We start from the raw sequence: 57,671 nt of genomic DNA on the forward strand, positions 1-57,671 counted from the left end.
GTTGATAGGCCAGATGTGGAAGCCCGGTAACGGGTGGAGCTGACTGGTACTAATAGGCCGAGGGCTTGTCCTCAGTTGCTCGCGTCCACTGTGTTAGTTCTGAAATAACGAACGACCGTGTCAACACCGGTGTTGTTTATTTCATAGTGTTTCGGTGGTCATTGCGTTAGGGAAACGCCCGGTTACATTCCGAACCCGGAAGCTAAGCCTTTCAGCGCCGATGGTACTGCAGGGGGGACCCTGTGGGAGAGTAGGACGCCGCCGAACAATCTTTCAACGTCGGCCCCTGAACTTCGGTTCAGGGGCCGACGTTTTTTTATGCCCTGTCACTTGGTGTTCACGTGCGCCGAGCACCATGCAGCCATGAGTACCGCGAGGTTCCTGAAGTCCGCAGGCGTCGGAGTGGGCGATGAGGTCGTCGTGTCGGCCTACGGTGATGCCGAAGCGGCCGCTGCCGTGGTGATGGCCGGGGCCAGGCCGGTCTTCGCCGACATAGATTCCGGGAGTTACTGCCTCGACCCGGATGCGGTCGCCGCCGTTCTCACCCCCCGTACCACCGCCGTGGTGGCGCTCGCAGCCTTCGGGCACCCGCCGGACCTGGTGCGCATCGGTGAACTCGGGCGGGTGCACGGGCTCCTGGTCATCGGCCCCGGAGACACCGCCCCGGAGGTTGCCGCGGCGGACGAAGTCGAGCAGCGCCGTTCGCACGCTGCGTACCTGGGCGACCGGCTGACCGGTGTCCGGACACCGGTGCCGAACGCCGCCCACACGTACCGGAGTTACGTGGTCCGGGTGCCCGGCAACGGGCGTCCCGACCGTGATGCCTTCGCCCAGGCCCTGCGGCGCAGGGGAGTGGGGTGCGAAGTGCCCGTGGCGACACCCGTCCACCGGATGCCGGCCTTCCGGCGCGATGTCAGGCTGCCCGAGACCGAGCAGGCTGCCGACGAGACCCTCGCGCTTCCGGTGCACGGCGCGCTGCGCCGGCGTGAACTTCAGCGCATGGTCGCCTCGTGCAACGCGCTCGGAGGTCTGCTCCAGCCGGCTTTCTGAGCAACTCCTCTGCCAGGCAGGTGCGTTGGGCGCGGTGCGCGGCGATGTGCTCAGGCGGAGCCGTGAGGGTGTGGTGGCGGGAAGCACCTTCGACTTCGGGTATGATCTATCTCGTTGCTGCGCCCCAATAGCTCAGTCGGTAGAGCGTCTCCATGGTAAGGAGAAGGTCTACGGTTCGATTCCGTATTGGGGCTCTCACACCGAAAGGCCCCCGCCGGTTGGCGGGGGCCTTTCGCGTGCCGGTCGTACTGGCTACTGGTGCGGCTCGGGCACCCGCATGGCCAGGATCGCCATGTCGTCCGATGCCGGTTCGGCGGCGAACCGCTCCACCGCGCGCAGGATACGGCCGGCCACCGCGCCCGCCGTCAGACCGGTACAGGTGCTGAGCACGTCGGCCAGCCCGTCGTCGCCGAGCATCCGGGTGCCCTCGCGGCGTTCGGTGACCCCGTCCGTGACACAGAGCAGCACGTCGCCCGGTTCGAGGGTCACGGCCTGTTCGTACAGCTCCAGGTCCTCCATCACACCGAGGAGCGGCTGGGGCTCCGCCGCGGGCTCCACGGTGCCGTCCTGGCGGAGCCGCAGCGGGAGCGGGTGGCCGGCGCAGACGACCTTGAGGAGGGCGCTGCCGTCCTCCTGGGGCCACAGCTCCCCGTAGAGGAGCGTCAGGAAGCGGCTGCGGGCGCCCTCGTCGAGGATCGCCGCGTTGAGCCGCTCCAGGACGGCGGGACCCGAGAAGCCCTCACGGGCGAGCAGGCGCAGCGCGTGGCGGGCCAGGCCGGTGACGGCGGCCGCCTCGGGGCCCGTACCGCAGACGTCGCCGATGGCGAAGCCGTAGGCGCCGTCCCGGATGGGGAAGAGGTCGTAGAAGTCGCCGCCCACTTCGTTGCCCTCGCCTGCCGCGCGGTAGATGACCTCCACCTCGACATTGGGCACGTCCGGCAGGCCCGGCGGGAGCAGGCTGCGCTGCAGGGCCTGGCTGATGGCGGTGCGCTCCGAGTACAGGCGGGCGTTGTCGAGGGCGAGCGCCGCCCGGCGGGAGAGGTCTTCGGCCAGCTCCAGGATCTCCTGGCGGAAGTGGTCGTCGGACGGTTTGCCGAGCGTGAGCATGCCGATGACGCGGTTCCGGGCGACCAGGGGCAGTACGACGGTCTCGCCGCCGACCGCGGCCGCCGTGGCGAGCGTGGTGCCGATGCCCGAGCCGAGCGCCGGGCTCGATCCGAGACCGAGGCTGCGCATCGAGGAGGTCAGCGCCGCCTGGTGCGCGGCCTCACCGGGGGCGGCCCAGCTCCTGGCGCCCGGCGTCGGGACAGGCTCGGGCGGACTGATCCGGGAGAGCAGCGCCTTGAGGCCGTCGATGCGCTCCTCGTCCTCGTGCAGGACGTAGGAGAGGTACGGCTCCGACGACTGGTCGGCGATCGTGTAGACGGCGCACCAGGCGGCCAGGGTCGGCACGGTCATCTGTGCCATCAGGGCCAGGGTCTGATCGCGGTCGAGGGTCCCCGCCAGGAGGTCGGAGGCCTCGACGAGGAAGGAGAGCGAGCCGCGGCGCAGCTTCTCCAGCTCACCGAGGCGGGCCGACTCGACGGCGAGCGCGATGCGGTCGGCGGCGAACTGGAGGCGCAGCGCCTGCTCGTTGGAGTACCGGCCGGGGGCCTCGGTGGAAACGCCCAGAGAGCCGGTGAGGCGGCCCTCGACCTTGAGCGGGACGGTGACGACCGAGCGCATCCCCGTGCCGTTGAGCAGCGGCACGGCGCCGGGCACGGCGGCCAGGTCCTCGTGGACCGCGGGCATCCGCGCCGATCCGTACCGTCCGGTGCCGGCCTCGACGGGGACCCGGGCGAAGCGCTGCCGGGCGGAGGGCAGCCCGGTGGTGGCTCTCACCTCCAGCTCCGTCTCGTCGTCGGTCGCGAGGAGCAGGAAGGCAGCGTCGGCGTCGAGCATGTCGCGGGCGCGCTCGACGGTGCGCTGGAGCAGGCCGTCGAGGTCGTCGGGGGCGGGGGAGCCGATGAAGACTTCGAACGGGTCGGTGGTGCGGTGGTCGGAGAAGGAGTTCGAGTCGTTCTGCGGGGTGCGCGGCGGTGTCTGCAGCACCGCGCGTTCGTAGTCGTTCACCAGGAGGCAGACGGTGCTGGGCTCGCCCTGGGCGTCCCGTACGCGCAGATGTGACGCGTAGACGGGCACGACCCTGCCGTCGGCGGTCCGGATGCCGTAGCTGCCCTCCCAGCGGGAGAGCTGGAGGGCGTCGGCGATGCCGGTGCCGGTGCCGGGGGTGTGCGGCCAGGCGGCGAAGTCGGTGAGCTGCTTGCCGACGACCTGCTCGGCGGGGTGGCCGAAGAGCTCTGTCGCGTCCTCGTTCCAGGAGGAGACGGCGCCGTCCGCGTCGATCTGGACCACGGCCACGCGGACCCGCCCGTCGGCGACCGGGAGGAGCTCCGCCGGGAGCAGCGGGCCCGCCGAGCGGGCGCCCACCGGGCGCTGCGGAAGATCGAGTTGGAACCAGACCTGCTTCTGGGTGGGCGTGTAGTCGACGCCCCAGCGGGAGGCGAGCGCCGCGCAGAGCAGCAGTCCGCGGCCGCCCTCCCGGTCCGGGCTGCCGAAGGACTGGCCGCTGCCCTGGAGCGGGACCTCGCGCTCGGGGTAGTGGTCGGCGACCTCCACGCGGATGCCGTCGTCGGTCCGCAGGCACAGGACGTCGGCGTTGGTGCCCGCGTGGACCACCGCGTTGGTGACCAGCTCGCTGGTGAGGACGACGGCGTCGTCGACGACGTCGGAATATCCCCACCCCTGGAGGGTGTCACGTACAAAGGTACGGGCGGTCGCTACCGACCGTCCGACCGGTTCGAAACTGGCAGCCGCTCGCGCGGTGATCACAGAACTCCTCGTACGCGTCTCGACGCCCGGCTCTGCCATGTCGGCCCGCCCCTCGCTGCCCGGTGGTAGTACTGGTGCCTCCGCCCCCGCCGGGCGGACCGGGACGGTTGGACAGCCGGATGCCAGGTTACTTACCTTCGCTGTCCTTGCGGATGCCGGTTACAGGGTTTCCGCCCCGAGTGGGCGGGGACGGTATGCAAAGCTGCCGAACTGTTATGGCCTGGTCCTGCCATGGTGAAACACTGGGCACGCTTCTCGGTACAGCCCCGGGCAGTACGGCCAACCCCTGCGGGAGGGACACGGTGGAGTCTGGCACGGCGGCGCGTGACAAGAACACGCGCGCAAAAAGCGGACAGTCGCCCAAAAAGCGACACCACGGGACAACTGAAGTGGATACCGCTGCCCTGGGCAGACTGCTGACCGCTCTGGCCGCGATGCGCGACGGGAACTTCCGGCGGCGTCTGACGGTCTCGGGCGACGGCACGATGGCCGAGATCGCGGCCGTCTTCAACGAGGTCGCCGACCGCAATCTCCATCTGACGGGCGAGGTTGCCCGGGTGCGCAGGATGGTCGGCCGTGAGGGAAAACTCACGGAGAGGCTGGAGACGGGGGCCCTGGAGGGTTCCTGGGCGGTCGCGATCGACGCGGCGAACGAGCTGGTGGACGATCTGGCGCGGCCGGTCTCCGAGGTCGGCAGGGTGCTCTCGGCGGTGGCCGAGGGCGATCTGGAACAGCGGATGGATCTGCGCTCGCAGGCCATGGACGGTGTGGAACGGCCGCTGCGCGGTGAGTTCCTGAAGGTCGCGCGTACGGTCAACAACCTGGTCGACCAGTTGTCGGCGTTCACCGACGAGGTGACGCGGGTCGCGCTGGAGGTCGGCACCGAGGGCAAGCTCGGCGGTCAGGCCCAGGTGCGTGGTATGTCCGGTTCGTGGAAGGGCCTCACGGATTCGGTGAACACCATGGCGTACCGGCTGACCGCGCAGGTACGTGACATTGCTCTCGTGACGACCGCGGTCGCCCGGGGCGATCTGTCACGCAAGGTCACCGTCCATGTGGCCGGTGAGATGCTCCAGCTGAAGAACACCGTCAACACGATGGTCGACCAGCTGTCCTCGTTCTCCTCCGAGGTGACACGGGTCGCACGTGAGGTGGGGACCGAGGGGGAGCTGGGCGGTCAGGCGGCCGTGCCGGGTGTGGCCGGGGTGTGGAAGGACCTCACCGACTCGGTGAACACCATGGCCGGGAACCTGACGTCCCAGGTGCGCGGTATCGCGGAGGTCACCACGGCCGTCGCCAACGGTGATCTCTCGCAGAAGGTCACGGTGAGCGCACGCGGCGAGGTCGCCCAGCTCGCCGAGACCATCAACCAGATGACCGAGACGCTGCGTACCTTCGCGGACGAGGTGACCCGGGTGGCCAGCGAGGTCGGCGCCGAGGGGCTGCTGGGCGGCCAGGCGCAGGTGCCGGGCGCGGCGGGCACCTGGAAGGACCTCACCGACTCCGTCAACACCGTCTTCCGCAACCTCACGACACAGGTGCGGGACATCGCCCAGGTGACCACCGCGGTCGCCAACGGCGACATGTCGCAGAAGGTCACGGTGAACGTGGCCGGGGAGATGCTGGAGCTGAAGAACACCGTCAACACGATGGTGGACCAGCTGCAGTCGTTCGGTTCCGAAGTGACCCGGGTGGCACGGGAGGTCGGTGTCGAGGGCCGTCTCGGCGGGCAGGCCGAGGTGCCGGGCGCCGCGGGGACATGGAAGGACCTCACCGACTCGGTGAACACGGCCTTCCGTAACCTCACCGGCCAGGTACGGGACATCGCGCAGGTCACGACGGCGGTCGCCAACGGCGATCTGTCGCAGAAGGTCACCGTCGATGTGGCCGGCGAGATGCTGGAGCTGAAGAACACCGTCAACACCATGGTGGCGCAGCTCTCGTCCTTCGCCGACCAGGTGACGCGGATGGCGCGCGACGTGGGCACGGAGGGCCGCCTCGGAGGGCAGGCCCGGGTGGACGGTGTCAGCGGTACGTGGAAGGAGCTCACCGACTCCGTCAACTTCATGGCGGGCAACCTCACGTCGCAGGTGCGCCAGATCGCCCAGGTGACCACCGCGGTGGCGCGCGGTGACCTGTCGCAGAAGATCGACGTGGACGCGCGCGGCGAGATCCTGGAGCTCAAGAACACCATCAACACGATGGTCGATCAGCTGTCCGCCTTCGCGGAGCAGGTGACCAGGGTCGCCCGTGAAGTGGGTACGGACGGCAGGCTCGGCGGCCAGGCGCAGGTGCCGGGTGTGGCCGGGGTGTGGCGCGATCTGACCGACTCGGTGAACGGGATGGCGGGCAACCTCACCGCGCAGGTCCGCAACATCGCGCAGGTGGCGACGGCGGTGGCGCGTGGTGATCTGTCGCAGAAGATCGATGTGGACGCGCGTGGCGAGATCCTGGAGCTCAAGAACACCCTGAACACGATGGTCGATCAGCTGTCTTCGTTCGCGGAGCAGGTGACGCGGGTGGCCCGTGAGGTGGGCACCGAGGGGATCCTGGGCGGTCAGGCGGAGGTCCAGGGGGTCTCCGGCACCTGGAAGGACCTCACCCAGTCCGTCAACTTCATGGCGAACAACCTGACGTCGCAGGTGCGGAACATCGCCGAGGTGACCACCGCGGTCGCCAAGGGCGATCTCTCGAAGAAGATCACGGTCGACGCGAAGGGCGAGATCCTCGAACTGGTCACGACCGTCAACACGATGGTCGACCAGCTGTCGTCCTTCGCCGAGCAGGTGACACGGGTCGCGCGCGAGGTCGGCACCGAGGGAATCCTCGGCGGCCAGGCCCGGGTGCGCGGGGTCACCGGCATCTGGGAGGACCTCAGCGACAACGTGAACCTGATGGCCAACAACCTGACCATCCAGGTGCGGAACATCGCCCAGGTCGCCACGGCGGTCGCCAACGGCGACCTCACCAAGAAGGTGACGGTGGAGGCGCGCGGCGAGGTCGCGCAGCTCGCGGACACCGTCAACACGATGGTGACGACGCTCTCCTCGTTCGCCGACGAGGTGACGCGGGTGGCGCGTGAGGTGGGTACGGACGGCTCGCTCGGCGGTCAGGCACGGGTGCCGGGGGTCTCCGGTACGTGGAAGGACCTCACCGAGTCGGTGAACTCGATGGCCTCCAATCTGACCGGACAGGTGCGCCAGATCGCCACGGTCACCACCGCCATTGCCAAGGGCGACCTGACGAAGAAGATCGATATCGACGCCCAGGGCGAGATCCTGGAGCTGAAGACCACCATCAACACCATGGTCGACCAGTTGTCGAGCTTCGCCGAGCAGGTGACCAGGGTGGCCCGCGAGGTGGGCACCGAGGGTCAGCTGGGCGGTCAGGCGCGGGTGCGGGACGTGGACGGCACCTGGCGCGACCTGACCGAGTCGGTGAACGAGATGGCCGGGAACCTGACCCGTCAGGTGCGGGCCATCGCGGCCGTGGCCACGGCGGTGACCCGCGGCGATCTCAATCTCAAGATCGATGTGGACGCGGCCGGTGAGATCCAGGCGCTCCAGGACAACATCAACACGATGATCGCCAACCTGCGTGACACCACGGTCGCCAACAAGGAGCAGGACTGGCTGAAGGGCAACCTGGCCCGTATCTCCGGACTGATGCAGGGGCGCCGTGAACTGGTCGATGTGGCGTCGCTGATCATGAGCGAGCTCACGCCGGTCGTCTCGGCCCAGCACGGCGCGTTCTTCCTGGCCGTGCCGACCGGCTCGGCCGCGGAGAGCGGTGCGGACGCCGAGAACGCGTACGAGCTGCGGATGCACGGCAGTTACGGGTATTCGGCGGGCTCCATGCCGACGACGTTCCGGCCGGGTGAGACGCTCATCGGCACGGCGGCCGAGGAGAAGCGCACGATCCTGGTGGAGAACGTGCCGCCGGGGTACCTGAAGATCTCGTCCGGTCTCGGCGAGGCGCCGCCCGCCCATGTGATCGTGCTGCCGGTGCTCTTCGACGGGAAGGTACTCGGAGTCATCGAGCTGGCCTCCTTCCAGCCCTTCACACATATCCAGAAGGACTTCCTCAACCAGATCGCGGAAATGATCGCGACGAGCGTCAACACGATCAGCGTCAACTCGAAGACCGAGGTGCTGCTCAAGCAGTCGCAGGAGCTGACCGAGCAGCTGCGGGAGCGCTCCGCCGAACTGGAGAACCGGCAGAAGGCACTTCAGGCGTCCAATGCCGAACTGGAGGAGAAGGCCGAGCTGCTGGCCCGGCAGAACCGCGACATCGAGGTGAAGAACACCGAGATCGAGGAGGCCAGGCAGGTCCTCGAAGAGCGTGCCGAGCAGCTCGCGGTCTCGATGCGCTACAAGTCCGAATTCCTGGCGAACATGTCGCACGAGCTGCGTACGCCGCTCAATTCGCTGCTGATTCTCGCCAAGCTGCTCGCCGACAATGCCGAGGGGAATCTCTCCCCGAAGCAGGTGGAGTTCGCGGAGACGATTCACGGTGCGGGTTCGGATCTGCTCCAGCTGATCAACGACATCCTGGATCTGTCCAAGGTCGAGGCGGGCAAGATGGATGTCAGCCCGACCCGGATCGCGCTGGTCCAGCTCGTCGACTACGTCGAGGCGACCTTCCGGCCGCTCACGGCGGAGAAGGGCCTCGACTTCTCGGTACGGGTCTCGCCCGAACTGCCCGCCACGCTGCACACGGACGAGCAGCGGCTGCTGCAGGTGCTGCGCAACCTCCTCTCCAACGCGGTGAAGTTCACCGACTCCGGAGCGGTGGAACTGGTCATCAGGCCCGCCGGAGCCAATGTGCCGAACGCCATCCGTGAGCAGTTGCTCGAAGCCGGTTCGCTGCGCGACGCCGACGGGGATCTGATCGCGTTCTCGGTCACGGACACCGGGATCGGTATCGCGGCGAGCAAGATGCGGGTGATCTTCGAGGCCTTCAAGCAGGCGGACGGGACCACCAGCCGCAAGTACGGCGGCACCGGGCTCGGTCTGTCCATCAGCCGGGAGATCGCCCGGCTGCTCGGCGGTGAGATCCATGCGGCGAGTGAGCCGGGGCGCGGTTCGACGTTCACCCTGTATCTCCCGCTGCACGGCAGTGAGCTGCCTCCCCAGGGATATCCGCAGCTGGCTCCGGGTTCCGTGGAGCGGACGCCCGGCGGGTCCGACGACGGGACACGGACCGAGGCCGGCCAGACGCCCGGCATGACGCCCACGGACAGCCAGGGTGGTCCCGCGGAGCTGCTGCGCAGGCGCCGCAGGTCGCTGGGGCAGGCGAACGGACAGCCGGCGCTGCCCGCCAGTTCAGGGGTGCAGGCAGCTACGTCGGAACCAGGGACATGGGTGGAGGAGACCGAGGAGACGGCCGAGCCGCGCCGGGTCTTCCAGTTCGGCGGCGAGAAGGTGCTGATCGTCGACGACGACATCCGCAACGTCTTCGCGCTCACCAGCGTCCTGGAGCAGCACGGCCTCTCGGTGCTGTACGCGGAGAACGGCCGGGAGGGCATCGAAGTCCTCGAACAGCACGACGACGTGACGGTCGTTCTGATGGACATCATGATGCCGGAGATGGACGGTTACGCGACGACCACGGCCATCCGCAGGATGCCGCAGTTCGCCGGGCTGCCGATCATCGCGCTCACCGCGAAGGCGATGAAGGGCGACCGGGAGAAGGCCATCGAATCCGGTGCTTCCGACTATGTCACCAAGCCGGTGGATCCCGATCATTTGCTCACGGTAATGGAACAGTGGATGAGCGGTGAGTGATCGATTGAAGAGGAAATCTCCATGAGTTGCTGACTGGCCGTGGCCGGAGGCGTGTGAGGCGGGCGTATGCGGGGAACCTTCTGGGCTCCCGGCGCGTTTCTGCATACATGTGCCGTGACATGGCGGTGACATCGCGGTGACAGGGTGTGGCGACAGGCGGGGTGCGGTTACCATGACCGGCACAAGGACGGACGGCGTTACGGAGCTGTCCCCTGGGGCGGCGCCCGGTGCACTGCCGGGACGAGGAGGACGGGCCATGGTGCAGAAGGCCAAGATCCTCCTGGTCGATGACCGGCCGGAGAATCTGCTGGCGCTGGAGGCCATTCTCTCCGCGCTCGATCAGACACTGGTGCGGGCATCGTCCGGGGAGGAAGCGCTCAAGGCGCTGCTGACGGATGACTTCGCAGTGATTCTGCTGGACGTCCAGATGCCGGGCATGGACGGTTTCGAGACCGCCGCGCACATCAAGCGGCGGGAGCGGACCCGGGACATCCCGATCATCTTCCTCACCGCGATCAACCACGGGCCGCACCACACCTTCCGGGGCTATGCCGCGGGGGCCGTGGACTACATCTCCAAGCCTTTCGACCCGTGGGTGCTGCGCGCGAAGGTGTCGGTCTTCGTCGAGCTCTACATGAAGAACTGCCAGCTGCGGGAGCAGGCGGCGCTGCTCCGGCTCCAGCTCGACGGCAGCGCCCCCGCCGTCGGCGACGCCAAGGAGCCGGCCGGGCTGCTGGCCGAACTGTCCGCCCGTCTGGCGGCAGTTGAGGAGCAGGCGGAGGCGCTCTCCAAGCAGCTCGACGAGGAGTCGGCGGACGCGGCCGCGGTGGCCACCGCGGCCCATCTGGAGCGCAAACTCACCGGTCTCCGCAGGGCCCTGGACGCGCTGGAGCCGGGCACGGGCGGCCCGACCGCCGCGGTGCCGTCGCAGAATTGACGGCCCGTCCGGCCGCTGTTGCCGCTGAGGGGGCGTCATCACGCGTCACCGTGCGTCAAGAAGGCGTGCTCACCAGGGCGACACGAACGGGTGAAGCGGTAAGCACACGTGTCCGCCGCCGCGGACCCAGGTAACCTCGGCTCCATGGCCTCACGTACGTCCGGCAAGGGTTCCCCAGGTACGGCGGGCACCGCCAAGCCGCGTGCCGGCCGTACCGGCCCAGCCAAGAAGGCAGTTCCGGCGAAGAAGACGGCTGCGAAGAAGGCCGCCCCCGCGAGGCGGGCGCCCGCCAAGAAGGCGGCGGCGAAGCCCGCACCGAGACCGGCACCGTCCCCCACCGGGGGCGTCTACCGGCTCGTACGGGCCGTCTGGCTCGGCGCCGCGCACGGCGTCGGGGCGATGTTCCGCGGCATAGGACGCGGCGCGAAGGGGCTCGACCCGGCCCACCGCAAGGACGGGGTGGCCCTGCTGCTGCTCGGCCTGGCCCTCGTCACCGCGGCCGGCACCTGGTCGAATCTGCACGGGCCGGTCGGCGATCTCGTCGAGATGCTGATCACCGGCGCCTTCGGCCGGCTCGATCTGCTGGTCCCGATACTGCTGGGCGCCATCGCCGTACGGCTGATCCTCCACCCGGAGAAGCCGGAGGCGAACGGCCGGATCGTCATCGGACTCTCCGCGCTGGTGCTCGGGGTGCTCGGCCAGGTCCACATCGCCTGCGGAGCCCCCGGGCGCGGGGACGGCACATCGGCGCTGCAGGACGCCGGCGGCCTGATCGGCTGGGCCGCGTCCAAACCGCTGATCTTCCTGATGGGCGACGTCCTCGCCGTACCGCTGCTCCTGCTGCTGACCGTCTTCGGGCTGCTGGTCGTCACGGCCACCCCCGTCACCGCCATCCCGCACCGGCTCAGGGCGCTGGGGGCCCGTCTTGGCATCGTCGACCCGGAGCCCGCCGCCGAGCTGGACGAGGACGACGACGAGCGCTACGAGGACCAGTGGCGCGAGGCGCTGCCGGCCGGCCGGCGTACGAGCGGCGCGCGCGGGCGCACCCCCGAGCTCTACGACGCCGAGGCGGCCGAGGAGCAGGCCGTGGAGCAGGCCCTCACCAAGCGCCGCTCCAAGCCGCGCAGGCCCTCCGTGCAGCCCGCGCCGGGGCGGGGCATGGACCCCGTGGATGTCGCCGCCGCCGCTGCCGCAGCGCTGGACGGGGCCGTGCTGAACGGGCTGCCGCCCTCACCGCTCGTCGCCGATCTCACCCAGGGTGTCTCCGTGGAGCGCCCCGAGGCCACCCCGTCCGGTACGCCGGCCGCGGCGCCCGTGCCGTCCGCCCGTGAGTCGGCGGGGGCCGGGAAGTCGGGGGACGCGGACGCCGACGGGGCGAGCGGGGCCGTACCGGACCTGACGAAGAAGTCCCCGAAGCCGCCCGAGTCGCAGCCGCTGCCGTCCCGGGCCGAACAGCTCCAGCTCTCCGGCGACATCACCTACTCGCTGCCCTCACTGGACCTGCTGGTGCGCGGCGGCCCCGGCAAGACCCGCAGCGCCGCCAACGACGCGGTCGTCGCCTCGCTCTCGAACGTCTTCAGGGAGTTCAAGGTCGACGCGGCCGTCACCGGCTTCACCCGCGGCCCGACCGTCACCCGCTACGAGGTGGAGCTGGGCCCGGCCGTGAAGGTCGAGCGGATCACCGCGCTCACCAAGAACATCGCCTATGCGGTGGCCAGCCCGGACGTGCGGATCATCTCCCCGATCCCGGGGAAGTCCGCGGTCGGTATCGAAATCCCCAACACCGACCGGGAGATGGTCAACCTCGGCGATGTGCTGCGCCTCGCGGACGCGGCGGAGGACGACCACCCGATGCTGGTGGCGCTCGGCAAGGACGTCGAGGGCGGCTATGTGATGGCCAACCTGGCGAAGATGCCGCACGTCCTGGTCGCCGGTGCGACCGGTTCCGGAAAGTCCTCCTGCATCAACTGCCTGATCACCTCGATCATGGTGCGGGCGACCCCCGAGGACGTACGGATGGTGCTCGTCGACCCCAAGCGCGTCGAGCTGACCGCGTACGAGGGCATCCCGCATCTGATCACCCCGATCATCACCAACCCCAAACGCGCCGCCGAGGCGCTCCAGTGGGTCGTACGCGAGATGGACCTGCGGTACGACGACCTCGCCGCGTACGGCTACCGGCACATCGACGACTTCAACCAGGCGGTGCGCAGCGGCAAGGCCAAGGCGCCCGAGGGCAGCGAGCGCGAGCTCGCCCCGTACCCGTATCTGCTGGTCATCGTCGATGAGCTGGCCGACCTGATGATGGTCGCGCCGAGGGACGTCGAGGACTCCATCGTCCGGATCACCCAGCTGGCGCGCGCCGCCGGTATCCATCTGGTGCTGGCCACCCAGCGGCCATCGGTCGACGTGGTCACCGGTCTGATCAAGGCGAACGTGCCGTCACGGCTCGCCTTCGCCACCTCGTCGCTCGCCGACAGCCGGGTCATTCTCGACCAGCCGGGCGCCGAGAAGCTGATCGGCAAGGGCGACGGGCTCTTCCTTCCGATGGGGGCGAACAAACCGACCCGTATGCAGGGCGCCTTCGTCACCGAGGAGGAAGTCGGGGAGATCGTCCAGCACTGCAAGGACCAGATGGCGCCCGTCTTCCGCGACGACGTGGTGGTCGGCACGGCCAAGAAGAAGGAGATCGACGGCGATATCGGCGACGATCTCGATCTGCTGTGCCAGGCGGCCGAACTGGTCGTCTCCACGCAGTTCGGGTCGACATCGATGCTCCAGCGCAAGCTGCGGGTCGGCTTCGCCAAGGCCGGCCGGCTGATGGACCTCATGGAGTCGCGGAACATCGTCGGGCCCAGCGAGGGCTCGAAGGCCCGCGATGTGCTGGTGAAACCGGATGAACTGGACGGTGTGCTCGCGGTGATCCGCGGGGATACCGAGCCGTAGCCGGTCCGTGGCCCTCAGGGGCAACCCTTTCCCCCGGCCGTACGTCCAGTTGGGGAGAGACAGCAGAGAAATTGGGCCGGAGATGTACCGCAGTCGGGTTGTCATCCGGTCCTACCGGCGGGTCGCCCCGTGATCCGCCTATCTGATGGCGTACAAAGTGCGCGCTCAGGTTGCCCCACCCTTTCACCACCCCCCTAGACTGAACATCCAGCAGGTGGCTCACGCTCGAAAGGCGCCCCCGTGTCCATCGGCAACTCCCCCCAGGACGACCGGCCTTCGATCGGTCACACCCTCCAGCAGGCCCGGATCGCCGCGGGTCTCACGGTCGAGGAAGTCAGCTCCGCCACACGGGTGCGCATCCCCATCGTGCACGCGGTCGAGCAGGACGACTTCTCCCGGTGCGGCGGCGATGTGTACGCCCGCGGCCACATCCGTACGCTGGCGCGCGCCGTCTCGGTCGACCCGGCTCCGCTGGTCGACCGGTACGACGCGGACCACGGCGGCCGTCCCGAGCCGACCCCCGTCGCGCCGCTCTTCGAGGCGGAACGGATCAGGCCGGAGCGCCGCCGCCCGAACTGGACCGCGGCCATGGTCGCGGCGATCGTCGTCGTGGTCGGCTTCGTCGGGTTCACCATGTTCAGCGGCGGCGACAGCGGCAGCAAGGGCAACAAGCAGGTCGCCGAAGGCCCCACCACCGCCACCAAAGGGCCCGGCCCCAAGCCCAGAAAGCCGGCCGATCCCAAGCCCAGCACCCCCGCCGCGTCGGACAGCGCCATCGCGGCCGTGCCGAAGGACAAGGTGACGGTCAAGCTCTCCGCCGTCGACGACAAGAGCTGGATCTCCGCGAAGGCGCACAACGGAAAGCTGCTCTTCGACGGGGTGCTGGCCAAGGGCGAGTCCAAGACCTTCACCGACGCACAGCAGGTCGATCTGATCCTCGGGAACGCCGGCGCGATCCAGCTGTTCGTCAACGGCAAGGACGTCCACAACGACTTCCAGGCCGGTCAGGTCGAGCGCCTCTCGTACACCAAGGGCGACCCGGAGGCGGGCTGATCACCCTCGCGGGACGGGCGTGGGCCGGGACAAAGTAGTCTTGAGCCCATGCCCGAACGCCGTACCGTCGCCCTTGTCACTCTTGGCTGCGCCCGTAACGAGGTGGACTCGGAGGAGCTCGCAGGCCGCTTGGCAGCGGACGGCTGGGACCTCGTCGAGGACGCCGCCGCCGCGGATGTGGCCGTAGTCAACACCTGTGGATTCGTCGAAGCCGCCAAGAAGGACTCCGTCGACGCCCTGCTCGAAGCCAACGATCTCAAGGATCACGGCAAAACCCAGGCGGTCGTCGCCGTCGGCTGTATGGCCGAGCGGTACGGCAAGGATCTCGCGGAAGCGCTCCCCGAGGCCGACGGGATCCTCGGATTCGACGACTACGCCGACATCTCCGACCGCCTCCAGACCATTCTGAACGGCGGGATCCACGCCTCGCACACCCCGCGCGACCGCCGCAAGCTGCTGCCGATCAGCCCTGCCGAGCGCCAGGAGACGGCCGGGGTGGCACTTCCCGGCCACGCCCAGGACACCCCGCCCGACGATCTCCCGGACGGTGTCGCCCCGGCCTCCGGGCCACGGGCCCCGCTGCGCCGCAGACTCGGCAACAGCCCCGTGGCCTCCGTGAAGCTGGCATCCGGCTGTGACCGGCGGTGCTCCTTCTGCGCCATCCCGTCCTTCCGCGGCTCCTTCATCTCGCGGCGCCCCTCCGACGTGCTCGGTGAGACACGCTGGCTGGCCGGGCAGGGCGTCAAGGAGGTCATGCTGGTCTCCGAGAACAACACCTCGTACGGCAAGGACCTCGGCGACATCCGGCTCCTGGAGACACTGCTGCCCGAGCTCGCCGACGTCGAGGGCATCGAGCGGATCAGGGTCAGCTATCTGCAGCCCGCCGAGATGCGGCCCGGACTGATCGACGTGCTGACGTCGACACCGAAGGTCGCCCCGTACTTCGACCTCTCCTTCCAGCACTCGGCGCCCGGGGTGCTCCGCGCGATGCGCCGCTTCGGGGACACCGACCGGTTCCTGGAACTGCTCGCGACGATCCGTGGCAAGGCGCCGCAGGCCGGCGCGCGCTCCAACTTCATCGTCGGATTCCCGGGCGAGAGCGAGAGCGACCTGGCCGAGCTGGAACGCTTCCTGACCGGTGCGCGGCTCGACGCCATCGGCGTCTTCGGCTACTCCGACGAGGACGGCACCGAGGCGGTCGGCTACGAGAACAAGCTGGACGCCGAAGTCATCGCCGAACGGCTTGAGCACATCTCGCGGCTCGCCGACGAGCTGACCGCGCAGCGGGCCGAGGAGCGGCTGGGTGAGACGCTCTCGGTGCTCGTGGAGTCGGTGGACGACGAGGACGGCGCCGTGGGGCGGGCCGCCCACCAGGCGCCCGAGACGGACGGGCAGGTGGTGTTCACGACAAGCGAGGGCCTGGTCCCCGGCCGTATGGTCGTGGCGAAGGTGGTCGGCACCGAAGGTGTCGACCTGGTGGCCGAGTGTCTCGGTGAGGAGGCAGCCAGATGACCGGAGTCCCGGCATCCGCCACAGGCGGTACCGGTGCCAAGCCGGCGCCCGCCGGCAAGCTGGGTGCTGCGGCGGTCAATCAGGCGAGCCTGTGGAATGTCGCCAATCTGCTGACCATGGTGCGGCTGGTGCTCGTGCCCGGGTTCGTGCTGCTGCTGCTCCACGGCGGCGGCTACGACCCGGTCTGGCGTGCCTGGGCCTGGGCCGCCTTCGCCGTCGCGATGATCACGGATGTCTTCGACGGCCATCTGGCACGGACGTACAACCTGGTCACCGACTTCGGGAAGATCGCCGACCCCATCGCCGACAAGGCGATCATGGGGGCGGCCCTGGTCTGTCTCTCGTACCTCGGTGATCTGCCCTGGTGGGTCACGGGTGTGATTCTCTTCCGGGAGCTCGGGATCACCCTGATGCGGTTCTGGGTGATCAGGCACGCGGTCATTCCGGCCAGCCGCGGAGGCAAGATCAAGACGCTCGCCCAGGGCACGGCCGCCGGGATGTACGTCCTGGCTCTGACCGGTCCGCTGGCGACACTGCGCTTCTGGGTGATGGCGGTCGCCGTGGTGCTGACCGTGCTGACCGGGCTCGACTACGTACAGCAGGCCGTGACCGCGCGCCGCAGGGGACTCGCGGCCGAGCGGGCCGCCCGGTGAGTTCGGCGGCCGTGGTGCTGGAGCTGCTGGCTGACCGGGGGGAGACCCTCGCCGTGGCGGAATCGCTCACCGGCGGTCTGCTGGCCGCGGAGCTCACTTCCGTCCCAGGGGCCTCCCGGGTCTTCCGCGGCTCTCTCACGGCGTACGCGACGGCCGTCAAGCAGGAAGTCCTCGGCGTCGACGGGGGGCTGCTCGCGGAGCGCGGTGCGGTGGACCCCGGGGTTGCCCGGCAGATGGCGGCCGGCGTGCGGCGGCTGCTGGGCGCGGACTGGGGGATGGCGACCACCGGGGTGGCCGGCCCCGGCACGCAGGACGGGCAGGCGGTCGGCACGGTGTATGTGGCGGTTTCCGGACCGGGCGGGGCAGAGAATATGGCCTCACTGCGGTTGAACGGGGACCGGGCGGAAATCCGTAGGGAGAGCGTGCTGGGCGTTCTCGGACTGCTCTGCGATGAACTCCGCAGGAATGCGCGGACACAGGATACGGAAGAGAACGGGGGGAATTGATGTTTGCAGCCCTGAGTGAACACGACATCGCTCCCCGCACGGCCGCGGCGCAAGGCGGTACGGTGGGGCGTGAAGGATGCGGCTACGCGGTCCGAGGAGGGAGCCACCGATGATTCTGCTCCGTCGCCTGTTGGGTGACGTGCTGCGTCGGCAGCGCCAGCGCCAGGGCCGTACTCTGCGCGAAGTCTCCTCGTCCGCCCGAGTTTCTCTCGGTTATCTGTCCGAGGTGGAGCGGGGGCAGAAGGAGGCATCCTCCGAGCTGCTCTCCGCGATCTGCGACGCGCTTGACGTACGGATGTCCGAGCTCATGCGGGAGGTGAGCGACGAGCTGTCGCTCGCGGAGCTGGCCGAGTCGGCGGCGTCGACCGAGCCCGTACCCGTGCCGGTACGCTCGATGCTCAATTCCGTCTCCGTGACGTCGGTCACGGGCGTGCCCGAGCGCGTGACGATCAAGGCGCCTGCCGAAGCCGTGAATGTAGTAGCGGCGTAGTACGGCTTTCCGGCTCCGGCTGGTCCTCAGGGACCGGTCGGAGCCATTTTTTTGCCCTGAATGTCCGGTGTGAGGATATTTGTGCCATGGTGGTGGGAACGTACGAACATATGGGAGGCCCCGCATGTCTGGCGTGAAGAGCTCTCTGCCCGAAGCCGATCTGAAAGTGGTCGGAGAGGCACTTCAGGGTGCGCTCGCGGATCTGGTCGATCTCTCGCTGGTCGCCAAGCAGGTGCACTGGAATGTGGTCGGGCCGCGCTTCCGGTCGGTGCACCTCCAGCTCGACGAGGTGGTCGACACCGCGAGGCAGTACATGGACGCGGTCGCGGAGCGGGCCTCCGCGGTCGGGGTGACACCGGACGGACGGGCCGCGACGGTCTCCAGGACCAGTGCGATCAGTGAAGCCCCCGCAGGGTGGATCAAGGACACCGACGCCATCAGGACGCTGGTGGACGCGCTCGGGGCCGTCATCAGCCGGATGCGGGAGCGGATCGCGGCCACCGATGCCCCGGACCCGGTGACACAGGATCTGCTCATCGGGGCCACCGCGGCCCTGGAGAAGCACGCCTGGATGTACCAGGCGGAGAACAACGCGTAACGGCGTGCGCATATGCGCCGGGCGGGCGTCTCGTGCGCCCTCCCGCCGGGTGGCGGTGACCGGCCCCAGGCGGCGCCCCGGCCGGAACGTTTACCGGGCTCCCCGCTCCGGTGCGACCTCTGCGACGGCCTGCTCTGCCTTCTCGTCGTTCCCCGCGCCTTTTCCGGCGCGGTTCCGGCGGTGCGGGCGGCTCGGTTTTCGGGCTGATGGGGCTGACTGCAAGGGAGTGGCGCGGCGGTGGGTGCCGGCGGGGGCGCTGGCGCTGCTGCTCGGCGGGCTGTGGTGGTGGGCCGTGCTGCGGCTGGTGCTGACACCTTCCGGGTCCGGGCCGCTGGAGAGCGCTGTCGCGGTCGGGGGATGGGGGCTGAGCCTCCTGCCGATACATGTGGTGGCGTTTCCGGCCGGGCGGGCGGGGGGCCGTTCGCGGTGGGCGGGTCCGCGCTCTGCCTCGGCGCGGCGGCGGGGGTCCGGACGGTGCCGGTTCACCAGGGCATCGCGACGCCGCCGTTGGGGCGCAGGATCTGACCGGTGGTGAAAGCGGCGGCGTCGGATGCCAGATGGAGTACGGCGTGCGCGATCTCCTCCGGGGCGCCCACGCGGCCCAGCGGTGACATCCGGGACATCAGGGCGGCGGTGTGCGCCTGGGCCTCGCTGTTGTTGTGCCGCTCCGTCATGGGGGTGCGGATCCAGCCGGGCGCGACCGCATTGACCCGGATCCCGTGCGGGCCCACCTCGGTCGCGAGTGTTTTCGTGAGCTGGAAGACGGCGGCTTTCGTCACGCCGTAGCAGAGCAGGCCCGGCCCGCCGGTGTCCACGGCGCCCGATGCCATCGTGACGATGCTCCCCGCAGTGCCCGTCGCGATCATGGCGCGGGCCGTGGCCTGGCAGGCGTAGAGCACGCCCTTGAAGTTGACGGCGAGAACGCGGTCCAGATCCTCGTCCCGCGTCTCCAGGACGGGACTGCTGTGCATGATTCCCGCGACTGCGGCGAGGATGTCCAGCCGGCCGGCGGCTGTGACGGCCGACTCGACGGCCGCCTCCACACCGGCGCGGTCGGAGACGTCCAGCGGATGGGGGTGCGCGGCGCCGCCCGCATTCGTGATCGTGGCGACGGTCTCGCGCAGCCCCGCATCGTCGCGGTCCGCGCAGTGGACGGCGGCGCCCGCCTCCGCGAGGAGTACGGCACTGGCGCGGCCGATGCCGCTCGCCGCGCCGGTGACGAATGCGGTGCGGCCGGTGAGGTCGTACGCCGTGACGGGCATGACGGGACCGTACGACCGGAACTGACGGGTCGTCAACTGTGTTGCGGGCGGGGGCTAGGAGGCGGTGGGATCAGTGGGGCTGGTGGGTTCTGTGGGACTGGTGGGTTCGGTGGGTCCGGTCTGGCAGGTGGGGCACCAGTACGTCGGACGCTCACGGCTGCCGTTGCCCTGGCCGCTGTCGGTGCGGATGGCCCGGCGTACGGAGGTGCCGCAGCGCAGGCAGGGGCGGGGTGCGCGTCCGTAAACGTACAGACGCTGGTCCGGCCGGCCCGTGGTGCTGCGGACCGGGCGGTCGCGGTTGGCCTCCAGTAGCTTCTTCGCCACGGTGACCGCCCTTTCGGGGCGGGGGAGCTGCCCGACCGGCAGCCAGGGGGTGGCGCGCAGCAGGAAGCAGATCTCCGCTGCGAAGACATTTCCGATTCCTGCGAGGTTGCGCTGGTCGAGCAGGGCCTCGACGAGCGGCCGGCCGGGGTCGGCCAGCAGGTTGGTGAGTGCTCTGCCGGGGTCCCAGTCGGGGCCCAGGAGGTCCGGGCCGAGATGGCCCACCACCGTGCTCTCGTCGGTGGTCCGCAGCAGTTCGAGTACGGGGAGGCGGTAGCCGACGGCGGTGTGGCCGGACGTCCCGAGGACGGCACGGATCTCGTACGTGGGGCCGCCGCGCCAGCGTTCACCCGGGACGTAGACCTTCCAGGCGCCTTCCATCCGCAGATGGCTGTGCAGAGTGAGGCCGCCTTCGACACGTGTCAGCAGGTGTTTGCCGCGCGGGATGACGCCGAGGACGGTGCGCCCGGTGAGATCTGCGGTGGCGAACCGGGGGACGCGCAGGTCGAACCGGGTGAGAACGTGGCCGGCGAGCGCCGTGTGCAGTCGCGTGGCCGCCTGGTGGACGCTGTCTCCTTCGGGCATGTCTCCATGATGCGGGCTGCACGGCGGGACCCGCAGACCCGCGCTGTTCAGGCCCGCAGCCGCAGCCCCCTGGGGGTGGCGACGAATCCGGCCGCCTCCAGGGTGCGGCCCAGGTCGGAGGTGAGGGCGGACGCACCATTGGTGCGCTCCACGGTCACGGTGCCGAGAGCCCCCGAAGCCGCCGCTGCGGCGAGGGCCTGCCCCGCGGCGAGCAGCCCGGGGTGGTCGGGCTCGGTGGGCCAGGACAGCAGGCTCTTGCCGCCGCGCTCCATATAGAGGACGAGCTCTCCGTCGACCAGGACGACGAGGGAGCCCGCCTTGCGGCCTGGCTTGTGGCCCACCCCGCCCGGGGACTCCGGCCAGGGCAGCGCCGCTCCATAGGCGTTGGCCGGATCCGCCGCGGCCAGCACCACCGCCCGGCCCGGCGCGCCCGCTTCCGCGCGGTCCCGTGCGGTGGACGCGGCACGCAGCCGGTCCACCGCGCCGTCCATCGCGAACTGCGCCGCGCCCAGGCCCTCCACGACATAGCCCCGTCTGGCCTGCCCGGTGTCCTCGAACGCGGAGAGGATGCGGTAGACCGCGGAGAAGCCGCCCTCGACACCCTCGGCCGAGACCGCGCCGCGGGTGACGACACCATGCCGGTCCAGGAGCGTACGGGCCAGGGCGTGCGCCCGGCGGGTCGCGTCGGGCTCGGCGGCCGGCAGCACGGACCAGCGGCCGGCCACGGTCGGTGGCCCGGTCCGTGAGCCGGGGCGTGCCGCCCCGGTGAGGGAGCCGTACCGCCCGCGCGGGACCGTACGGCGGGCCCGGTGGGCGGTGGAGCCCGCCGTACGGCCGGAGCCCAGCAGGGAGCGGAGCGGGGCCAGTGTGTCGTTGGTCAGCCGGCCCGACCAGGCCAGGTCCCAGATGGCGTCGGCCAGTTGGGGATCGGTGCAGTCCGGGTGGGTGGTGGCGCGGACATGATCCTTGAGCTGGCGGAAGAACAGGCCGTAGCCGGGGGCGAGGGCCTGGAGCACGGACTCGTGCAGCGCGCTCAGCTCCAGAGGGTGCGGGGGTGGGACGAGCAGTGGCGCGCTGTCCGCGAGGAAGAGGGAGATCCAGCCGTCCTTGCCCGGGAGCGCGCCCGCTCCCGCCCAGACGACCTCACCCGTCGTGGTGAGTTCGTCGAGGAGCGCCGGGGTGTAGCCGGCCACCCGGGACGGCAGGATCAGTCTCTCCAGTGCGGAGGCGGGGACAGGCGCTCCCTGGAGCTGCTCGACGGCGCGTGCCAGTCCGTCGATGCCCCGCAGGCTGCCGTCGCCGAGGTGCTGCCACTGGGGCAGGAACGAGGCCAGCGCCTCGGGCGGCACCGGTTCCAGCTCCTCGCGCAGAGCTGCCAGAGAACGGCGGCGGAGCCTGCGCAGCACCGTGGCGTCGCACCACTCCTGGCCGATGCCCGAGGGGTGGAACTCGCCCTGGACCACCCGGCCCGCCGCGGCGAGCCGCTGCAGCGCGCCGTCCGTGACCGCGCTGCCCAGACCGAAGCGCGCCGCTGCCGCGGACGAGGTGAACGGGCCGTGCGTCCGGGCGAAGCGGGAGAGCAGATCGCCCAGCGGGTCCTTGACCGGCTCCGTGAAGGCCTCGGGCACCCCCACCGGGAGCGCGGTGCCGAGCGCGTCCCGGAGCCTGCCCGCGTCCTCGATCGCCGCCCAGTGGTCGGTCCCCGCGATACGGACCCGGATGGCGCGCCGGGCGGCTGCCAGGTCGGGTGCCCACTGCGGCTCCGCCCCGCGGCCGGCCAGCTCGGCGTCGGTCAGCGGGCCCAGCAGCCGCAGCCGGTCCGCGACCCCCTCGGCGTCCTTGATCCGCCGGTCCTCCGTCAGCCACTGGAGCTCTCTCTCCAACTCGTCCAGCACATCGGCGTCCAGCAGCTCGCGCAGCTCGGCCCGGCCGAGCAGCTCGGCGAGGAGCCGGGAGTCCAGCGAGAGGGCCGCCGCCCTCCGCTCGGCGAGCGGTGAGTCGCCCTCGTAGAGGAACTGGGCGACATAGCCGAAGAGGAGCGAGCGGGCGAAGGGTGAAGGCTCGGCCGTGGTGACTTCGACGAGCCGGACACGGCGCGACTCGATGTCGCCCATCAGCTCGGTGAGACCGGGTACGTCGAACACGTCCTGCAGGCACTCGCGAACGGCTTCGAGAACGATCGGGAACGAGCCGAACTCGCTCGCGACCTGAAGCAGCTGGGAGGCTCGCTGGCGCTGCTGCCACAGCGGCGTCCGCTTTCCGGGGCTGCGGCGCGGCAGGAGGAGCGCTCGGGCCGCGCACTCGCGGAAACGGGAGGCGAACAGGGCCGAGCTGCCGACCTGGTCGGTGACGATCTGGTTGATCTCGCCCTTGTCGAAGGCCACATCGGCCGCCCCGAGCGGGGCCTGTTCCGTGTCGTACTCGATGCCCGGCGCGGCCGGATCGGCGTCCAGCAGGTCGAGGCCCATCAGATCCGCGTCGGGGAGCCGCAGCACGATCCCGTCGTCGGCGTGCATGACCTGGGCGTCCATCCCGTACCGCTCGGAGAGCTTGGCGCCCAGCGCGAGCGCCCAGGGCGCGTGCACCTGGGCGCCGAACGGGGAGTGGACCACCACCCGCCAGTCGCCCAGCTCGTCGCGGAACCGCTCGACGACGATGGTCCGGTCGTCCGGCACATGGCCGCAGGCGCGGCGCTGCTCGTCCAGATAGCCGAGGACATTGTCGGCCGCCCAGGCGTCCAGCCCGGCGGCGAGCAGCCGCAGCCGCGCGTCGTCCGGTGCGAGCCCGCCCACCTCACGGAGGAACGCGCCCACGGCACGGCCCAGTTCGAGCGGGCGGCCCAGCTGGTCGCCCTTCCAGAACGGCAGCCGGCCCGGCACCCCCGGCGCCGGGGTGACCAGCACCCGGTCACGGGTGATGTCCTCGATGCGCCAGGAGGTGGTGCCGAGGGTGAAGACGTCACCCACCCGGGACTCGTAGACCATCTCCTCGTCCAGCTCGCCGACCCGGCCCCCGCCCTTCTTGGGGTCGGCCCCGGCGAGGAAGACCCCGAAGAGTCCGCGGTCGGGGATGGTGCCGCCGGATGTGACGGCGAGACGCTGCGCCCCGGGGCGGCCGGTGACTGTACCGGCGATGCGGTCCCACACCACACGCGGGCGCAGCTCCGCGAAGGCGTCCGACGGATAGCGTCCGGCGAGCATGTCCAGGACCGCTGTGAAAGCGGATTCGGGGAGTGCGGCGAACGGTGCGGCGCGGCGGACCACCGCCAGCAGGTCGTCTGCCTGCCAGCTGTCGAGCGCCACCATGGCGACCAGCTGCTGGGCGAGCACGTCCAGCGGGTTCGCCGGGACGCGCAGCGCCTCGATCGAGCCGGTCCGCATCCGCTCGGTCACCACGGCGGCCTGCACCAGGTCCCCCCGGTACTTGGGGAAGACGACACCGGTGGAGACGGCGCCGACTTGATGTCCGGCGCGGCCCACCCGCTGGAGGCCGGAGGCCACCGACGGCGGTGACTCGACCTGGATGACCAGATCGACAGCCCCCATGTCGATCCCCAGCTCAAGGCTGGACGTGGCCACGACCGCGGGCAGCCGGCCCGCCTTGAGGTCCTCCTCGACCTGGGCGCGCTGCTCCTTGGAGACCGAGCCGTGGTGCGCACGGGCCAGCAGCGGGGGCGCACCCTTGGCGGCGCCCGACTCGGCCATCACTTCGGCGGGGGAGTGGGCCTCGGGCATGACCTCCCCGGTGGCCCGCTCGTACGCGATCTCGTTCAGCCTGTTGCACAGGCGCTCCGCCAGGCGGCGGGAGTTGGCGAAGACGATCGTCGAGCGGTGCGCCTGCACCAGATCCGCGATGCGCTCCTCGACATGCGGCCAGATGGAGGGCTTCTCCGCCTTGTCCGGATCGGTGTCGGAGGCCGGAGAACCACTCAGCTCGCCCAGGTCCTCGACGGGGACGACCACCGAGAGGTCGAACTCCTTGCCCGACGCGGGCTGCACGATCACGGCCTTGCGCTGCGGCGAGAGATAGCGGGCGATCTCGTCGACCGGCCTGACCGTCGCCGACAGCCCGATACGGCGGGCCGGGCGTGGCAGCAGCTCGTCCAGCCGCTCCAGGGAGACGGCGAGGTGGGCACCGCGCTTCGTGCCCGCGACGGCGTGGACCTCGTCCAGGATCACCGTCTCGACGCCCGTCAGCGCTTCCCGCGCGGACGAGGTGAGCATCAGAAAGAGCGATTCGGGGGTGGTGATCAGGATGTCCGGCGGGCGGAGCGCCATCGACCGCCGCTCGGTGGCGGGGGTGTCGCCCGAGCGGATACCGACCCGGACATCGGGCTCCTGGAGCCCGAGCCGCACCGACTCCTGACGGATACCGGTCAGCGGGCTGCGGAGGTTGCGCTCGACATCGACCGCGAGCGCCTTGAGCGGGGAGACATACAGCACCCGGCAGCGCTTCCTGGCTTCGGCGGGCGGGGGCGCCGAAGCCAGCTGGTCGAGGGCGGCGAGGAACGCGGCGAGCGTCTTGCCGGAACCGGTCGGCGCCACGACCAGCACATCGGACCCGGCACCGATCGCCCGCCACGCACCGTCCTGGGCCGGGGTGGGCGCGGTGAAGGCGCCCGTGAACCAGCCGCGGGTCGCGGGGGAGAAGGAGTCGAGCGCTGACGTCACCATGTCCCCATCGTGCACCGCACCACTGACAACCGCCCGGACCTGGGGAAACAATGGAGGCATGGAGGTATCGGGAACAGCAGGACCGGGCGACCGGGAGCAGGCACGGCACTGGCAGCTCGACGCGCTGCCGGGCGTCGATCTGCTGCACGCCCGCTACATCCGCAAATCGTTCCCGAGGCACACGCACGAGTCGTTCGTCATGGCCGCGATCACCTATGGCGTCGAGGCCTTCCACTACCGCGACGAGCTGGTCAGGGCGGGGCCGGGGCAGCTCGCCCTGGTGAACCCCGACACCGCGCACACCGGATTCGCCGGCGTACCCGAGGGCTGGGTCTACCGGACGCTCTACCCGGCCGCAGGACTGATCGCCGAAGTCGCCTCCGACATCAGCACCCTCAGCGGCCCGGTCGGCTTCACCTCACCGGTCGTCGACGACGCGGAGGCCGCGCGCCTCGTCGTCGGGGTGCACCGCGCGGCCGAGCAGGGCAACGCGCTGGCCGCCGACAGTCTGCTACGGCTCGCCGTCGCCCGGCTGCTGCGCGCCCACGGGGGCCGGCTCCCCGAACGGGTGCCGCGCACGGCGGGCGCCGGGAACGCGGCCCGCGCGCGTGCGGTGCTGGAGGAGCGGATGGTGCGGCCGCCGTCTCTCGAACAGCTCGCCACCGGCCTCGGTACGAGCCCCTTCGCCCTGCTGCGTGCCTTCCGGACGGCGTACGGCATGCCGCCGCACAGCTGGCTCACCGATGCCCGGGTGCGGCGGGCCAGGCACCTCCTGGAGGCGGGCGCCACCCCCGCGGCGACCGCGGCCGCCGTCGGGTTCGCCGACCAGCCCCATCTGAACCGGCATTTCACCCGGATCGTGGGGGTGCCGCCGGGTGCCTACCAGCGGGAACGCGCAAGAACGTACAAGACCGGGCCGGGCCGTTCCTCGTAGCGTCTGCCCGGTGGCAACGGATCGGACAATATTCACGGACCCCGGCACCGGACCGGGCCGGCCAGGCGCGAGACCGGAACAGACCGGCACCGGACCGGAACAGCCCCGTACGGGACCGGAAGACCCCGGCACAGGACCGGACCGGCCAGGCACAGGGCCGGAGCAGCGGGCGGACGCGGCCGTCGTCCGGGACGCGCTGGGTGTCGGCGTCGCGGTCGGCCTCTCCGGGTTCGCATTCGGCGTGACCTCGGCGGGCTCCGGTCTCAGCCTGCTGCAGACCTGCCTGCTCAGCCTGCTGGTCTTCACCGGCGCCTCGCAGTTCGCGCTGGTCGGTGCGCTCGCGGCAGGCGGCAGCCCGTTCGCCGCCGCAGCGGGCGCCTTCTTCCTCGGAGTCCGCAACACCTTCTACGGGCTGCGGCTGTCCCAGCTGCTGGCCCTGCCGCGCGCCGTACGGCCTCTCGCCGCGCACTGGGTGATCGACGAGACGACCGCCGTCACCCTCGCCCAGGCGACCCGGCGTGCTGCCCGGATCGGCTTCACCGCCACGGGCCTGACGCTGTACGTGCTGTGGAACCTCACGACGCTGCTCGGGGCGCTGGGTGCGCGGGCGCTCGGCGACACCGGGGCCTGGGGCCTCGACGCCGCCGGCCCCGCGGTCTTCCTGGCGCTCCTCGCCCCCATGCTGCGGACGGCGACAGAACGGGCGGTCGCCGGGCTCGCCGTCGTACTGGGGCTCGGACTGCTGCCGCTGCTGCCCGGCGGGGCGCCGGTGCTGGTCGCCGCACTCGCGGCTCCGGCCGTCCTGCTCTTCAAGGGGCGCGAAGTAAGCCGTGCGCCGGGGGCGGACAAGCGCTCCTGCCCGGAGCGGGGCGCCGGGCAGGAGAAGAAGGAGGGACCGGAGCGATGAACGGCGTCTGGATCGCGATCGGGGTGACGGCCATCGGCTGCTACCTGGCCAAACTGCTGGGTCTGCTGATCCCCGCGGGCATGCTTGAGCGGCCGGTCGTCAAGCGGCTGTCCGCGCTGCTCCCGGTCGCGCTGCTGGCGGCCCTCACCGCCCAGCAGACCTTCGGAAGCGGCCACCACCTCACGGTGGACGCACGGGTCGCCGGGGTCGCAGCGGCGGCGCTCGCGCTGGCCCTGCGCGCTCCCTTCCTGGTCATCGTCGGGGCAGCGGTGGTGGTCACCGCGGGGGTGCGCGCACTGGGCTGAACCCCACGCGTGGGTACACCCCCGCGCTCCGTTAGACCCCGCGCTCCGTTGGACCCCGCGCGCCCCGCAGCGCCGCGCACGCTGGGCTACGCGGCCACGGCACCGTCAGGCGATGCCGCGGCCGTGTGCGCGCAGCGTCAGCAGCGCCTGGACCGTCACCATGGGCCTTGCCTCCATCAGGGGGGCCGGCGCCCAGGAACGCCAGTTGACCGGCCAGCCGCCGTCCTGGCCCTGCTCGTCCGCCAGGAAGTCCAGTGACCGGTCCATCTCCTCGTCGGTGAACCAGCCGCGCGCCAGGGAACCGGGCACGCGCGCGTAGTCGTACGGAAAGTGCAGTTCCCCCGGCGCGTACCCCGGCGCGACCGGATACGACGCGCGGTCCGCCGGGTCCAGCACGGCCAGCCGCTGTTCCCGCACCCGCCGGCCCAGCCGGTCGGCAGCCGCCTCCGCCCGGGACCGGTCGGGGACCCCGTCCAGGAAGGCGACCGCCGCCTGGATCTCGTACGGGTGGGAGTGTTCCAGCGCGTCGACGGCCCTCCAGCAGAACTCGGTGGCCCGGAAGAGCCAGGCGTGCCAGACCTCATTGCGGTGCAGCACACCCACCACGGGCCCGGTGGCCAGCAGTTCGCTCGGCGGGTCGTCGACCACCGGGACGAACGGCGCGCAGGGGTAGCCGCGCTGCGAGGGGTGGACTGCGGGCAGTGCGCCGTCCCTGGTGGAGACCCCGGTCAGATAGCGGCACACCCGCTCCACCCGCATCCCGCCGCAGCGCCCCACGGAGTCGAGTACATGCAGCGCGTGCGCCGTGTGCAGGGGCTGGCTCACCGGTCCGCGCAGATCGGGTTCGAGCCCGTGCCCGTACCCGCCGTCCGGATTGAGGTGGGCGGCGAGTGCCGCTTCCACCGCGTCGGCGCGTCCGTCGAGGAAGTGGTACGCGAACCTCCGCTGTTCCAGCACCCGGGCCGTCAGCCAGATGAAGTGCTCGGCGCGTGCGAGAGGAGATGCTCCGGTTCCAGCCATGCTCCGAAGGTAGAGCGGAAAGAGCCGGGGGCAAGGGAGACGGGCTGGGCTGCACTCCCAGGGGCTGGATACTGAAGTCATGCGGTTGACGATTTTCTGGGAACGGATGGCGGAGCACTTCGGCGAGGCGTACGCCGACTCGTTCGCGCGTGACCATGTGATGGCGGAGCTGGGCGGTCGTACGGTGCACGAGGCACTGGCCGCCGGCTGGGAGACGAAGGACGTCTGGCGGGGCGTCTGCGCCGCGGCCGGCATCCCCGAGGAACGGCGCTGAGCGCCGCCCGGGCCCGGGCCGTGCGGCCGGTTGTCACAGGGGTGCGCAAGACTGGGCCCGTGCCATCGCATGCCTGTGCCACCGATCGACGACCGAAGAGACTGCCGAGGACCAGATGACCCCGGACGACACCGCCGCGGACCGGACGACCGGTGACCGGACCACCGCGGACCGGGCCGCGCCGGGCAGTGCCACGCCCCCGCCCGCCACCGGGCGCGGTGTGCCTGCGGGCCGCGCATCCATGCCCCGCTGGCTGCCGAAGGCGATGGTGCTCGCCCTCGCCCTCGTCGCCTGCTTCGAGCTGGGCAGCTGGGCGTTCTACCAGCTCATCGGGTTGCTGACGAACATCCTCATCGCGTTCTTCCTGGCGCTGGCCGTGGAGCCCGCGGTGGGGCGGATGGCGGCGCGCGGCATGCGCCGCGGCCTCGCCACCTTCCTGGTCTTCTTCGCGGTGGCGCTCGCGGCGGCCGGATTCGTCTTCCTGCTCGGCTCGATGCTCGCCGGACAGATCGTGGACATGGTCGAGGAGTTCCCCAAGTACCTGGACGTGGTGATCAACTGGACCAACCACACCTTCCACAGCGAGCTGTCCCGGGTGCAGGTCCAGGACAGCGTGCTGCACTCGGACTGGCTGCAGAAGTACGTCCAGAACAGTGCGAGCGGTGTCCTCGACGTGTCGACCACCGTGCTGGGCGGCCTCTTCCGGCTGCTGACGATCTTCCTGTTCGCCTTCTACTTCGCGGCCGACGGCCCACGCCTGCGACGCGCCCTGTGCTCCGTACTGCCGCCGTCGAAGCAGACCGAGGTGCTGCGGGCCTGGGAGATCGCGGTCGACAAGACCGGCGGCTATCTCTACTCGCGCGGTGTGATGGCACTGATCTCCGGCGTGGCGCACTACATCGTGCTCGTCGTGCTGAACGTGCCGTACGCCCCCGCGCTCGCGGTCTGGGTCGGTCTGGTCTCCCAGTTCATCCCGACCATCGGCACCTATCTGGCGGGCGCGCTGCCCATGCTGCTCGCCTTCACGGTGAACCCCTGGTACGCGGTGTGGGTGCTGGTCTTCGTGGTGATCTACCAGCAGTTCGAGAACTACGGGCTGCAGCCGAAGCTCACGGCGAAGGCCGTCGACATCCATCCCGCGGTGGCCTTCGGCTCGGTCATCGCGGGTACCGCGCTGCTGGGTGCGGTGGGCGCGCTGATCGCCATTCCGGCGGTGGCCACCCTCCAGGCGTTCCTGGGCGTTTATGTGAAGCGCTACGACGTCACGGACGATCCGCGCGTCCACGGGAGGCGCGGGATACGTGACGTACGCGGGCTCCGGGACGCGGCCTCGGTGCCCGCGCGGATCAGGGGCTCCCTGTTCCAGGGCCGGGTCCCGAGGCCGGGGAACGGCGGCGACGACACATCAGCCCCTTGAGACGGCCCCCCTTGCGACGGCCTCCTCGGACCGCCCCCTGAGGAGACCGCGAGACCGCGGCGCCGCCCTCATGATTCCGCGGTCATATGGCGCGGAGGACGCCGGTGCCGGCCCTCCGGCTCCGGCGCGAGGGCAATCCGTACGCGGGGAACGCGCCGAGCGACCAGCGACACCGACATGGCGCGGAACACCGTCATCACCAGCACGATCGCCATGACGGCCAGGGTCACCGCCGCCCCGCCCCACGCGATCGCCGGGCGGGGGCCCCACATCTGCGCCGCCCAGCTCGCGAGCAGGGTGCCGAGGAACCAGCCCCCGCGGTAGACCAGCTGGAAGATCGCCATCACCCGGCCCCGGAACTCCGGCAGCGTCTGGAGCTGCGCCAGGCTGAGCAGGCCTGCCCGCAGGATGAGCGAGACCATTCCGACCGGCAGCAGCACCAGGCCGAGGGTCAGCAGGGACGGCATGGCCGCGGTGACGAGTTCCAGGATCCCGAGCAGGATGCTGCCCACCAGCACCGTGCCCAGCACGATCTTGGTGCTCCAGGTCAGCCAGGCCCCGATGAGGGAGCCGACGGAGATGACGGCGAGCAGGATGCCGTATGCCCCGGCCTGCTCCGTGAGTTCGCTGGACGTCAGCAGGAGCAGCAGCGAGGGCAGACTCGTGCCGAAGAGGCCGACCGTGCCGATGACGAGCAGCAGGAGCGTGAGGCCGGGGCTGTGCCGTACGTACCCCCAGGCGCCGCGCACCCGGGGGCGCCCTCCCGTCCGCCGGGGGCGGGCATGGAGTTGCGCCGGGCGGACGAGGAGGAGCGCGGTGAGCATCGTCAGATAGGAGAGCCCGTTCAGCAGGGCCACCCCGCCCAGCCCCACCGCACCCATGAGAGGCCCCGCCAGGGAGGAGCCCACGACCAACGACAGGTTGAGAATGACGTTGTTGAGCGTGACCGCCCGCCTGAGCAGGGCATCGCCCGCGACTTCCGCTACGAAGACCTGCTCCGTCGGCAGACCGATCGCGTTGATGCCGCCGACACAGAGCGCGCTGACCACGAGATGCCACACCGCGAGCGAGCCGCTGCGCGCCAACAGGCCCAGCAGCAGAGCCAGTACGGCGAGCAGGGAGTGGGTGCACAGCAGCACCCGGCGCGGTGGGAAGCGGTCGGCGGCCAGCCCGCCCACCTGGCTGAACAGCAGCATCGTGAAGATCGGTGCGGCGGTGACGATTCCCAGCACGACCGCGTTGTGGCTGAGCTGGTAGGTGAACCAGCCCAGGGCCACGAGCTGTGTGTTGGTGCCGACCTGAGAGACGACCAGCCCGGTGTAGTAGAGCCGTGCGTTGCGGGACGCGAGAAGTCCCGGCGCGCGTACGCCCGATGTCGCGCCGGCCGCCCCGCCGGCCGCACTGTCCTGTGCGGTGTCGGCCGGCCCGTCCCGGGGTGCGCCGGTCACCCCGCCCGGTGTCGTGTCGGGCGCCCCGTGCGGCGCCGCGTCGCCGGTGCTGTGCGCCGTCCCACCCGTTGCTCCGCCCGTTGCCCCGTCCGTCATCCGGCGAGCTGCGCGTACAGATCGGAGACGCTCTCCATGAACGCGTCGGCCGACAGCCGTTCCTCCGCCAGGGCCCGGACGGCCCGGCGGTCGGAGTGCAGTGCCTCGCGGATGTCCGTCATGACCAGGGCCGGATCGCGGTCGCTGTCGGCGCCGGTGAGGTTGTACCGCAGCAGGGAGCCGATGTTGTCCGCCGTGACGGGCCCGGCGTAGTGGTGGCCCGCGCAGAGAGTCGGGATCCCCGTCGCCATGGCCTCCATCGCACCGCGCCCGAGCGAGATGACCACGTCCATCTCCGCGAGGAGGTTGGGTATCGACTGGCACGGCACATGGTTGATGAGAACGATGTCGCTGCCGAAGCGGTCGCTGGTGTCCCAGAACCCCGGGCCGTCGCCCGCCACGTACACGAGGAGTTCCTCGCGGTCGATGTTCTCGATGATCCGGCCGAGGAGCGCCTCGCGCCCGGAGTCCATCCGGCAGTAGACCAGGACCCGTGGCCGCCGCCCGCCGCTCCTGGTGAGGACCGCGGGGAAGCGTTCCAGGTCGACGCCCTGGTGGACGAGGACCGCACGGTCCGGAGGGAGGTACTTCTGCTGCAGCGACAGCGCGTTCTCGGTCATGCACAGGAAGCGCGCGCAGCGCGAGACGAGGTAGTCGGACGAGCGCCGGCCCGCGTGGTGGACGATCCTGAACGCCGGTATGTGCGCGTCGAAGTGCATCAGCATCTCATCGGGCACCTCGTCGACCAGGATCAGATCGGTCTTGCCCGAAGGGTCGATCTCCTCCGTCACGGTGACGGCGTCCATACCGTTGAACGTCGAGGTCAGGGCGAAGCTGGCAGGCGTGTCGACGATGAGCCGCACGCTGTGGCCCGCCCGGCTCATGGTCCTGATCAGGTCGAGGACGAAGCTTTGCTGGCCGTAGGTGTGGAAGCGCCCGCGCTGGCTGTACTTTCCGTCGTAGATCGCGTTGCTGCCGGTGGCGAGCAGATAGGTGATGTGCACGCTTCCTCATCGGGTCGCTGAGTGGGGGTGTTGACAGGGGCCCTGCGCCGGACACGCCCCAGGGGCGGCGGCTCCGCACGGAACCGCCGCCTGTTCAAGGTTCAAGGGAGAGTGGCGAAGGGGCTTCTGCCGGTGGATCGGGCGCCCGGCCGCGCGGTCGGCGGCGCGTGGACGCAGTGCGCGGTCAGGCGCCCTTCGGGTACTGCTCGAAGCCGAAGCGCCGGTCGAACTCGGCCTGGCGGTCCTTGTCGAAGAAGCGCACCATCTTGACCATCGGTCCCCAGCGCTCGTCCAGGCTCATGCCCTCGATGCTGAATCCGTGCTTGAGCTGGAAGATCATCGCGGTGCGGTTGCCCGGGTGGTGCTCGGAGGTCACCCGCTCGTAGCCGAGCGCCCGCAGATACTCCAGCAGCTTGACGTAGCAGAGAGCGGCGACGCGCTGCGCGCGGTATTCCGGCAGCATTCCGCTCGTGCCCAGATAGAACGTGTCGGGGTCCGCCATGCGGCCCTTCAGCCACCCCATCACCTTGCCGTCGCCGTCCTCCATGAGGATCCGCTCCTGGTGGAGCGCCCGGTATTCCGCGGCCAGCTCCTCGGACTTGGGGCGGTACGGGTAGGCGTCCCGGTCCGGGAAGACATCCGCGTAGATCGCTCCGACCGCTTCCCGGAATGTCGCCTCGTCGACGCAGCGGCCGACTCCGCTGCTCGCGCCGGGGAGCCGTACGGGAAAGAAGCGGCTGCGTACGGCGTCGATGGTTTCGGCAGTTCCGGTGGTTCCGGAGGTGCTGGTGGTCTCGGTGGAGGCCAGGGTGTCGGCAGAAGGCATGAGGTTCACCTGAGTCTGATCTGTGGCATGGACGGGCGGTGCTGCGGTCGCGACGGGCAGCGCAGGACCGCGTGGCGCGGGCCCGTACGGTCGGAAGGGCGGCGCTGAGGCGCCTCCGGCACCTGGGGAGGGCGCCGGGTCGGTGGCGTGGGAGTGCCGGAGCGGAAGTGTGTGGGGGGAGTGGGGGCGGGGGAGACCCGGCTGCCCGAGCGCTGGAGGACCGGCACGCAAGCTGGGGATGCCGGAAGACGGACACGCCGGTCGGGAAACCGGGGTTACCGGGTTCTCTCCCAGAAGGACGGCGGCCCGGTGGCAATGGTTCCATGATCGGCAGGGTTCAACCGGCCGATCGGTCAACCGGTCGTTCCGTCAACTGGTCGGCGTGCGGCGGCCCATGGGCCGGTGCTCGCCACCGGTCGCGTTCCATTCCGGCGCTTCCTCCCCGCCCCGTCTCCTCCCGTTGCAGAGCAAGCAGGGCAGAGCGGTCAGGGATCTTCGCGGCGCATACCTTCGGCGTGCAACAAGTCCACGTCGGTTTTTTCGCATCACAAGATCCGATGCCGACCGGGACGGAAAAGTTCACCGCTCGGGGCCTGCGGTCTCGTTCCGTCCGGTCCGCCGGCCTCGACCGGCCCGGCCGCCGACCGGTCCGGCACCCGCGTGGCGCGCTTGACAGCAAAATCGAACAGCCGTTCTTATGGGGGTCTGGCCCGGTACTCGGACGAGTTCTCGACTGCGTTGCCCACTGCGTTGTCCACCGAGTTGTCCACAGGCGGGACGGGCTTCGGAGCCCATTGTCAGTGGCAGGGGTTAGCGTCATTGACGTGAAGCGATCGACTCAAGCAAATCGGGTGGAACCCATGGCAGCAGGCAACGACCGCGAGAAGGCGCTGGACGCCGCTCTCGCCCAGATTGAACGGCAATTCGGCAAGGGCGCGGTGATGCGTCTGGGCGAGCGGCCCAACGAGCCCATCGAGGTCATCCCCACCGGGTCGACCGCTCTCGATGTCGCGCTCGGCGTCGGCGGTCTGCCGCGCGGCCGGGTGGTCGAGGTGTACGGTCCTGAGTCCTCCGGCAAGACGACGCTGACGCTGCACGCGGTGGCGAATGCCCAGCGGCTCGGCGGCCAGGTGGCCTTCATCGACGCGGAGCACGCTCTCGACCCCGAGTACGCGAGGAAGCTCGGCGTCGACATCGACAACCTCATCCTGTCCCAGCCGGACAACGGCGAGCAGGCCCTGGAAATCGTCGACATGCTGATCCGTTCCGGCGCACTCGACCTGGTCGTCGTCGACTCCGTCGCGGCTCTGGTGCCGCGTGCGGAGATCGAGGGCGAGATGGGCGATTCGCACGTGGGTCTGCAGGCCCGGCTGATGAGCCAGGCGCTCCGCAAGATCACCGGTGCGATGAACCAGTCGAAGACCACCGCGATCTTCATCAACCAGCTCCGCGAGAAGATCGGCGTCATGTTCGGCTCTCCCGAGACCACCACCGGTGGCCGGGCGCTGAAGTTCTACGCCTCGGTACGCCTCGACATCCGCCGGATCGAGACGCTGAAGGACGGCACGGAAGCGGTCGGCAACCGCACCCGGGTCAAGGTCGTCAAGAACAAGGTCTCGCCGCCCTTCAAGCAGGCCGAGTTCGACATCCTCTACGGCCAGGGCATCAGCCGCGAGGGCGGCCTGATCGACATGGGCGTGGAGAACGGCTTCGTGCGCAAGGCGGGCGCCTGGTACACGTACGAGGGTGACCAGCTCGGGCAGGGCAAGGAGAACGCCCGGAACTTCCTGAAGGACAACCCCGATCTCGCCAACGAGATCGAGAAGAAGATCCTGGAGAAGCTGGGTATCGGCGTCAGGCGGGAGGCCGAGCTCGGAGACGAGGCGGGCGCTGCAGGCACCCCCGCGGCCGATGAGGCGGCGAAGACGGTTCCCGCTCCGGCGGCCGGCGGCAAGGCCAAGACGGCCAAGACCGCCGTGGCCAAGAGCTGATCCGTGGTCCGGAGAACCGAGTGGCCGGATGCCACGGACTCCGGTGGCGAGGGTGAGAGCGAGGACGGACAGGGGGCTGGAGCAGCGGGACCGCGACGGCAGCGGTCCCGGCAAGAGTGGTCGCAGCAGAAGCGGTCCCAGGACCAGGGCCCGCAGAAGCCCCAGGATCCGGCGGAGCAGGCACGGGCCATCTGCCTGCGCCTGCTCACCGGGACCGCACGCACCCGTAAGCAACTGGCCGAAGCCCTGGAGAAGCGGGACATCCCCGACGAGGTGTCCGAGGAGGTGCTGTCCCGCTTCGAAGAGGTGGGGCTCATCAACGACGCGGCTTTCGCGGATGCCTGGGTGGAGTCCCGCCACCATGGGCGGGGGCTCGCCAAGCGGGCGCTCGCCCGGGAGCTCCGTACGAAGGGGGTGGGCTCCGAGCTCATCGAAGAGGCTGTCGGGCAGCTGGACTCCGAGCGGGAGGAGGAGACCGCCCGGGAGCTGGTCACCCGCAGGCTTCGCACGACACGGGGGCTGGACCGCGACAAACGGCTGCGGCGCCTCGCGGGCATGCTCGCCCGCAAGGGATACCCGGAGGGCATGGCCCTGCGGGTGGTGCGGCGGGCGTTGGAGGAGGAGGGCGAGGACCTGGCCGACCTGGAGCGCGGGGGGCTCCAGGACGACGGGTAGTGGGGTGGGGGCGGCTCACTGGGCTACGGGGCGCTGGGCTACGGGGGTGTCCAGGCATGCCGGGTGTCCGGACACCTCCCGAGGTGCAAGGACACCCGCCCCGGCCGGCCGCCCGGACTTTCAGCCTTCAGCGGCTGTCCGGGCACTCCCGCCGTTCCTGGCCCTGCAAGGTCGGGGACCGGCTTGTTCAGGGCCTGGCACGGCCAGGGCCCGGCCTGTTCGGGGGAGTCCACCGGTTCGGGGCTCAGCAGTTCACGATGGATCAGTCCGGAGTTCAGGGCTCACCGATCCGGGGCTCCCAGTTCATGGCCCGTCGACCGGGAGGCCCGCCGCGCGCCAGGCCTGGAAGCCGCCTATGAGGTCGGTCGCCCGGTAGAGGCCCAGCTGTTGCAGGGAGGCTGCGGCGAGGGACGACGCGTACCCCTCGTTGCAGATCACCACGGTCCGCAGACCGTGGCCGGTGGCCTCCGGTGCGCGGTGGCTGCCCTGCGGGTCGAGCCGCCACTCCAGCTCGTTGCGCTCGACCACCAGAGCCCCGGGGATCAGTCCGTCGCGCTCTCGCAGCTCCGCGTACCGGATGTCCACCAGCAGCGCCCCTCGCGCGGCGGCGTCGAAAGCCTCCCGGGGCCCGATCCGGTCGAGCTGCGACCGGACCCGCTCCAGCAGCTCGTCCACCGAGACCGGGCCCGGTGCGGGAAGCGGGTCCGGTGCAGGAAGCAGGCCGGGTACGGGGAGCGGCTCCCCCGCCGGTACCGGCCCGGGCGGGGGCGACGGCTCGGAGGGCTCGCTCACTCCCACTCCCCGGGGTGCTCGACCTGCTCCAGGCGGAGGAGCGGGCCGCTGCGGCTGTAGCGGCGCATCAGCGGCAGCGGCGGATAGTAGGCGTGCACGGAGACCGCGTGCTCGGCGGCGGACTCGTTGAGCACCTGGTGGACATGGTGGGCGCCGAAGGCCCGTCCGTCACCGGATGACAGCTGCCGGGTGCGGTCCACCCCGTCGGCCAGTTCGAGGGTCTTCCACCCTTCGGTGGGCAGCCGAGCGGCAAGGGAGTCCTCCGTGAGCACGCCGGCCGCCGTGGCGAACGCGCCCCGGGAGCCCCCGTGGTCGTGCCAGCCGGTGCCGGTGCCCGGCGGCCAGCCGATCAGCCATGCCTCGCTCCCGCCGGGACCGTCCAGCCGGATCCAGGTACGGCCCCCGGGATCGAGGGGGAGCGAGCGGATGAGTTCGGAGTCGGCCGCGGTGCGGGTGACGAAGTCGAGGAGGCGGCTCGCGGTGGGCGCGGTGGAGCGTGCGGGCGCGGGGGCAGGCAGGGGTGCGGAGAGAGACATGGTGACCGTCCGGAGTGGTTCGCGGAGACGTGCGGCGCGGCAGCCCGGAAAAGAACAGCACGGTGCGGCGCAGGCACGCGGGGGAGAGGCGAATCAGCGGGATGGGCGACACGTGCAGCCCGCATAGCGGACGAGGTCCATATGGACCCTCCGCCACAGGCGCACATCGGTGTCGGTCACGCTCCGCAGTACACCATGTGCGCCCACGACGGTCAATTGACGTCCGCGGTGCTCTCCTCCCGGACCGTCGTCGGCGCCCCGCCCCGGACCGCGTCGGCCGCTTCGTACAGTTCGGCGGGGCGCACTCCGCTGAACGCGGTGACCAGATGTCCGTCCGGGCGCACCAGCAGCACGGTGTGCGCCGAAGCGCCCGGATAGGCCTCGGCGACCAGGAGTTCGCCCCTGACCGGCAGTGCGCTCACCGCGGCGGCCAGCCTCGGCATCACTCCCGCCTTCATCCAGTGCCGCCGGTCCCACACCCCGGTGCCCGGTGCGACCAGCACCACAAGGAGCTGCCCGCGCCCGAGCCGTTCGCGCAGTCGTACGGCCGTACCGTCCGGCGCCGTGACCCGTACGTCGGCGACCGGGGCGCCCGCGGCCGTACCCACCGCGGTCTGCGAGGGCGTGCGCGGCGGTGCCAGCGGTGAGTGGGCGTACCCGGGGGGCGCGCCGAGTGCGCCGCTGCCCAGATGGCCGTCCGCGAGCAGCGCGTCGTGCCCGCGCGCCCGGCCGGGGAGGTAGGCCCGCAGTCCACCGCGGCCGCGCAGTATCGGAAGGGACTGGTCAGCGGCGCGCAGCCGGGCCGCGACCGCCGTACGGCGCTCCGCCTGGTAGCTGTCGAGCAGCAGCTCGGACGCCCCGTGGTGCCAGGTCTGGGCCAGTTTCCAGGCGAGGTTGCCGGCGTCCAGCAGCCCCTCGTCCAGTTCCTGGGTGCCGAGCGCGCCCAGCAGATGCGCGGCGTCCCCGGCGAGGAAGGCCCGGCCCACCCGCCAGCGCCTGGCCAGCCGGTGGTGCAGGGTGTAGACGCCGGTGTCGATCAGTTCGTACGGGGGTGTCTCACCGCCGCACCAGCCGGCCAGCGCCGCCCGGACCCGCGCCACCAGCGCCTCGGGGGTGACCAGTTCGGCGCGCGGCGGAAGCAGCCAGTCGATCCGCCAGACGTCGTCCGGCAGCGGACGGGCCGTCACCTCTTCGCCGCCGGTGCGCCAGGGCGGCAGCCGGTGCAGCAACGCCTCGCCCGGCCAGGGCAGTTCGGTGCGGAGCGCGGCCACCGCGTGGCGCTCCACCGCCGTACGGCCGGGGAAGCGGATACCGAGCAGTTTGCGGACGGTGGACCGGGCCCCGTCGCAGCCGACCAGATGGCTGCCGCGCCACCAGGTCCCCTGGGGTCCCGCCGTGTGCACGGTCACGCCGGTGTGGTCCTGTTCCACGGTGTCCACCCGGCTGCCGGTGACCAGTTTCACCTGCTCGCGCTTGGCGATCGCCGCCCGCAGCCCGCGGGTCAGCGCGTGCTGGGGCAGATGGAGCGGCGAGGGTCCGCCAGGTCCGGACCCGCCGGTCGCACCCAGCCCGCCGGTCGTATCGGCCCCGTCCGGTCCACCGGAGCCACTGACCCCACTGACGGTGAGTGACTGCCCGCTGGTCCCCAGCGGTCTGGCGGAGCCCCGGCCGGGCTCGTCGAAGACGACCCGCTGCATCTGCTGGCTCCGCCTGAGGGACCGCCAGGCCACCCAGCGCGCGGTCTCACCCGGCGCCGTCGCACAGCCGAGCCCGCCCAGGAAGTCAGCGGATTCCGGGCGCAGTACGACCGTGCGGGCGGGCCGCGGTCCGTCCTCGCCTGTCCCTTCCTCGAGCACGACGGACGGGACGTCCTGGGCGGCGAGCGCCAGAGCCAGCGCGAGCCCGACCGGGCCCGCGCCGACGATGATCACCGGGTCCACGGTGCGGCTCCTCGAACCCGTGCGGAGAAGTGGCTGATGGCAGGTAGAGCCCGGTGCGCGATCACAGAACGTATGCAACCCACTGCGGGTGCTTGCGTCAAGTGACGGCGGTATGCGGCGGGGTGGGCTCACCCCTGGCCCGGACTCACCTCACCCGCGCGGCGCTCACTTCCCGGATACGGTGCCGTCCGTGGTCGGTACGGCCGTTCCCGGAGCCTGGTCGGCGCCGGGCGCGACCGCCCCGACCGGGTCCAGCGCTCCCGGGGCCCCGGTGGGCCCGGCCGTGGCCACGGCGATCCCGGTCTTCGCCCGCCGCCCGCGCTTCTCGATCCAGGTGGCGAGCGCCGAGAGGAGCAGGCACATCGCCAGATAGATCGAGCCGATGACGACGATCGTCGAGACGTACGGGTACTGGCCGTTGACCGGGGTGTTGCTGGCGATCAGCCGTGCGGTCGCCAGCAGCTCCGGATAGAGAATGATGTAGCCGAGCGAGGTGTCCTTCAGCGTGACGACCAGCTGGCTGATGATCGTCGGCAGCATGGCACGGACGGCCTGCGGCATCAGCACGGTCGCCACGACCTGCGACTTGCGCATGCCCAGGGCGTACGCGGCCTCCCGCTGTCCCTTCGGGACGGAGTTGATACCGGCCCTGAGCACCTCGGCCTGCACACAGCCGTTGTAGATCGCCAGGCCCAGTGCCAGCGCCCACATCGAGTAGTCGGTGAGGAACCCGACCCAGATCGCGTAGATGGTGATCAGCAGCGGGATGGAACGGAACAGTTCGATGAAGGCGGTCGCCAGCCACCGCACCGGGCGGTGGTCGGAGAGCCGGCCCACGACCAGCACCACACCCAGGACCAGCGAACCCGCCGCGCCGATGGCGAACGCCTTCAGCGTGGCGACGACGGCGTCGGCGATGTTCGTGCGGATACCGCTGTAGTTGAAGATGTCCCACATGCCACCGTCGAGGTCCCCCTTGCTGGAGAGACGGACGACGGCGACGACGATCAGCGCGACGATGGCCGCACTGCCGAGGACCGAGTAGATCCGGTTGCGTACGACGGCCTTGGGGCCGGGTGCGTCGTAGAGCACGCTGGCACTCATCGGGCGACCTCCATACGGCTCTCGACGAGGCGGAAGATGCCGCTGATCGCGAAGGTGATGACCAGGTAGCCGATGGCGACCCAGATGAAGATGGGAACGATGCCGTAGCCGAGGTCGCTCATCGCCTTCTGCCAGCCGAAGAGTTCGGTGACGCTGAAGGCGCCCGCGATGGCCGAGTTCTTGGTCAGCGCGATGATGAGGCTGCTCAGCGGGGCGATGACGGTCCGGGTGGCCTGCGGCAGGACGATCATCCGCAGGGTCTGGGAGAAGCTCAGACCGAGCGAGCGGGCCGCCTCGGCCTGGCCCAGCGGAACCGTGCCGATACCGGATCTGATCGCTTCACAGACGAACGACGAGGTGTAGAAGCCGAGCGCCAGCGACGCCAGCAGGAAGGGGCTCATCCCCGGGAAGAAGATCTCGGGGACCACGAAGGTGGCGACGAGGAAGAGCAGGGTCAGCGGGGTGTTCCGCAGAATGGTGACCCAGGCCGTCCCGAAGAACCGCAGCGGCGGCACGGGCGAGACCCGGAAGCCGGCGATGACGATGCCGAGGACACAGGCGATCACCGCGCTGATGACGGTGATCTCCAGGGTTCCTATGAAACCGTCGCGGAACGCCGAAAAGTGGTCGAAAAGTACGTTCATGAGGTCTCCGCGTCGGCGGGCAGCAGCTGGAAGACAGGGGGCGCGGCGCCCCGTACCCGGGTACGGGGCGCTTCAGCGCTTACGGACAGGCGGCGACGGGCCGGCCGTTGGGGCAGCCGGTCCGCTGTGCCGGGTGGATCAGTAGCGCTCGACGGCCGGCGGTGCGACGTACGAGGAGCCGGAGAGGCCGAGGGTGGCGTCGTAGATCTTCTTGTACGTGCCGTCCTTGACGTGCTTCTCCAGGGCCGAGTCCATGAAGTCGCGCAGTGCCTTGTCGCTCTTGCCCATGCCGACGCCATAGGGCTCCTCGGTGAACGGCTTGCCGACCACCTTGAGCTTCTTCGGGTTCTGGGCCGCGTACCCCTTGAGGATCGCGTCGTCGGTGGTGACCGCGTCGACCTGCTTGGTCAGCAGCTCCTGGACGCAGTCGGAGTACTTGGCGAGCTCGGTGGTCTTCGCGCCGTACTTCGGCTTCTCGATCTCCGCGAGCGGGGTGGAGCCCTTGATCGAGCAGACCTTCTTGCCCTTCAGGGTCTCCGGACCCGTGATGGCCTTCTCGTCCTTGCGGACGAGGAGCGCGGCACCCGCCTTGTAGTAGGGCCCGGCGAATCCGACGAGCTTCTTGCGCTCGTCGTTGATCGTGTACGTACCGACGAAGTAGTCGACCTGGCCCTTGGAGATGGCGGTCTCACGGATACCGGAGTCCACCGTCTTCCACTCGATCTGGTCCTTCGAGAAGCCCAGGTCGGCAGCGATCATCCGGGCGATCTCGACATCGAAGCCGGAGCGCTCCTTGGTCGACTGGTCCTCGAAGCCGAGGTAGGGCTGGTCGGCCTTCGCGCCGATCACCAGCTTCCCGCGCTTCTTGGCCCGCTTGAAGGCGGGGGAGTCGAGGGAGACGTTCTTGGCGACGGTGTACGCGGGGAGCTTGGGAGCGTCGGCGCCACCGGGCTTCGCCGCACCGTTGTCGCCGGCCGAGCCGGACTTGCCACCGCAGGCGGTGCCGGTGAGAGCGAGCACGGCGATCGTCGCGAAGGCGGCGGACTTACGGAACTTCATGCTGAACATCCTCTATTTCGGCGCACGTCGGACGTCTGTCTCATCAGTGGTGAAGGATCTTCGACAGGAAGTCCTTGGCGCGGTCACTGCGGGGGTTGCTGAAGAACTGCTCCGGGGCGGCCTCTTCGACGATCTTCCCGTCGGCCATGAAGACGACCCGGTTGGCCGCGGAACGCGCGAAACCCATCTCGTGGGTGACGACGATCATCGTCATGCCGTCACGGGCCAGCTGCTGCATGACCTCAAGGACTTCGTTGATCATCTCGGGGTCGAGCGCGGAGGTCGGCTCGTCGAAGAGCATGACCTTGGGGTCCATCGCCAGCGCCCGCGCGATCGCGACGCGCTGCTGCTGACCGCCGGAGAGCTGCGCGGGGAACTTGTCGGCCTGGGCACCGACACCCACCCGGTCGAGCAGCGCACGCGCCTTGTCCTCGGCGGTCTTCTTCTCGGTCTTGCGCACCTTGAGCTGGCCGAGCATCACGTTCTGCAGAACGGTCTTGTGCGCGAAGAGGTTGAACGACTGGAAGACCATGCCGACATCGGCGCGCAGCCTGGCCAGCTCCCGGCCCTCGGCGGGCAGGGGCTTTCCGTCGATCGTTATCGCGCCGGTGTCGACCGTCTCCAGGCGGTTGATGGTGCGGCACAGCGTGGACTTGCCGGACCCCGAGGGCCCGATGACGACCACGACCTCGCCGCGGGCGATGGTCAGGTCGATGTCCTGGAGCACATGCAGCGCGCCGAAGTGCTTATTGACGCTGCTCAGTACGACCAGGTCGTCCGAGACCGGCAATGAGTCCTCGGCGGATTCGGCGGACTTGGTCACTGGCACTCCGCTCATCGGCTGTTCGCTCCGTCCTCCTCAACCGCAAGTGCGGTCGTGGTTGAGGAGGACAGTAATGAGACGCCCCTACCAGCGTCATCACATCTGAGCGGAAATTGAGCATCACGATCCGGTTGCAGGCGGGCACGGCCCGGACACTCCTGGTGAAGCAGACCGCGGGCGGAGTACCGGGTGCGTAACGGATCACCCGCGGGATCCGGAACCCCTTGACTGGTGCGGCAGCCATCAGCGTGGATGCCTCAGTACGGCTGGAATCCGACCCGGCGGGGAACCGGCGAGGACGGCCGGGCGTATCGAGGACGAGACCCCCGGCCGAGGAGGCCCGGGGCCGGCGGGCCCCGCGGCCGGCGAGACGTACGGATGACAGAAGCGCGCACCACAGAAGGGGCCCATGAGACTGCTGCTCGTCGAGGACGACAACCACGTGGCCGCCGCCCTGTCCGCCGTACTGGCCAGGCACGGATTCCGGGTCGTGCACGCCCGCAACGGCGAGGAGGCACTCCGTTGCCTGCTGCCCGACGAGCAGGAGCCCTTCGGGGTCATACTGCTCGACCTCGGCCTGCCCGACCTGGACGGCTACGAGGTCTGCGGCAAGATCCGCAAACGCACCGCAACGCCGGTGATCATGGTGACGGCACGGGCCGATGTGCGGTCCCGTATCCACGGACTGAACCTCGGCGCCGACGACTACGTCGTCAAGCCCTATGACACGGGTGAGCTGCTCGCCCGGATCCACGCCGTCAGCCGCCGCAAGAGCGCGGGCGAGGACACCGGACCGGTCCCCGCGGCGGCGCTGCGTATGGGCCCCGTCGAGATCCAGCTTCCCACCCGGCGCGTCAGCGTGGAAGGCAGCGAAATCCAGCTGACCCGCAAGGAGTTCGACCTGCTGGCGCTGCTCGCCCAGCGCCCCGGGGTCGTCTTCCGCCGGGAGCAGATCATCAGCGAGGTCTGGCAGACCAGCTGGGAGGGGACCGGCCGCACCCTTGAGGTGCATGTCGCCTCGCTCCGCTCCAAGCTGCATCTGCCCGCCCTGATCGAGACCGTGCGCGGCGTCGGCTACCGCCTCGTCGTCCCGGCCTGAGGCGCGTCCCCTCCCGTGCGCGCCCGACTGCTTCCGCTGCTCATCGTCCTCATGGCCGGCGTGCTGCTCGCGCTCGGCTTCCCGCTCGCGCTGAGCGTGGCATCCGCCGCGCAGCAGAACGTGGTGGTCGACCGGATCGACGACACCGCGCGGATGGCCGAGGAGGCGCAGTTCGTCACGGAGATACCGGCGAGCGAACAGGAGCGGCACGACACCCTCCAGGAGGAACTCGCCCGCTACGAGACGGTGTACGGCATCCGGGCCGGCGTCTTCTACCGGGACCGCGTCGCCATGGCCGCGGCCCCGCAGTCCTGGACGGTGCCGGTCAGCGGCGAGGGCCGGATCGCCTTCGATGACGCGCTCGCGGGGCGGCGCAGCCGGGACCCCGGCCAGATCTGGCCCTGGCAGCACGGGCGGCTGATCGTCGCGTCGCCGGTCGTCAGGAACGGCGATGTGATCGCGGTGGTGGTCACCGACTCGCCCACCGACCAGATGCGTTCCCGTACCCTGCGCGGCTGGCTGCTGACCGCCGCGGGTGAGGCGGGGGCGATGCTGCTCGCGGTGGGCGCGGCCTTCCGGCTCGCCGGCTGGGTGCTGCTTCCGGTGCGGACCCTGGACGCCGCCACCCACGGCATCGCGACCGGGCTGATGAAGTCGCGGGTCGCGTCCGGCAGCGGGCCTCCCGAACTGCGGCGTCTGGCACGGTCGTTCAACGAGATGGCCGACAACGTGGAGGACGTGCTGGAGCAGCAGCGCGCCTTCGTGGCCGACGCCTCCCACCAGTTGCGCAATCCGCTCGCCGCCCTGCTGCTGCGGATCGAGCTGCTCGCCTTCGAACTCCCCGAGGGCAACGAGGAGATCGCCTCCGTGCGGACCGAGGGCAAGCGCCTGGGCCAGGTCCTCGACGATCTGCTCGACCTCGCGCTGGCCGAGCACACCGCGGCGGAGCTGCGGGTCACCGACATCGCCGAGCTGGCGGCCGAGCGGATCTCGGCCTGGCGGCCGGTCGCGGAGGGCAAGGGCGTCCGGCTCGTCGCGGGCGGCGCCGCGGCGGTCACCGCCTGGGCCGACCCCGTCGCGCTCTCCAGCGCCCTGGACGCCGTGATCGACAACGCCCTGAAGTTCACCCCCGAAGGGGAGGAGGTCCGGGTCGAGACCTCCTCGCACGGCCCCTCGTCCCGGATCACGGTCGCCGACGGCGGACCGGGCCTCAGCCAGGAGGAACTCGCCCGCATCGGCGACCGCTTCTGGCGCAGCGGCCGCCATCAGAACATCAAGGGCTCGGGCCTGGGCCTCTCCATCTCGCGCGCCCTGCTGACAGCGGGCCGCGGCACGATCGCGTACGAGCAGAACGAACCGCACGGGCTCCGGGTGACCGTGACGGTGCCCCGCACCCCGCCCGAACCGTAGACCCGGCGGCCCGGGGCCGGTCTGCGGCCGGTCAGTGTGCGGCGCCGTACGGGGTCAGGGCTTGACCGACCGGTAGTAGCGACGGGCGCCCTCGTCCAGCTTCAGCGGGTCCGTGTAGATCGCGGTCCGTACGTCGACCAGCTGCGCCGCGTGCACCTGCCGTCCGATACGGTCCCGGCTGCGGATCACGCTGCGGGTGAAGCCCTCGGTCAGCTTCGGGTCCTCACGGTCGGTGGTGACCAGGACGTTCGCAACCGCGATCGTGGGCACCGCGGCACCGTTGCGGGCCTGACGGTAGGCGTCGGCCGGCATGACGGCCGAGCGGTAGTAGCGGGTGGTGCCGCCCGCCGCGTGCAGCCGGGTCACCAGGTCGTCGAGAGGTATCAGCCGGATCGGATGGTGCGCCGCCAGATCCCGTACCGCGTCGGTCGGCAGGCCGCCGGACCAGAAGAACGCGTCGATGCTGCCCGCCTTGAGCAGGGCGGGGCTGGTGTCGATCCCCGCGGGCACGGCGGTGATGTCCTTGGCCGGATCGATCCCGGCGGCCCGCAGCACCCGGTCGGCTATCAGCCGCACACCGGATCCCGGCTGGCCCACGGCGACCCGCTTGTGCCGCAGGTCGGCGGCGCGCCTGATGGTGGATCCGTCCTCGACGGCGAGCTGCACATAGTCGTCGTACAGCCGCGCGCAGCCGCGCAGCCGGTCCGCGCCCGGCTTGCCGTCCTCGCGGTACTTCGCGATCGCGTCGGCGGTCGCGATGGTGAAGTCGGCCTGGCCGGTCGCCACCCTGGCGAGGTTCTGCTGGGAGCCCTCGCTCGGCTGGAGGTGAATGTCCACACCGGGCAGGTCATGGGCCAGTGTGGGTTTCAGCAGCTTCCCGTAGAGCTGGTAGACGCCGGTCCGCACCCCCGTACTGAAGGTGACCGTCCCGTGCGGCGAGGGCGAGCCGAAGGGCAGCAGCCACCACATCAGCAGTCCCGAGACCACCAGGACGGCCGCCGTCCCCTGGAGGGCGCGGCGGCGGCTGATACGGGACAGGGCGTTGGGCATGCGCGCGATCCTGCCAGTTCACGCCCCTGGCGAACAGGGGAGCGGGGCCGCGCCCCGCGACCGCTCTGCGTCCGGAATTATTCAGTCCGGTTCATGGCTGTCACTATTGATCCTTGATCACCCGCATTGATCCCTGATCACCAGCAGGCAGCCGGTTGCCGCTGGACCCGCCCCGGAGGACCGCAGTGACGTCGAGCCGAACCGTCGGACAGATGATGTCGACCAATGTCGTACGGGTGCAGCGGGGGACGTTCCTCAAGGAGATCGCCCGGCTGCTCACCGAACACCGTATTTCGGCCGTTCCCGTCGTGGACGAGGACGACCGTCCGGTGGGCGTGGTCTCCGAGGCGGATCTGCTCCGCAAGCAGCTGGGCCTGACCGCACTGCTGCCCGCCGTCCGGCAGGCGGCCGACCACCGCTCCAAGACCGAGGCGACCACGGCGGAAGGCCTGATGACCAGCCCGGCGGTGGTCGCGCACCCGGACTGGACGATCGTCGAGGCGGGCTGGCTGATGCAGGCCCGGAGCGTCAAACGGCTGCCGGTCGTCGACGACACCGGCAGGCTGGCCGGGGTGATCAGCCGCAGCGATCTCCTCCAGGTCTTCCTCCGCCGCGACCGCGCCATCCAGGAGGAGGTGCTCGAAGGCGTCCTGACGCGGACCCTGGGCCTCTCACCCTCCGCGATCACGGTGGACGTCAGCGACGGCCATGTCATGCTCAGCGGCCTGGTCGAGCGGCGGAGCGTGATCCCGGCCGCGGTGCGGCTGTGCCGCGGGGTGGACGGGGTGGTCGATGTCGCGGAACGCCTGCAGTACGACGTGGACGACAGCGCGGGCGGGCGCTGAGGTCTCCCGGCGGACCGGGCACGCGGCCGGGGGCGGGAGCTCCGCCCCGTACCGCCTACCCTGGTGACATGACCGCGCAGGACGCCCTGAACCGAAGTTACGAGATCCGCACCTACGGCTGCCAGATGAACGTCCACGACAGCGAACGGCTGTCGGGGCTTCTGGAGGACGCCGGATACGTCCGCGCGCCGGAGGGCGCCGACGGGGACGCCGATGTCGTCGTCTTCAACACCTGCGCGGTGCGCGAGAACGCCGACAACAAGCTGTACGGCAACCTCGGCAGGCTCGCCCCCATGAAGACCACGCGCCCCGGTATGCAGATCGCCGTCGGCGGCTGCCTGGCCCAGAAGGACCGGGACACCATCGTCCGCCGCGCCCCGTGGGTGGACGTCGTCTTCGGCACGCACAACATCGGCAAGCTGCCCGTACTCCTGGAACGCTCCCGTATCGAGGGCGAGGCCCAGGTCGAGATCGCCGAGTCGCTGGAGGCGTTCCCCTCGACGCTGCCGACCCGGCGCGAGAGCGCGTACGCCGCATGGGTCTCGATCTCCGTCGGCTGCAACAACACCTGCACCTTCTGCATCGTCCCCGCACTGCGCGGCAAGGAGAAGGACCGCAGGCCCGGCGACATCCTCGCCGAGATCGAGGCGCTGGTGGACGAGGGCGTATCGGAGATCACGCTGCTCGGCCAGAACGTCAACGCCTACGGCTCGGACATCGGCGACCGTGAGGCGTTCTCCAAGCTGCTGAGGGCCTGCGGGAAGATCGACGGGCTGGAGCGGGTCCGCTTCACCTCGCCGCATCCCCGGGACTTCACGGACGACGTGATCGCGGCGATGGCCGAGACGCCGAACGTCATGCCGCAGCTGCACATGCCGATGCAGTCGGGTTCGGACACCGTCCTCAAGGCGATGCGCCGTTCCTACCGGCAGGAGCGTTTCCTCGGAATCATCGGCAAGGTGCGGGCCGCGATCCCGCACGCCGCGATCTCCACCGACATCATCGTGGGCTTCCCCGGCGAGACCGAGGAGGACTTCCAGCAGACGATGCACGCGGTCCGGGAGGCCCGCTTCGCGCAGGCCTTCACCTTCCAGTACTCCAAGCGTCCGGGAACCCCCGCCGCGACCATGGACGGCCAGATCCCCAAGGAAGTCGTCCAGGAGCGCTACATGCGGCTCTCGGCGCTCCAGGAGGAGATCTCCTGGGAGGAGAACAAGAAGCAGGTCGGCCGCACGGTCGACGTCATGGTCGCCGAGGGCGAGGGCCGCAAGGACGGCGCGACCCACCGGCTCTCCGGGCGTGCACCCGACAGCAGGCTGGTGCACTTCACCAAGCCGGAGACCGAGGTGCGCCCCGGCGATGTGGTGACCGTCGAGATCACTTACGCGGCGCCGCACCACCTGCTCGCGGAGGGCCCGGTCGGCGCCGTACGGCGCACCCGCTCCGGGGACGCCTGGGAGAGGCGCAGCACCGCGGCCGCCGCCAAACCGGCCGGTGTGATGCTCGGGCTCCCGGGCATCGGCGCCCCGGCGCCGCAGCCCGCAGCGGCCGGAGGCTGCGGCTGCGACTAGGCAGCCCCGGGGGCTGTGGCGGCGACTGGGCCGTTCTCCATGGACGGGCGCCGTCGCCCGCCGGTCTCTGCGTGCACCGGGCAGGACTAGGCTGCGGATCATGCTCGTAGCCGCCGCCGTATGTCCCTGTCCGCCGCTGCTCGTGCCCGAGGTGGCCGCGGGGGCGGCGCCGGAACTCGACGCGGCCAGGGCCGCCTGCCTCGACGCCGTCGGGGTGCTGGCGGCGGCCCGGCCCGGTCTGCTGGTCGTCGTGGGACCTGCCGATGCCGGGGCCCGGGGGACGCACCCCGAGGGCGCCACCGGCTCGTTCGCCGGTTTCGGCGTGGACCTCCGGGTACGGCTGGGGACATCGGTCACCGAGGCCGGACGGGAACTCCCGCCGTCCCTGTCGGTGGCCGCCTGGCTGCTGGGCCGCGCGGAGTGGGCCGACGCACCGGTCGAGGGCCTTGGCGTGGGCGAACCGCTGGAGCCGGAACACTGTCTGGCGGCCGGACGCGAGCTCTCGGCCCGCGCCGACCGGGTCGCGCTGCTGGTCATGGGCGACGGCAGCGCCTGCCGCACGCTGAAGGCGCCGGGCTACCTCGACGAACGTGCCGCCGCCTTCGACGCGGCCGCCGCCCGCGCACTGGGCACGGCGGACCTGGTCGCGCTGAAGGCGCTGGACGCCCCGCTGGCGTACGAACTGAAGGCCGCCGGCCGTGCGCCCTGGCAGGTACTCGCGGGCGCGGCCGAGGGCACGGAGCCGGGCGGCCGGCTGCTCTACGACGACGCCCCGTACGGCGTCGGGTACCTCGTGGCCACCTGGTCCTGACGGCGGCCGAAAAGCAGCGGGCGGCCCTGGAGCGAGGTGCTCCAGGGCCGCCCGCCGTGCCGTGCCGGATCAGGAAGCGGTGGGTGGCTTGGTCGTACCGCCGTCGTTCTTGCCGTCGTCCTTGTGCGAGAGGCGCTCCAGGGCTTCCTTGGCCTTGCCGGTACCCGTCTCGATCTTGTCGGTGTACTTGCCGTTGGTCCGGGCGTCGACGGTGTGAGCGGCCTTGTCCAGACCCTCCCCGATCTTGTCCCCGTGCTGCTGCGCGAGGTCGGAGACCTTGTCCTTGGCCGGTTCGAGCTTGGCTTTCACATTGTCCAGGAATCCCATGGCATACCTACTTCCCTCCAGGAGGGCGTTCTACTTGCGAACGCCCTCTCCGGCTTCATTGTCCGCGGCCGCGGCGGCAGACTGCTGACGCGGGATCTCCACGGCCTCGGCGGGACCGGCCGAGGCGTCCCCGGCCGGCGCGTCCGTCCCGGACTCGCCGACCGGCTCCACGGCGGCAGACCCCGGGGCCTGCCCCTCGGCGGACCCTTCGGCAGGCTCACCGCCCGTCTCCTGCTCCGGGGCTTCGGCCGGGGCGCCGACGGCCGGTTCTTCGACGGCATCCTTCGTCTTCCGGCGAAACACGGCAAAAATACCCATATGCACTCCTCAACGTACTCGTGTGAGCGAAATTCCTCGCCGCCCGGAGCGCCTGATTGCGCCGACCGGGGCCACCGGTCGAAAGCCGTGGGCCGGAACCTCGGAAAAGAAACGAATCCCGGCACCCGGCCGTCACGTAACTCATTCGGGGACAGGCCCCCGGGTTTGCGAGACTGGGACGGTGAGTAGTGCAGCTCCCGCAGCGCGGGTCATCGCCGTCGTCGGCCCCACCGCGGCCGGAAAGTCCGATCTGGGTGTCGCTATCGCCCGCCACCTCGGCGGCGAGGTGGTCAACGCCGACTCCATGCAGCTCTACGAAGGCATGGACATCGGGACCGCCAAGCTGGCGCCCGAGGAGCGCGGCGGCGTTCCGCACCACCTCCTCGACATCTGGAGCGTGACCGAGGCGGCCAGCGTCGCCGAGTACCAGCGGCTCGCCCGCGCGGAGATCGACCGGCTGCTCGCCGCAGGCCGTACGCCGGTCCTGGTGGGGGGCTCCGGGCTCTACGTGCGCGGGGCCATCGACGCGCTGGAATTCCCCGGCACCGACCCCGGCGTACGGGCGCGGCTTGAGGAAGAGCTGGAGCGGCACGGGCCCGGAGCCCTCCACGAGCGGCTGGCCGCAGCCGACCCGGAAGCCGCCGTGGCGATCCTGCCCAGCAACGGCCGCCGGATCGTCCGGGCCCTGGAGGTCATCGAGATCACCGGAAAGCCCTTCACGGCCAATCTGCCGGGCCCCGACCCGGTGTACGACACCGTGCAGATCGGCGTCGACGTCGCCCGCCCGGAGCTGGACGAGCGCATCGCCCTGCGCGTCGACCGGATGTGGGAGGCCGGACTGGTGGACGAGGTCCGCGCCCTGGAGGCACGCGGGCTGCGCGAGGGCCGCACCGCGTCGCGCGCCCTCGGCTATCTGCAGGTGCTGGCAGCGCTCGCCGGGGAGTGCACCGAGGACGAGGCACGGGCCGAGACCGTTCGCGCCACGAAACGCTTCGCGCGCCGCCAGGACTCCTGGTTCCGCCGTGATCCGCGGGTGCACTGGCTGAGCGGCGCGGCCGCGGACCGGACGGAACTCACCGGGCAGGCGCTGACCCTGGTCGAACGGGCGGTCACAGCCTGATCACGTGATGGCATCGGGACGCTCAGCCCGGCAGTTCGCGCCCTGGGGGCGTGCCATCATCGATCTGCGATCGACAGTGGAGTCCGAGTGGGGAGGGCGTGTGGCGATGGAGGCCGGCCCTCGCGACAGCGAACGCGGCGCGGAGCGCGGCAGCGGCCCGGAACACCACGACGACGCCCCGCGGCTCAGCCCCGACGGGCCCGACGCGCTCGACGCCCCCGAAGTGGCCCCCGAAGTCGAGGTAGAACTGCGGCCGCAGCGTCGACTGCGTATCTGGCAGCTCGCCCCGATCGTGGTGCTGGCCGCCGTCGGATCGCTGATGTTCGCGTTCCCGCTCGCCTTCGAGTTCGGTGACGGCGGGCCCGTGGTCGCCATGCTCGGGCTGCTGATCAGCTGCTGCGCCGCGGGCTGGGGCATGATGGCCGCCCGCCGCGTCGGCTACACCTGGCCCGGTCTGCCCGCCAGAGGTTCCGGGGCGCGCCCGGACTGGCGGATGGCAGCCCTCTACGTCCTCGCCTTCTGCGTGGTCGTGGCGCTCGCCGTGGGGCGCGTGGCGCGGCTGCGCTGAGCCGCACCCGTCCGCCCGTACCGCCGCCCACCTCGTACGATGGCAGGGTGACCACCTCGCAGATCGACTTCCTCAAGGGCCACGGGACCGAGAACGACTTCGTGATCGTCCCCGACCCGGACAACGCCATCGACCTGCCCGCCTCCGCCGTCGCCGCGCTCTGCGACCGCCGGGCGGGCATCGGCGGCGACGGTCTGCTGCATGTCGTGCGGTCCGCCGCGCACCCGGAGGCCCGGGGGATGGCGGGTGCGGCGGAGTGGTTCATGGACTACCGCAACGGCGACGGTTCCACCGCCGAGATGTGCGGGAACGGCGTCCGCGTCTTCGCCCGTCACCTCCAGCGCGCCGGGCTGGTGGAGGACGGTGACCTGGCCATCGCGACACGTGGCGGAGTGAAGCGGGCCCACCTGGCCAAGAACGGTGACGTCACCGTCTCCATGGGCCGGGCCGTGCTGCCCCCGGACGGGGTGCGGGTGACGGTCGGCGACCGGTCCTGGCCCGCGCTGAACGTGAACATGGGCAATCCGCACGCCGTCGCCTTCGTCGACGACCTCGCGGACGCCGGAGCGCTGCTCTCCGTACCGGAGTTCGCTCCGGCATCCGTCTACCCGGACGGTGTCAACGTCGAGTTCGTCGTGGACCGGGGCGAACGCCATGTCGCCATGCGGGTGCACGAGCGCGGCTCGGGCGAGACCCGCTCCTGCGGTACGGGCGCCTGCGCGGTGGCCGTCGCGGCGGCCCGCAGGGACGGCATCGACCCCGCCATCACCGGTGAGCCCGTGACGTACACCGTGGACCTTCCCGGCGGGCGTCTGGTCATCACCGAGCTGCCCGACGGCGAGATCGAGATGACGGGCCCCGCGGTGATCGTCGCCGAGGGCACGATCGATGCCGCGTTCCGCGAAACGGCGCTCTCCGCCATGGAAACGGCCCTCTCCTAGACTTCGCTCGAATGGGTGATCCGTTTCACGCTGGGCGGGAGGGGGCGGGTACCGCGTGGTGGGCTCGGTAGCATCAAGCACCGGCCCGGACCGCCCCGTCGCAGCCAGTCCACCGCCGGTCGACACTGCCGGAGGTGCCATGAGTGCAGAGGCCGCCAGCCCCAACGGTGCGTCCCCGGAGACCCGTCCGGTGGACAGCCCGGTCCGCAGACGCGGTCGCGCCAGGATCGATCTGCGCAGACTCGGCCGCGCCGCGCTGTTCGGCCCCGCCTCGCGCAGTGGTCTGCCCGATGCCATCGGCCATGTCGCCGAGGCCCACCGCGCACACTTCCCCGACGCCGATCTCGCCGTCCTGCGGCGGGCGTACGTCCTTGCTGAAACGTCCCACCGCGGTCAGACCCGCAAGAGCGGCGAGCCCTACATCACGCACCCGCTCGCGGTGACGCTGATCCTCGCCGAACTGGGGGCCGAGACCACGACGTTGACCGCCTCGCTCCTCCACGACACGGTCGAGGACACCGAGGTGACGCTCGAACAGGTACGGGAGGGGTTCGGCGACGAGGTCTGCTATCTGGTCGACGGCGTGACCAAACTGGAGAAGGTCGACTACGGTGCCGCCGCCGAGCCCGAGACCTTCCGCAAGATGCTCGTGGCCACCGGTGACGACGTCCGGGTCATGTCGATCAAACTCGCCGACCGGCTGCACAACATGCGCACCCTCGGTGTGATGCGCCCCGAGAAACAGGCGAGAATCGCCAGGGTCACCCGGGATGTGCTGATCCCGCTGGCCGAACGGCTCGGTGTGCAGGCGCTCAAGACCGAGCTGGAGGATCTGGTCTTCGCGATCCTCGACCCGGCGGAGTACGAGATCACCCGTGCCCTCATCGCGGCCCAGGACGCCGCAGCCGACCCGCTCGTCACCATCGCCGAGGACGTCAGAAGGGTCCTGAGGGATGCGGGGATCACCGCTGAAGTCCTCATCAGGCCCCGGCACTTCGTCTCGGTCCACCGCGTCAGAACGAAACGCGGCGAGCTGTGTCCCACCGACTTCGGCCGGCTCCTGGTGCTCGTCGGCGAGGACGCCGACTGCTACGGCGTACTGGGGGAGCTGCACACCTGCTTCACACCGGTGATCTCCGAGTTCAAGGACTTCATCGCCTCACCCAAGTTCAACCTCTACCAGTCGCTGCACACGGCCGTCGCCGGCGCCGGCGGCGATGTCGCCGAAGTCCTCATCCGTACCCATCTGATGCACAAGGTCGCCGAGGCGGGGGTCGTCGCCCTCGGCAACCCGTACGTACCGCTCGACGGGCCGCACTCCGCCGCCACCATCGCCCGCGCGGCGGCCGGTGCCACGGACCGCGGACGTGTCGACCCCACCCGTCCCGGCTGGCTCTCCAGGCTCCTCGAATGGCAGGAGTCGGCGCCCGACCCCGACACGTTCTGGTCCACACTCCGCGCCGACCTCGCACAGGACCGGGAGATCACTGTCTTCCGCGCCGACGGCGGCACCCTCGGCCTGCCCGCGGGGGCCAGCTGTGTGGACGCGGCCTACGCGCAGCACGGCGAGAAGGCGCACTCCTGCATCGGCGCACGGGTCAACGGGCGGCTGGCGACACTCAGTACGGTGCTCAGCGACGGCGACACCGTCCAGCTGCTGCTCGCCGAGGACACCGCGTCAGGGCCTTCGCCCGACTGGCTCGGCCATGTGCGCACCCCGGGCGCGCGGATCGCGATCACGGGCTGGCTCGACGCCCATCCGGAAGGGGCGGCCGTACCGGCAGCGGCACCCCGGCCGAGCGCATCGGTGACCGGCGGTGCGATGCGCAGAGCCGCCGCCGGAGCCGTCGTGGGCGTGCCGAACGCGACCGTACGGCTGGCCGGCTGCTGCACACCGGTGCCGCCGGACGCCGTCACCGGATTCACGGTGCGCGGCGGCGCCGTCACCGTCCACCGCGAAGGGTGCCCGTCGGTGAGCCGGATGCTGTCGCTCGGGCGGCCACCCGTCGAGGTGAACTGGGGCGCCGCGGGGGACTGCAGGGTCACCCTGGTCGCCGAGGCGTTCGGGCGGCCGCAGCTCTTCGCCGACCTCACCGAGGCCATCGCCGCCGCCGGTGTCGCGGTCGTCTCGGCCACCGTCGAACCGCCGTCCGAGCAGCGCGTACGCCACACCTACACGCTGCAACTCCCCGACGCCGCCGGGCTGCCCGCGCTGATGCGCACCATGCGGGACGTGCCGGGCGTCTACGACGTGAGCCGCGCCCAGCACCCGGCCACGGCCTGACCGCAGGGCCGGCCGGCCGCACGACCGCCCGACACGACAGCCTGACCGCAGGACCGGCTGAGCACACGTTCGGGTGGCCCGGGACGCTCTGCCGGGGCGCGCACGGCAGGGGCTGGTAGCCGTAGTCCATGCTGTTCATCTCCCGGCGCCTGCGAGCTGTTCTGCTCGCTACCGCATCGGCGGCCGCCATCGCCGCCACCCTGCCCGCACCCGGCCCCCTCGGCATCGGTGATCCGCTCTTCCCGCACCTGGGCAACCCCGGGTACGACGTCCTCTCGTACGACATCGGCCTCAGCTACCCCGGAAGCAACACCAAGCCGCTGGAGGCCGTGACCAGGATCGACGCCCGCACCACGGCGTCACTGCGCCGCATCAATCTCGACTTCGCCCGCGGCACCGTGCACTCGGTGGAGGTGAACGGCGAGCCCGCCCGGTTCGCCCCGGCCGACGAGGACCTGGTGGTGACCCCGCGGCGGGCGGTCCGCGCCGGAAGCCCGCTGCGGATCACCGTGCGCCACACCAGCGACCCGCGGGGCGCGGCGGACGGCGGCTGGATCAGGACCCCCGACGGGCTGGCCATGGCCAACCAGGCGGACGCCGCCCACCGGGTCTTCCCCTGCAACGACCACCCGTCCGACAAGGCCCTCTTCACCTTCCGGATCACCGCACCCCGGAAGCTGACCGTCGTGGCCAACGGCTCGCCCGGCCCCCGGACGACCCGCGCCGGCCGCACCACCTGGACCTACCGGACCCGCCACCCGATGGCCACCGAACTGGCGCAGGTATCCATCGGCGACTCGGCCGTGATCCACCGCACCGGGCCGCACGGGCTGCCGGTCCGCGACGTCGTACCGGCGGCCGACCGGAAGAAGCTGGAGCCCTGGCTGCGGAAGACACCCGCCCAGCTGGCCTGGATGGAGTCGAAGGCCGGACCCTTCCCGTTCGAGACGTACGGTGTCCTGATCGCCGACACGGACACCGGCTTCGAGCTGGAGACCCAGACCCTGTCCCTCTTCGAACGGCGGCTCTTCACCGGGGGTTCCTTCCCCGAGTGGTACATCGACTCGGTCATGGTCCATGAACTCGCCCACCAGTGGTTCGGCGACAGCGTCTCACCGCACCGCTGGTCCGATCTCTGGCTGAACGAGGGCCACGCCACCTGGTACGAGGCGCTCTACGCGGCCGAACACGGCGGGAAACCCCTGGAGACCCGGATGCGTGACGCCTACCGCAGCTCCGACGGCTGGCGGGCGAGCGACGGAGCCCCGGCCGCCCCCAGGCCCCCCGTCAGCGGGCAGAAGATCAGCATCTTCCGGCCGGTCGTCTACGACGGCAGCGCGCTCGTGCTCTACGCACTGCGCCAGGAGATCGGGGCCGCCGCCTTCTCGGCGGTGGAGCGCGGCTGGGTCAGCCGCTACCGCGACGCGTCGGCCACCAGCGCCGACTTCACCGCGCTGGCCTCACGGGTCGCCGGGAGGGACCTCTCGGGGTTCTTCCGGGGCTGGCTGTACGGAAAGAAGACCCCGCCGATGCCCGGCCACCCCGACTGGCGGAGCGCCCGGCCGGCGAAGGCGCACAAGAATTGAAACCCGGGTGACGGCGGTGAGCGCACCGTGTCACTATCGACGCGTCGACGGCGCTGCCGGAGCCGGTGGGCCTCAGGGAATCATCGGCGGCCGCTACGCGTTGTGCCTGACGAACGGAACTCTCTACCGCCTCGACGTAAGGATCCAATGACCTCCTCTTCTTCCACTTCCCAGGACGCGCACGAGCATGAAGCGCACGAGCACGAAGCCCAGAGCTTCCACGAGAGCCTTCGGGCCGATGCCCTGATGGAAGAGGACGTCGCCTGGAGCCACTCGGTCGACGGTGAGCGGGACGGCGATCAGTACGACCGCTCGGAGCGTGCGGCGCTCCGGCGAGTGGCAGGCCTCTCCACCGAGCTCGAAGACGTCACCGAGGTCGAGTACCGGCAGCTGCGCCTGGAGCGGGTGGTGCTGGTCGGTGTCTGGACCTCGGGCACCGCACAGGACGCGGAGAACTCCCTCGCGGAGCTGGCGGCTCTCGCCGAGACGGCGGGCGCGCTGGTGCTCGACGGTGTGGTGCAGCGCCGCGACAAGCCGGACCCGGCCACCTATATCGGCTCGGGCAAGGCGCAGGAGCTGCGGGACGTCGTACTGGAGACAGGCGCCGACACCGTGGTCTGCGACGGTGAACTCAGCCCGGGCCAGCTGATCCACCTGGAAGACGTCGTCAAGGTCAAGGTCGTGGACCGTACGGCGCTGATCC

At 70.7% G+C, this 57,671-nt stretch carries 47 protein-coding genes, 1 tRNA gene and 2 rRNA genes (1 of these 50 running past the window's edge); 31 read left to right on the top strand and 19 right to left on the bottom strand.

Translation table 11 applies throughout. From position 1 onward, the window contains the following. The 4 genes from ACWGKJ_RS31830 to ACWGKJ_RS31845 all read left to right on the top strand — a co-directional run. Nucleotides 1–73 (top strand): 23S ribosomal RNA (locus ACWGKJ_RS31830); the annotation flags it as partial. 77 nt (nt 74–150) lie between these two features. After that, a 5S ribosomal RNA gene (gene rrf, locus ACWGKJ_RS31835) occupies nt 151–267 on the top strand. A 96-nt stretch (nt 268–363) separates the two neighbouring features. Continuing rightward, on the top strand, nt 364–1,050 hold the full coding sequence (locus ACWGKJ_RS31840) for a DegT/DnrJ/EryC1/StrS family aminotransferase (protein ID WP_385024626.1): 687 nt from the start codon (nt 364–366) through the stop codon (nt 1,048–1,050). Between the two features lie 121 nt (nt 1,051–1,171). Beyond that, a tRNA-Thr gene (locus ACWGKJ_RS31845) sits at nt 1,172–1,244 on the top strand. 58 nt (nt 1,245–1,302) lie between these two features. Here ACWGKJ_RS31845 and ACWGKJ_RS31850 read toward each other — a convergent pair. Beyond that, on the bottom strand, nt 1,303–3,960 hold the full coding sequence (locus tag ACWGKJ_RS31850; RefSeq protein ID WP_385024628.1) for a SpoIIE family protein phosphatase: 2,658 nt from the start codon (nt 3,958–3,960) through the stop codon (nt 1,303–1,305). A 263-nt stretch (nt 3,961–4,223) separates the two neighbouring features. Between ACWGKJ_RS31850 and ACWGKJ_RS31855 the strand changes: the two genes are divergently transcribed. From ACWGKJ_RS31855 to ACWGKJ_RS31895, 9 genes are all read left to right on the top strand, one after another. Next, entirely contained in the window at nt 4,224–9,707 is a 5,484-nt protein-coding gene (locus ACWGKJ_RS31855; RefSeq protein WP_385024630.1) for a HAMP domain-containing protein, read from the top strand. Nucleotides 9,708–9,963: 256 nt separating this feature from the next. Then, on the top strand, nt 9,964–10,644 hold the full coding sequence (locus tag ACWGKJ_RS31860; RefSeq protein WP_385024632.1) for a response regulator: 681 nt from the start codon (nt 9,964–9,966) through the stop codon (nt 10,642–10,644). A gap of 144 nt (nt 10,645–10,788) precedes the next feature. Next, a complete protein-coding gene (locus ACWGKJ_RS31865; protein ID WP_385024634.1) occupies nt 10,789–13,590 on the top strand; it encodes a DNA translocase FtsK in 2,802 nt (933 codons plus the stop codon). A 240-nt stretch (nt 13,591–13,830) separates the two neighbouring features. Next, entirely contained in the window at nt 13,831–14,643 is an 813-nt protein-coding gene (locus ACWGKJ_RS31870) for a helix-turn-helix domain-containing protein (protein ID WP_385024636.1), read from the top strand. A gap of 48 nt (nt 14,644–14,691) precedes the next feature. Beyond that, the gene (gene rimO, locus ACWGKJ_RS31875; RefSeq protein WP_385024638.1) at nt 14,692–16,155 is read left to right on the top strand and encodes a 30S ribosomal protein S12 methylthiotransferase RimO; all 1,464 of its coding nucleotides are present in this window, start codon (nt 14,692–14,694) and stop codon (nt 16,153–16,155) included. Beyond that, entirely contained in the window at nt 16,152–16,808 is a 657-nt protein-coding gene (pgsA, locus tag ACWGKJ_RS31880) for a CDP-diacylglycerol--glycerol-3-phosphate 3-phosphatidyltransferase (protein WP_385024640.1), read from the top strand. The genes rimO and pgsA overlap by 4 nt, the downstream gene beginning before the upstream one ends. Beyond that, nucleotides 16,805–17,314, top strand: coding sequence for a CinA family protein (locus ACWGKJ_RS31885; RefSeq protein WP_385024642.1), 510 nt, complete (start codon nt 16,805–16,807; stop codon nt 17,312–17,314). Before pgsA ends, ACWGKJ_RS31885 begins: the two co-directional genes overlap by 4 nt. Nucleotides 17,315–17,423: 109 nt before the next feature. Continuing rightward, nucleotides 17,424–17,804, top strand: coding sequence for a helix-turn-helix domain-containing protein (locus ACWGKJ_RS31890; protein WP_385024644.1), 381 nt, complete (start codon nt 17,424–17,426; stop codon nt 17,802–17,804). A 124-nt stretch (nt 17,805–17,928) separates the two neighbouring features. Beyond that, complete coding sequence (locus ACWGKJ_RS31895) at nt 17,929–18,402, top strand: Dps family protein (RefSeq protein WP_385024646.1); 474 nt, start codon at nt 17,929–17,931, stop codon at nt 18,400–18,402. A 482-nt stretch (nt 18,403–18,884) separates the two neighbouring features. On the opposite strand, the gene ACWGKJ_RS31900 is transcribed toward ACWGKJ_RS31895, so the two are convergent. From ACWGKJ_RS31900 to ACWGKJ_RS31910, 3 genes are read right to left on the bottom strand one after another with little or no spacing between them, the layout of a single operon-like run. Then, nucleotides 18,885–19,664: an SDR family NAD(P)-dependent oxidoreductase gene (locus ACWGKJ_RS31900; RefSeq protein WP_385024648.1), complete on the bottom strand. Its 780-nt coding sequence runs from the start codon at nt 19,662–19,664 to the stop codon at nt 18,885–18,887. Between the two features lie 54 nt (nt 19,665–19,718). Beyond that, entirely contained in the window at nt 19,719–20,570 is an 852-nt protein-coding gene (locus ACWGKJ_RS31905) for an Fpg/Nei family DNA glycosylase (protein WP_385024650.1), read from the bottom strand. Nucleotides 20,571–20,617: 47 nt separating this feature from the next. Continuing rightward, the gene (locus tag ACWGKJ_RS31910; RefSeq protein ID WP_385024652.1) at nt 20,618–25,243 is read right to left on the bottom strand and encodes an ATP-dependent helicase; all 4,626 of its coding nucleotides are present in this window, start codon (nt 25,241–25,243) and stop codon (nt 20,618–20,620) included. A 58-nt stretch (nt 25,244–25,301) separates the two neighbouring features. Between ACWGKJ_RS31910 and ACWGKJ_RS31915 the strand changes: the two genes are divergently transcribed. The 3 genes from ACWGKJ_RS31915 to ACWGKJ_RS31925 are packed head-to-tail and all read left to right on the top strand — an operon-like array spanning nt 25,302 to nt 27,389. Next, nucleotides 25,302–26,177, top strand: a complete 876-nt coding sequence (locus tag ACWGKJ_RS31915; RefSeq protein WP_385024654.1) for an AraC family transcriptional regulator — start codon at nt 25,302–25,304, stop codon at nt 26,175–26,177. A gap of 28 nt (nt 26,178–26,205) precedes the next feature. Further along, nucleotides 26,206–27,084, top strand: coding sequence for an AzlC family ABC transporter permease (locus ACWGKJ_RS31920; protein WP_385024711.1), 879 nt, complete (start codon nt 26,206–26,208; stop codon nt 27,082–27,084). After that, on the top strand, nt 27,081–27,389 hold the full coding sequence (locus ACWGKJ_RS31925) for an AzlD domain-containing protein (RefSeq protein ID WP_385024656.1): 309 nt from the start codon (nt 27,081–27,083) through the stop codon (nt 27,387–27,389). Before ACWGKJ_RS31920 ends, ACWGKJ_RS31925 begins: the two co-directional genes overlap by 4 nt. 105 nt (nt 27,390–27,494) lie before the next feature. Here the strand turns inward: ACWGKJ_RS31925 and ACWGKJ_RS31930 are convergent, their stop codons facing one another. Continuing rightward, nucleotides 27,495–28,409, bottom strand: coding sequence for a hypothetical protein (locus ACWGKJ_RS31930; protein WP_385024658.1), 915 nt, complete (start codon nt 28,407–28,409; stop codon nt 27,495–27,497). Between the two features lie 79 nt (nt 28,410–28,488). On the opposite strand from ACWGKJ_RS31930, the gene ACWGKJ_RS31935 reads away from it, so the two are divergent. Beyond that, complete coding sequence (locus ACWGKJ_RS31935; protein WP_385024660.1) at nt 28,489–28,683, top strand: DUF3046 domain-containing protein; 195 nt, start codon at nt 28,489–28,491, stop codon at nt 28,681–28,683. Between the two features lie 241 nt (nt 28,684–28,924). Beyond that, nucleotides 28,925–30,100 carry an AI-2E family transporter gene (locus ACWGKJ_RS31940; RefSeq protein WP_385024713.1) on the top strand — a complete coding sequence of 392 codons (1,176 nt, stop codon included), beginning with the start codon at nt 28,925–28,927 and terminating at the stop codon, nt 30,098–30,100. Between the two features lie 68 nt (nt 30,101–30,168). Here ACWGKJ_RS31940 and ACWGKJ_RS31945 read toward each other — a convergent pair whose 3' ends face one another. The 3 genes from ACWGKJ_RS31945 to ACWGKJ_RS31955 form a co-directional block, all read right to left on the bottom strand. Further along, nucleotides 30,169–31,644: an MFS transporter gene (locus tag ACWGKJ_RS31945; RefSeq protein ID WP_385024662.1), complete on the bottom strand. Its 1,476-nt coding sequence runs from the start codon at nt 31,642–31,644 to the stop codon at nt 30,169–30,171. Beyond that, nucleotides 31,641–32,648, bottom strand: coding sequence for a glycosyltransferase family protein (locus ACWGKJ_RS31950; RefSeq protein ID WP_385024664.1), 1,008 nt, complete (start codon nt 32,646–32,648; stop codon nt 31,641–31,643). The genes ACWGKJ_RS31945 and ACWGKJ_RS31950 overlap by 4 nt, the downstream gene beginning before the upstream one ends. A gap of 184 nt (nt 32,649–32,832) precedes the next feature. Beyond that, nucleotides 32,833–33,474 (bottom strand): GNAT family N-acetyltransferase, encoded by a 642-nt coding sequence (locus ACWGKJ_RS31955; protein ID WP_385024666.1) that lies wholly within the window; start codon nt 33,472–33,474, stop codon nt 32,833–32,835. An 860-nt stretch (nt 33,475–34,334) separates the two neighbouring features. Here ACWGKJ_RS31955 and recA point away from each other — a divergent pair. Both recA and recX read left to right on the top strand, forming a co-directional pair. Then, the gene (gene recA, locus ACWGKJ_RS31960) at nt 34,335–35,465 is read left to right on the top strand and encodes a recombinase RecA (RefSeq protein ID WP_385024668.1); all 1,131 of its coding nucleotides are present in this window, start codon (nt 34,335–34,337) and stop codon (nt 35,463–35,465) included. Between the two features lie 3 nt (nt 35,466–35,468). After that, nucleotides 35,469–36,140, top strand: coding sequence for a recombination regulator RecX (gene recX, locus ACWGKJ_RS31965; protein WP_385024670.1), 672 nt, complete (start codon nt 35,469–35,471; stop codon nt 36,138–36,140). A gap of 303 nt (nt 36,141–36,443) precedes the next feature. On the opposite strand, the gene ACWGKJ_RS31970 is transcribed toward recX, so the two are convergent. The 8 genes from ACWGKJ_RS31970 to ACWGKJ_RS32005 all read right to left on the bottom strand — a co-directional run bounded on the left by ACWGKJ_RS31970 (nt 36,444) and on the right by ACWGKJ_RS32005 (nt 43,053). Then, nucleotides 36,444–36,860 (bottom strand): rhodanese-like domain-containing protein, encoded by a 417-nt coding sequence (locus ACWGKJ_RS31970; protein WP_385024715.1) that lies wholly within the window; start codon nt 36,858–36,860, stop codon nt 36,444–36,446. 68 nt (nt 36,861–36,928) lie between these two features. Further along, nucleotides 36,929–37,468, bottom strand: a complete 540-nt coding sequence (locus tag ACWGKJ_RS31975) for a cupin domain-containing protein (protein ID WP_385024672.1) — start codon at nt 37,466–37,468, stop codon at nt 36,929–36,931. A 93-nt stretch (nt 37,469–37,561) separates the two neighbouring features. Further along, nucleotides 37,562–37,675 carry a putative leader peptide gene (locus ACWGKJ_RS31980; RefSeq protein WP_385024674.1) on the bottom strand — a complete coding sequence of 38 codons (114 nt, stop codon included), beginning with the start codon at nt 37,673–37,675 and terminating at the stop codon, nt 37,562–37,564. Nucleotides 37,676–37,680: 5 nt separating this feature from the next. After that, nucleotides 37,681–39,408: an FAD-dependent monooxygenase gene (locus ACWGKJ_RS31985; RefSeq protein WP_385024676.1), complete on the bottom strand. Its 1,728-nt coding sequence runs from the start codon at nt 39,406–39,408 to the stop codon at nt 37,681–37,683. 165 nt (nt 39,409–39,573) lie between these two features. Then, nucleotides 39,574–40,512: an amino acid ABC transporter permease gene (locus ACWGKJ_RS31990; protein WP_385024678.1), complete on the bottom strand. Its 939-nt coding sequence runs from the start codon at nt 40,510–40,512 to the stop codon at nt 39,574–39,576. Next, the gene (locus ACWGKJ_RS31995; protein ID WP_385024680.1) at nt 40,509–41,156 is read right to left on the bottom strand and encodes an amino acid ABC transporter permease; all 648 of its coding nucleotides are present in this window, start codon (nt 41,154–41,156) and stop codon (nt 40,509–40,511) included. Before ACWGKJ_RS31995 ends, ACWGKJ_RS31990 begins: the two co-directional genes overlap by 4 nt. A 138-nt stretch (nt 41,157–41,294) precedes the next feature. Next, nucleotides 41,295–42,215, bottom strand: coding sequence for a glutamate ABC transporter substrate-binding protein (locus tag ACWGKJ_RS32000; protein ID WP_385024682.1), 921 nt, complete (start codon nt 42,213–42,215; stop codon nt 41,295–41,297). Between the two features lie 43 nt (nt 42,216–42,258). Continuing rightward, nucleotides 42,259–43,053 (bottom strand): amino acid ABC transporter ATP-binding protein, encoded by a 795-nt coding sequence (locus ACWGKJ_RS32005; RefSeq protein WP_385024684.1) that lies wholly within the window; start codon nt 43,051–43,053, stop codon nt 42,259–42,261. A gap of 394 nt (nt 43,054–43,447) precedes the next feature. Between ACWGKJ_RS32005 and ACWGKJ_RS32010 the strand changes: the two genes are divergently transcribed. After that, entirely contained in the window at nt 43,448–44,137 is a 690-nt protein-coding gene (locus ACWGKJ_RS32010) for a response regulator transcription factor (RefSeq protein ID WP_385024686.1), read from the top strand. 15 nt (nt 44,138–44,152) lie between these two features. Then, entirely contained in the window at nt 44,153–45,547 is a 1,395-nt protein-coding gene (locus tag ACWGKJ_RS32015) for a sensor histidine kinase (protein ID WP_385024688.1), read from the top strand. A gap of 54 nt (nt 45,548–45,601) precedes the next feature. Here the strand turns inward: ACWGKJ_RS32015 and ACWGKJ_RS32020 are convergent, their stop codons facing one another. Continuing rightward, on the bottom strand, nt 45,602–46,597 hold the full coding sequence (locus ACWGKJ_RS32020; RefSeq protein ID WP_385024690.1) for a TAXI family TRAP transporter solute-binding subunit: 996 nt from the start codon (nt 46,595–46,597) through the stop codon (nt 45,602–45,604). Between the two features lie 212 nt (nt 46,598–46,809). Here ACWGKJ_RS32020 and ACWGKJ_RS32025 point away from each other — a divergent pair, with 212 nt between their 5' ends. The 3 genes from ACWGKJ_RS32025 (at nt 46,810) to ACWGKJ_RS32035 (ending at nt 49,824) form a co-directional block, all read left to right on the top strand. After that, nucleotides 46,810–47,442 carry a CBS domain-containing protein gene (locus tag ACWGKJ_RS32025; RefSeq protein ID WP_385024717.1) on the top strand — a complete coding sequence of 211 codons (633 nt, stop codon included), beginning with the start codon at nt 46,810–46,812 and terminating at the stop codon, nt 47,440–47,442. A 68-nt stretch (nt 47,443–47,510) separates the two neighbouring features. Then, a complete protein-coding gene (miaB, locus tag ACWGKJ_RS32030; RefSeq protein ID WP_385024692.1) occupies nt 47,511–49,013 on the top strand; it encodes a tRNA (N6-isopentenyl adenosine(37)-C2)-methylthiotransferase MiaB in 1,503 nt (500 codons plus the stop codon). A 100-nt stretch (nt 49,014–49,113) separates the two neighbouring features. After that, nucleotides 49,114–49,824, top strand: coding sequence for a class III extradiol dioxygenase subunit B-like domain-containing protein (locus ACWGKJ_RS32035; protein ID WP_385024694.1), 711 nt, complete (start codon nt 49,114–49,116; stop codon nt 49,822–49,824). Nucleotides 49,825–49,893: 69 nt separating this feature from the next. On the opposite strand, the gene ACWGKJ_RS32040 is transcribed toward ACWGKJ_RS32035, so the two are convergent. Both ACWGKJ_RS32040 and ACWGKJ_RS32045 read right to left on the bottom strand, forming a co-directional pair. Further along, complete coding sequence (locus ACWGKJ_RS32040) at nt 49,894–50,151, bottom strand: antitoxin (RefSeq protein ID WP_385024696.1); 258 nt, start codon at nt 50,149–50,151, stop codon at nt 49,894–49,896. A 30-nt stretch (nt 50,152–50,181) separates the two neighbouring features. Then, nucleotides 50,182–50,469, bottom strand: coding sequence for a hypothetical protein (locus ACWGKJ_RS32045; RefSeq protein ID WP_453315884.1), 288 nt, complete (start codon nt 50,467–50,469; stop codon nt 50,182–50,184). 181 nt (nt 50,470–50,650) lie between these two features. Here ACWGKJ_RS32045 and miaA point away from each other — a divergent pair, with 181 nt between their 5' ends. From miaA to hflX, 6 genes are all read left to right on the top strand, one after another. After that, entirely contained in the window at nt 50,651–51,589 is a 939-nt protein-coding gene (gene miaA, locus ACWGKJ_RS32050; RefSeq protein WP_385024698.1) for a tRNA (adenosine(37)-N6)-dimethylallyltransferase MiaA, read from the top strand. A gap of 106 nt (nt 51,590–51,695) precedes the next feature. Then, nucleotides 51,696–52,157 (top strand): hypothetical protein, encoded by a 462-nt coding sequence (locus ACWGKJ_RS32055; protein ID WP_385024700.1) that lies wholly within the window; start codon nt 51,696–51,698, stop codon nt 52,155–52,157. A gap of 47 nt (nt 52,158–52,204) precedes the next feature. Beyond that, nucleotides 52,205–53,098, top strand: a complete 894-nt coding sequence (dapF, locus tag ACWGKJ_RS32060; protein WP_453315885.1) for a diaminopimelate epimerase — start codon at nt 52,205–52,207, stop codon at nt 53,096–53,098. A gap of 139 nt (nt 53,099–53,237) precedes the next feature. Next, complete coding sequence (locus tag ACWGKJ_RS32065) at nt 53,238–55,382, top strand: RelA/SpoT family protein (RefSeq protein ID WP_385024705.1); 2,145 nt, start codon at nt 53,238–53,240, stop codon at nt 55,380–55,382. 128 nt (nt 55,383–55,510) lie between these two features. Further along, nucleotides 55,511–56,968: a M1 family metallopeptidase gene (locus tag ACWGKJ_RS32070; RefSeq protein ID WP_385024707.1), complete on the top strand. Its 1,458-nt coding sequence runs from the start codon at nt 55,511–55,513 to the stop codon at nt 56,966–56,968. 147 nt (nt 56,969–57,115) lie between these two features. After that, nucleotides 57,116–57,671, top strand: the 5' end (the start) of a protein-coding gene (hflX, locus tag ACWGKJ_RS32075) for a GTPase HflX (protein ID WP_385024709.1). 962 nt of this gene lie beyond the right edge of the window; 556 of the gene's 1,518 nt are visible here — the first part of the coding sequence; it begins with the start codon at nt 57,116–57,118; its stop codon lies off the right edge, out of view.

This window comes from Streptomyces sp. NPDC054757, assembly GCF_053612185.1.

Coding starts and splice junctions, on each gene's coding strand:
- ACWGKJ_RS32040 (WP_385024696.1), bottom strand. CDS start 50,151: ATGGGATTCCTGGACAATGTGAAAGCCAAGCTCGAACCGGCCAAGGAC.
- ACWGKJ_RS31995 (WP_385024680.1), bottom strand. CDS start 41,156: ATGAACGTACTTTTCGACCACTTTTCGGCGTTCCGCGACGGTTTCATA.
- ACWGKJ_RS31860 (WP_385024632.1), top strand. CDS start 9,964: ATGGTGCAGAAGGCCAAGATCCTCCTGGTCGATGACCGGCCGGAGAAT.
- ACWGKJ_RS31975 (WP_385024672.1), bottom strand. CDS start 37,468: ATGTCTCTCTCCGCACCCCTGCCTGCCCCCGCGCCCGCACGCTCCACC.
- ACWGKJ_RS32010 (WP_385024686.1), top strand. CDS start 43,448: ATGAGACTGCTGCTCGTCGAGGACGACAACCACGTGGCCGCCGCCCTG.
- pgsA (WP_385024640.1), top strand. CDS start 16,152: ATGACCGGAGTCCCGGCATCCGCCACAGGCGGTACCGGTGCCAAGCCG.
- ACWGKJ_RS32070 (WP_385024707.1), top strand. CDS start 55,511: ATGCTGTTCATCTCCCGGCGCCTGCGAGCTGTTCTGCTCGCTACCGCA.
- ACWGKJ_RS32005 (WP_385024684.1), bottom strand. CDS start 43,053: ATGAGCGGAGTGCCAGTGACCAAGTCCGCCGAATCCGCCGAGGACTCA.
- ACWGKJ_RS31955 (WP_385024666.1), bottom strand. CDS start 33,474: ATGCCTTCTGCCGACACCCTGGCCTCCACCGAGACCACCAGCACCTCC.
- ACWGKJ_RS31940 (WP_385024713.1), top strand. CDS start 28,925: ATGCCCCGCTGGCTGCCGAAGGCGATGGTGCTCGCCCTCGCCCTCGTC.
- recA (WP_385024668.1), top strand. CDS start 34,335: ATGGCAGCAGGCAACGACCGCGAGAAGGCGCTGGACGCCGCTCTCGCC.
- ACWGKJ_RS31840 (WP_385024626.1), top strand. CDS start 364: ATGAGTACCGCGAGGTTCCTGAAGTCCGCAGGCGTCGGAGTGGGCGAT.
- ACWGKJ_RS32045 (WP_453315884.1), bottom strand. CDS start 50,469: ATGGGTATTTTTGCCGTGTTTCGCCGGAAGACGAAGGATGCCGTCGAA.
- ACWGKJ_RS31930 (WP_385024658.1), bottom strand. CDS start 28,409: ATGGCTGGAACCGGAGCATCTCCTCTCGCACGCGCCGAGCACTTCATC.
- ACWGKJ_RS32020 (WP_385024690.1), bottom strand. CDS start 46,597: ATGCCCAACGCCCTGTCCCGTATCAGCCGCCGCCGCGCCCTCCAGGGG.
- ACWGKJ_RS31850 (WP_385024628.1), bottom strand. CDS start 3,960: ATGGCAGAGCCGGGCGTCGAGACGCGTACGAGGAGTTCTGTGATCACC.
- ACWGKJ_RS31925 (WP_385024656.1), top strand. CDS start 27,081: ATGAACGGCGTCTGGATCGCGATCGGGGTGACGGCCATCGGCTGCTAC.
- ACWGKJ_RS31935 (WP_385024660.1), top strand. CDS start 28,489: ATGCGGTTGACGATTTTCTGGGAACGGATGGCGGAGCACTTCGGCGAG.
- ACWGKJ_RS32065 (WP_385024705.1), top strand. CDS start 53,238: ATGAGTGCAGAGGCCGCCAGCCCCAACGGTGCGTCCCCGGAGACCCGT.
- ACWGKJ_RS32055 (WP_385024700.1), top strand. CDS start 51,696: ATGGAGGCCGGCCCTCGCGACAGCGAACGCGGCGCGGAGCGCGGCAGC.
- ACWGKJ_RS31905 (WP_385024650.1), bottom strand. CDS start 20,570: ATGCCCGAAGGAGACAGCGTCCACCAGGCGGCCACGCGACTGCACACG.
- ACWGKJ_RS32000 (WP_385024682.1), bottom strand. CDS start 42,215: ATGAAGTTCCGTAAGTCCGCCGCCTTCGCGACGATCGCCGTGCTCGCT.
- ACWGKJ_RS31895 (WP_385024646.1), top strand. CDS start 17,929: ATGTCTGGCGTGAAGAGCTCTCTGCCCGAAGCCGATCTGAAAGTGGTC.
- ACWGKJ_RS31890 (WP_385024644.1), top strand. CDS start 17,424: ATGATTCTGCTCCGTCGCCTGTTGGGTGACGTGCTGCGTCGGCAGCGC.
- rimO (WP_385024638.1), top strand. CDS start 14,692: ATGCCCGAACGCCGTACCGTCGCCCTTGTCACTCTTGGCTGCGCCCGT.
- ACWGKJ_RS31990 (WP_385024678.1), bottom strand. CDS start 40,512: ATGAGTGCCAGCGTGCTCTACGACGCACCCGGCCCCAAGGCCGTCGTA.
- ACWGKJ_RS31900 (WP_385024648.1), bottom strand. CDS start 19,664: ATGCCCGTCACGGCGTACGACCTCACCGGCCGCACCGCATTCGTCACC.
- ACWGKJ_RS32025 (WP_385024717.1), top strand. CDS start 46,810: ATGATGTCGACCAATGTCGTACGGGTGCAGCGGGGGACGTTCCTCAAG.
- ACWGKJ_RS31865 (WP_385024634.1), top strand. CDS start 10,789: ATGGCCTCACGTACGTCCGGCAAGGGTTCCCCAGGTACGGCGGGCACC.
- ACWGKJ_RS31945 (WP_385024662.1), bottom strand. CDS start 31,644: ATGACGGACGGGGCAACGGGCGGAGCAACGGGTGGGACGGCGCACAGC.
- ACWGKJ_RS32035 (WP_385024694.1), top strand. CDS start 49,114: ATGCTCGTAGCCGCCGCCGTATGTCCCTGTCCGCCGCTGCTCGTGCCC.
- miaB (WP_385024692.1), top strand. CDS start 47,511: ATGACCGCGCAGGACGCCCTGAACCGAAGTTACGAGATCCGCACCTAC.
- ACWGKJ_RS31915 (WP_385024654.1), top strand. CDS start 25,302: ATGGAGGTATCGGGAACAGCAGGACCGGGCGACCGGGAGCAGGCACGG.
- ACWGKJ_RS31910 (WP_385024652.1), bottom strand. CDS start 25,243: ATGGTGACGTCAGCGCTCGACTCCTTCTCCCCCGCGACCCGCGGCTGG.